Genomic DNA, 57,671 nt, shown 5'->3' with positions numbered 1-57,671 from the left:
GGTGAGCCGATGGCGAGCTTGCGCGTGCGCGCCTCGAAGCTGCGCGGCGTCGAGGTGCCGCCGGAGCGCGCGCCGTCGATGATCGACGAATATCTGGTGCTGGCGGTCGCCGCCGCCTTCGCCGAGGGCACGACAATCATGCGCGGTCTGCAGGAACTGCGCGTCAAGGAATCGGACCGCCTCGAGGCGACCGCCGCCATGCTGCGCGTCAACGGCGTCAAGGTGGAGATTGTCGGCAATGACCTGATCGTCGAGGGCCGCGGGCACGTGCCGGGCGGCGGCCTCGTCGCCACCCACATGGATCACCGCATCGCGATGTCGGCGCTGGTGATGGGGCTCGCCGCCGACAAGCCGGTCAAGGTCGACGACACCACCTTCATCGCCACGAGCTTTCCGGATTTCATTGCGATGATGCGCTCCCTCGGAGCCGAGTTTTCATGATCATCGCCATCGACGGGCCGGCGGCATCCGGCAAGGGCACGCTCGGCAAGCGCCTCGCCCACCATTACGGCTACCGCCATCTCGACACCGGCGTGATCTACCGCGCGGTGGCGAAGGCGCTGCTCGACCAGGGTTTTGAACTGACCGACGAGGCGAGGGCCGTTGCGATTGCGATGGAGCTCGATCCTGAAAAATTCGGCCATCCGGAACTGAAGACGCAGCGGATCGGCGATGCGGCCTCGGTGGTATCGGCTATTCCCAGCGTGCGCGAGGCCCTGGTCAATTTTCAGCGGCAGTTCGCGGCCGATCCACCCGGTGCGGTGCTCGATGGGCGCGACATCGGCACCATCATCTGTCCGGATGCCGACGTGAAGATCTTTGTCGTGGCCGACCCGCAGGTCCGGGCCCGCCGCCGGACGCTGGAAGCCCGCGCCCGTGGCGAGGAGGCGGATGAGGCGGCGGTGCTGGCGGACATCCTCAAGCGCGATGAACGGGACAAGAATCGCGCGGCCGCCCCGCTCAAGGCGGCGGCCGATGCCCATATTCTCGATAATACCAATCTCGACATCGAGGCCGGCGTGCGCGCCGCGATTGCCATCGTCGAGGCAGTCCGCGCCAGGCGGTGAGTTCTATGTCGGTCCGCCGGCAGCCGACGTCGCAGCCAAAATCTTAGGATCAGTTCTTCGAGCGCCCACGCTCGAACGGCAATTGCTGCTCGGCCATCATGACAGGCTTCGACTTGGCTGCGGCAGTCGCCTTGTCGGTCGCAAAGGCGGGCGGCTTGCCGGCGACGGCCACGGTGACGGTAAAAATGGCGATGGCGGTCAGAGCGATCAGGCTCTTCATGGGCAGCCCCTTAAATTGAATAAATTGAACGGCGGCATCATGTGGTGGACGCGGCTTAAGGTCGGGTTCCACCCCGCCCGGGCCGGCGAGACTTTCGCGCCATGGGGTCAACAAGACGTTGAGGGCCGGGGCGATGGTCAGCGTCCGTCAGGCTTAAAGGCCCGTAAATCAGGGGCGTTTCCGCTTGCTGAAATTGGCCTCTGGGGCTATATCCACGCCCATCCGGGCCACCCTCGATAAGATCAGGGCTGTCCGAGCGGGCCGGCTGGCAGGTTTGAACCTCCGCCGTCATTGGAGGAAAGTCCGCTCCAGGCTCCTGAAGTCGACAAGCTCGTTTCAGGCTCCGGATAAATTCAATACGTATCGAACGTGCAGGCATGCTGCCGGCCCGCTTTTGCGCCTCCCGCAAACGTGGTCGTCAGGATTTGCGGACCCTGACACTTCACGCGCGATGCGCCCTTTAACCCGAATGGCCGGCGATATCCCGCATTGGAGAACAAATGGCTTCGAATACTGCTGCTTCCTATAATCCTACCCGTGACGATTTCGCTGCGATGCTGGACGAGTCCTTTGCCGGCGGCAATCTGCAGGAAAGCTCCGTCATCAAGGGCAAGGTGGTTGCAATTGAAAAGGACATGGCCGTCATCGACGTCGGCCTGAAGACCGAGGGCCGCGTCGCGCTGCGCGAATTCGCCGGCCCCGGCCGTGAAAGCGATCTCAAGGTCGGCGATGAAGTCGAGGTGTTCCTCGACAGAATCGAAAATGCGCTCGGCGAAGCCGTGCTGTCGCGCGACAAGGCGCGCCGCGAGGAGAGCTGGGGCAAGCTGGAGAAGGCGTTCCAGAACAACGAGAAGGTTCACGGCGTCATCTTCAACCAGGTCAAGGGCGGCTTCACCGTCGATCTCGACGGCGCTGTGGCCTTCCTGCCGCGCTCGCAGGTCGACATTCGTCCGATCCGCGACGTTGCGCCGCTGATGAACAACTCACAGCCGTTCCAGATCCTCAAGATGGACCGCCGCCGCGGCAACATCGTGGTGTCGCGCCGCACGGTTCTCGAAGAGACCCGCGCCGAGCAGCGCCAGGAGCTGGTGCAGAACCTCGAAGAAGGTCAGGTGATCGACGGCGTGGTCAAGAATATCACCGATTACGGTGCGTTTGTTGATCTCGGCGGCATCGACGGCCTGCTCCACGTCACCGATATCGCCTGGCGCCGGGTCAATCACCCGACCGAGGTGCTCACCATCGGCCAGACGGTGAAGGTCAAGATCATCAAGATCAACCACGAGACCCACCGCATCTCGCTCGGCATGAAACAGCTGCTGGATGATCCGTGGCAGGGCATCGAGGCGAAGTACCCGCTGAACGCGCGCTTCACCGGCCGCGTCACCAACATCACCGACTACGGCGCGTTCGTCGAACTGGAGCCGGGCATCGAAGGCCTGATCCACGTCTCGGAGATGTCGTGGACCAAGAAGAACATGCACCCCGGAAAGATCGTTTCGACCTCGCAGGAAGTCGAAGTGCAGGTTCTCGAGGTGGATTCGGTCAAGCGCCGCATCTCGCTCGGCCTCAAGCAGACCATGCGCAATCCCTGGGAAGTCTTCGTCGAGAAGTTCCCGGTCGGTTCGGTGGTCGAAGGCGAGGTCAAGAACAAGACCGAGTTCGGTCTGTTCCTCGGCCTCGATGGCGATGTCGACGGCATGGTCCATCTGTCCGACCTCGACTGGAAGCTGCCGGGTGAGCAGGTCATCGACAACTTCAAGAAGGGCGACATGGTCAAGGCCGTGGTGCTCGACGTCGATGTCGAGAAGGAGCGCATCTCGCTCGGCGTCAAGCAGCTCGAAGGCGATCCCTTCGCCGAGCCGGGCGACGTCAAGAAGGGCGCGGTCGTGACCTGCGAAGTGCTCGAAGTGAAGGAAGCCGGCATCGAGGTGAAGATCTCGGGCACCGACTTCACCACGTTCATCAAGCGCTCCGAGCTCGCCCGCGACCGCAACGATCAGCGCGCTGAACGCTTTGCCGTCGGCGAGAAGGTCGATGCTCGCGTGATCCAGTTCGACAAGAAGGCCCGCAAGGTGCAGGTCTCGATCAAGGCGCTGGAAGTGGCCGAAGAGAAGGAAGCCATCGCGCAGTACGGCTCCTCCGATTCGGGCGCTACGCTGGGCGATATTCTCGGCACCGCGCTCAAGAACCGCGAGAAGTAAGCTTATCGCCGGTTGTTTTGCGAAACATCAGGCCCCGGTTTCGACCGGGGCCTTTTCTTTTTCCTTCTCCCCTTGTGGGAGAAGGTGGCGAAGCGCCGGATGAGGGGTCTGTATCCGCGGAGAGAACCCCTCACCCGTCTCGAATGAGCTTCCGCTCATTCGATCCACCCTCTCCCACAAGGGGAGAGGGAAGGGAGACAGAGCCTTGTTTTCTTCAAATTGCGCCGCAATTGATGTAATCAGATAACGCGCCGTTGACGCTATGAGCGCAAAACGCGCTGATCTGTTTTCTTGGAGAAATTCGATGTCGCTCGATTCGGACGTGATCGTCGATCGCCGCAGGATTCGCCGCAAGCTGACCTTCTGGCGGCTGGTAGCGGGTCTCGTGACAATCGCGGCGATCGTCACCTTTGGCGCGATTGCGACCAGGAGCGGCCCCGCCGCGCTGACATCGGCCGGGTCGATCGCGCGCGTCAGTATCGAAGGGTTGATCCGCAGCGACCAGCAGCGCGTCGAAGCGCTGGAGCGGCTGGAGAAGTCGAGCCATGTCGCCGTGATCGTGCACATCAATTCGCCTGGCGGCACCACCGCCGGTTCCGAGCAGCTCTATGACTCGCTGGTGCGGCTGAAGGCGAAGAAGCCGCTGGTCGTCGTGGTCGAGGGCCTCGCCGCGTCGGGCGGCTACATCGCGGCGCTCGCTGCCGATCAAATCGTCGCGCGGCAGAGCTCGCTGGTCGGTTCGATCGGCGTGCTGTTTCAGTTTCCGAACTTCAGCGAGCTGCTCAAGACCGTCGGCGTGAAGGTCGAGGAGGTGAAATCCTCGCCGCTGAAGGCTGCGCCCAACGGCTTTGAGCCGACCAGTCCGGAGGCGCGCGCCGCGATCGACGCGCTGGTGAAGGATTCCTACGCCTGGTTCCGCGGCCTGGTGAAGGAACGGCGCGCCATGGATGAGGCGCTTTTGGAGAAGGTCGCGGACGGGCGCGTCTTCACCGGCCGCCAGGCGGTCGAACTGAAGCTGGTCGATCAGCTCGGCGATGAAAAAGCCGCCGTTGCATGGCTGGTTGCCGAGAAAAAGATCAAAAGCGATCTTCCGGTGCGCGACTACAAGCTCAATCCGCAGTTCGGCGACCTGACTTTCCTGCGCACGGCGACCTCCATGGCGCTTGATACGCTCGGCTTGAGTTCCATCGCGCGTCAGATCGGCGCAGTGCAGGCCGTCGATCAGCTCTCCCTCGACGGCATGCTGGCATTGTGGCGCCCGTCTACGCCCAACTGAGCCGCACCGGCTGCTGTCAGCCACATTTTCCGCACTGCGGGTGCCGTCACAAACCCGTTCCGGGGCGCTTGTCACGCCATTTCGCGTTGCCCAAAAGTGATTTAGCGTCTTGACAGTTCAAGGCATTTTCACGGAAATGGATATCCGCACGACGACGGATCCCAACTTCGATGATCAAATCCGAACTTGTTCAGCGCATCGCCGAGCACAACCCGCACCTCTATCAGCGGGATGTGGAGAACATTGTGAACGCGATCCTCGACGAGATCGTGGCAGCGCTGGCGCGCGGCGACCGTGTCGAGCTGCGCGGTTTCGGCGCCTTCTCGGTCAAACATCGTCCGGCGCGTGCCGGCCGCAATCCACGCACCGGCGCGCATGTGCCGGTTGACCAGAAGAGCGTCCCGTTCTTCAAGACGGGCAAGGAAATGCGCGAGCGGCTGAACCGCGACAACGGTTCCCCCGAGGCCGGCGCGTAAGCATTTTTTGGTTAGATTAGTTGTAGCCGTCTTGCGGGCCTCGTGTCCGCCTTTCTCCATCACCTGCGAGAGATGGTCATGCGAAAGTTCTTCACGGCACTGGTCGTTATCCCCCTGGGGCTGATCTTCATCGTCTTCGCGGTCGCCAACCGGCATTTCGTGACGGTGTCGTTCGACCCGTTCAATGCGGCCGATCCGGCGATCGCGGTCTCGATGCCGCTGTTTGCCGTGATCATTTCGGTGGCCATTCTGGGGGTGGCCGCGGGCGGTATGGCGACCTGGTTCCGCCAGCGCCACTGGCGGCGGGCGGCGCGCCACCATGAGGCCGATGCCCGCCGGGCCAGGGCCGAAGCGGCCGATTTGCGGGCCGTGGCGGCGGTTTCCCGGACCGACCAGCAGCGGCTGCCGGCGCCCTCCCAGTACGGCTTCTACGGGGCCGCCGGGCGAGACAAGCAGGGCGCGACGTTGTAGAACCCGCCCCGTCAGCTTGTTCCATTGGGCCGTGACGGCCTGAACTTGGCGGCCTGAAAATCCGCCCCCGAGAGACCATGTCCCTGCTCGTCAAAATTTGCGGCCTGTCCACCCGCGAGACGCTCGAGGTCGCGCTCGCGGCGGGCGCCGACATGGCAGGGTTCGTGTTCTTTCCGCCCTCGCCGCGCCATCTCAGCCTCGAGGCCGCGCGCGAGCTGGGCAAGCAGGCCAAGGGCCGCGCCACCAAGGTGGCGCTGACAGTCGATGCCGACGACGCGACGCTCGAAAACATCGTCGAGACGCTGCGCCCGGATCTCCTGCAGCTGCACGGCAAGGAAACCACCGCGCGGGTGCGCGACATCAAGGCGAAGTTCGCGCTGCCGGTCATGAAGGTGATCGCGGTGGAGACGTCGGCCGATCTCGCGGCGCTGCCCGGCTATGCCGATGTGGCCGACCGTATCCTGTTCGACGCCCGCGCGCCGAAGGGCGCCACCCGTCCCGGTGGGCTGGGGGCGGTTTTCGACTGGCAAGTGCTGGAAAAGCTCGATCTCAGACTGCCCTTCATGGTCTCGGGCGGCCTCACCGCCGACAATGTCGCCGAAGCCATCCGCGTCACCTGCGCCGGCGGCGTCGACGTATCCTCTGGTGTCGAAAGCTCGCCCGGCGTCAAGGATCCCGAGCTGATCCGCAATTTCATTCGCGCCGCCCGCGCCTCCGACCTTACTTCACCTCTCCCCGTTTACGGGGAGAGGTCGGATCGCTCTTGCGATCCGGGTGAGGGGGTATCTCCGCGGTCGCAACTTTCAACGAGTTTGCCGCGCCAGCCCCTCACCCCGACCCTCTCCCCGGGCGAGGGAGTGGAAGCAGCGTCGCAGCGCGCCAAGAAGAATTGATGGTCCGATGAATCCAAAGCTACCCAACTCATTCCGCACCGGCCCCGACGAGCGCGGGCATTTCGGCATTTTCGGCGGGCGCTTCGTCGCCGAGACGCTGATGCCGCTGATCCTCGATCTGGAAAAGGCCTATGCCGAGGCCAAGGCTGATCCGGCATTTCAGGCCGAGATGAACGGCTATCTAAAGAACTATGTCGGCCGTCCCTCGCCGCTCTATCTCGCCGAGCGGCTGACCGAGCATCTCGGCGGCGCGAAAATCTATCTGAAGCGCGAGGAGCTGAATCACACCGGCTCGCACAAGGTCAACAACGTGCTCGGCCAGATCATGGTCGCGCGGCGCATGGGCAAGAAGCGCATCATCGCCGAGACCGGCGCCGGCCAGCATGGCGTCGCCACCGCGACGTTGTGCGCGCGCTTCGGCCTCGAATGCGTGGTCTATATGGGCGCGGTCGACGTCGCGCGGCAGCAGCCCAACGTGATCCGCATGGAGATGCTCGGCGCCAAGGTGATCCCAGTGCAATCGGGCGCACGGACGCTGAAGGACGCCATGAACGATGCGCTGCGCGACTGGGTCACCAACGTCCACAACACGTTCTACTGCATCGGCACGGTGGCGGGCCCGCACCCCTATCCGATGATGGTGCGCGACTTCCAGTCGGTCATCGGCAACGAGACGCGCCAGCAGATGCAAGAGGTCGAGGGCCGCCTGCCGGATTCGCTGATCGCCTGCATCGGCGGCGGCTCGAACGCGATGGGGCTGTTTCATCCCTTCCTCGACGATCCCTCGGTCGAGATATTTGGCGTCGAAGCAGCCGGCCACGGGCTGACGCAGCTGCACGCGGCGTCGATCGCCGGCGGCCGTCCGGGCGTGCTGCACGGCAACCGCACTTATTTGCTGATGGACGAAGACGGCCAGATCGAGGAAGCGCATTCAATCTCGGCCGGCCTCGATTATCCCGGCATCGGGCCGGAGCACGCCTGGCTGCACGAAACCGGCCGCGTGAAATATCTCTCCGCGACCGACGAGGAAGCGTTGGAAGCGTTCCAGTTGCTGTCGCGCCTGGAAGGCATCATCCCGGCGCTGGAATCGGCGCATGCGATCGCCAAACTGGCCGAACTCGCGCCGCAGCGGCCGAAGGATCATCTAATGGTGGTCAACCTCTCCGGCCGCGGCGACAAGGACGTGCCGCAGGTCGGCGACATCTTGAAGGGCAGGAAGAAGTGACCACCCGTATCGACGCGCGTTTCGCCGAGCTTAAGCAACAAGGCCGCTCCGCCTTCGTCACCTTCGTGATGGCCGGCGATCCCGATCCCAAGACATCGCTCGACATCGTCAAGGCGCTGCCCAAGGCCGGCGCCGACATCATCGAGATCGGCATGCCCTTCACCGATCCGATGGCCGACGGGCCCTCGATCCAGGCTGCGGGCCTGCGCGCGCTGAAAGCCGGCATGACGCTGAAGAAGACGCTGGAGATGGTCTGCGGCTTCCGCAGGGACGACGATGTCACGCCGCTGGTGCTGATGGGCTATTACAATCCGATCTACATCTACGGCGTCGACAAATTCCTCACGGATGCCAAGGCCGCCGGCGTCGACGGGCTGATCATCGTCGACCTGCCGCCGGAGGAGGACGATGAACTCTGCCTGCCGGCGATGAAGGCCGGGCTCAACTTCATCCGCCTGGCGACGCCGACCACCGACGACAAGCGCCTGCCGGCCGTGCTCGCGAACACCTCGGGCTTTGTCTACTACGTCTCCATCACCGGCATCACCGGCGCGGCCGCGGCCGATTCGACGGCCGTCGGCGATGCGGTGGCGCGGATCAGGCGGCACACCAAGCTGCCGGTCTGCGTCGGCTTCGGCATCCGCACCCCGGAGGCGGCGCGGGCGATTGCGGAAAACGCTAGTGGCGCCGTGGTCGGCACCGCGCTGGTCGATGCGCTCCGCGGCAGCCTCGATGCCGAGGGCCGCGCCACCGCCAAGACCGTGGGCGCCGTGGCCGATCTGGTGGCCGCGCTGGCGCAGGGCGTGCGGGGAGCGAAACAGGCTGCAGAATAAGCCACAATTGCGTGGAATTAGCGTTTTCCACGGCTTGTTGGCTTTGATTCGGCCCGCCATATATCCCAACTAATGCGTCTAACCGCATTTCGGAGCGAACCATGAATTGGCTCACCAACGTCGTCCGGCCGAAAATCCGCAACATCCTGCGGCGCGAGACGCCGGAGAATTTGTGGATCAAGTGTCCGGATTCCGGGCAGCTCGTATTCTACAAGGACGTCGAGGCCAACCAGTTCGTCATCCCCGGCTCGAACTACCACATGCGCATGGGCGCGACGGCGCGGCTGAAGTCGATCTTCGATGGCGAGACATGGTACGACATCGCGCTGCCCGAGGTGACGGCCGATCCGCTGAAATTTCGCGACGAGCGCAAATATGTCGACCGCATCAAGGATGCCCGCGCCAAGACCGGAATGAACGACGCCATCAAGGTCGGCTACGGCAAGCTGGAAGGCATGGGCGTCGTCGTCGCGGTGCAGGATTTCGATTTCATGGGCGGCTCGCTCGGCATGGCCGCGGGCGAGGCGATCGTGCGCGGGCTCGAACTCGCGCTGGAAAAGAAGTCGCCCTTCATCATGTTCGCCGCGTCGGGCGGCGCGCGGATGCAGGAAGGCATTTTGTCGCTGATGCAGATGCCGCGGACCACCGTCGGCGTGCAGATGCTGCGTGAGGCGAAGCTGCCCTACATCGTCGTGCTGACCAATCCGACCACCGGCGGCGTCACCGCCTCCTATGCGATGCTGGGCGACGTCCATATCGCCGAGCCGGGCGCGCTGATCGGCTTCGCCGGCGCCCGCGTGATCGAGCAAACCATCCGCGAGAAGCTGCCGGAAGGGTTCCAGCGCGCCGAATATCTGCTCGACCACGGCATGGTCGACATGGTGGTGCATCGCCACGAGATGCGTCCGACGCTGGCGCGGCTCTGTCGTCTGCTGACCAAATCGCCGGCGCTCGAATCGGCATCCAAGCCTGCGCCGCAGGTGACGGATCCCGCGCAGATCGTCTCGGCGCCGGAAGCCGTGCCGGCAGCGCCCCACGCGTGAACCTGCCGGCCGCCAGATCCCAGCCGCTTGGTGAATTGATCGCGCGGCTGTCTGCGCTGCATCCGAAGCGCATCGATCTCAGTCTCGATCGCATGCACCGCCTGCTGGCGCGTCTCGACCATCCCGAACGAACGCTGCCGCCAGTGATCCATATCGCCGGCACCAACGGCAAGGGCTCCACGATCGCCTACCTGCGGGCGATCCTGGAGGCCGCCGGCCTTGCCGTGCACGTCTACACCTCGCCCTATCTGGTCCGGATCAACGAGTGCTTTCGCATCGGCGCCAAAGGTGGCGGCCGGCTGGCCGGTGACGCCGAGTTGCGCCGCGCGCTGGAGCATTGCGAAGCGGTCAATCAAAGCGAGCCGATCACGATTTTCGAGATCGAGACCGCGGCGGCTTTCTGCCTGTTCGCGGAGCATGAGGCCGATGTCGTGCTCTTGGAGACCGGTCTCGGCGGGCGGCTGGACGCCACCAATGTCATCGAACGGCCAGCCGCAACCGTCATCTCGCCCATCAGCATGGACCACACCGAGTTTCTCGGCGGCACCTTGAGCGCGATTGCCGGCGAGAAGGCCGCGATCATCAAGCGCGGCGTGCCGGTAATCTCAGCGGAGCAGGCGGCGGAGGCGGTGTCGGTGATCGAGGCGCAGGCCGCCCGCATGCGCGCGCCGCTGCATGCCGCCGGCCAGCAATGGCATGTCGGCGTCGAGCGCGGGCGGCTGGTCTATCAGGATGAGCGCGGGCTGATGGATCTCGCCGCGCCAAAGCTGTTCGGCCGACACCAGTTCGACAATGCCGGGCTTGCGATTGCGACGCTGCGCGCGATCAAGACGTTCAGGATCGGAATGGCCGCGTTCGAGGCCGGCATCATCAATGCGGAATGGCCGGCACGGATGCAGCGGCTGGTCGCGGGAACGCTGATCGATCAGGGGCCGAAGGGGTGTGAGATCTGGCTCGACGGCGGACACAATGCCGAAGGCGGGCGCGTCGCCGCCGCCGCGCTCGGCGACCTCGAGGAACGGGTGTCGCGCCCGCTGGTGGTGATCGCCGGCATGATGGCGAACAAGGATGCCGGCGCGTTCCTCGCCAACTTCGCCGGGCTAACGCGCCACATCATCGCGGTGCCGATTCCCGGCCGCGACAATGCGATGCCGCCCGACCAGCTGGCCGATGCGGCGCGCGCGCTCGGCATGCGCGTGGAAAATGCTGCTGGCATCGAAGCGGCGCTGCACACGCTCTCATGCCTCGCCTATGAAGTCCCGCCACGGATTCTGATTACCGGCTCGCTCTATCTCGCCGGGCATGTGCTCGATATCAACGGCACGCCGCCCGCTTGAACGAACCAGCCGAAAATGAAAATGCCGCTGGAATCGCTTCCAGCGGCGGCCCGGGAAGAAATATCGATTGCTTATGAATTCGCCAGCCCCGGTCTATTGCAAAGTCTAGCCAAGCCGGCCGCGGGCGGCGAGTCAGAACCGAGATTCCCCAATAGAACCAAAGCAGCATGTGGCGGCCCGGCTTCACCCAAATGAGGTAGATGGCATAGGGCGTTTCTTGCTAGGTAAGAGTACCTGACCCAATTGGAGACCCGCATGCGCTTTGCCGCCATCGCCGATGTGCACGGAAATTATCTCGCCCTCGAAGCGGTGCTGGCCGACATCCGCGCGCAGGGCATCAGCGAGGTCGTCAATCTCGGCGACATGGCGAGCGGCCCGCTCGACGCGCGGCGGACGATGGATGCGCTGATGGCGCTCGACGCCATCCACGTGCTCGGCAACCATGATCGCTGGCTGATCGATCGTCCGTTCGAGAAGATGGGCGCATGGGATCGTCCGGCCTATGCGCAACTTGAGTCGGGCCATCTCGACTGGCTGCGCGCGGTGCCATCGACGCGGATATTTCGCGATCAGGTCTTTCTTTGCCACGCCACGCCTGCGGACGATAACGTCTACTGGCTGGAGAAAGTGACGCCGGACGGTTCGGTCATCATGTCGCCGCTGGCGGCGATCGAGAAAGAGGCGGACGGCATTTCGCAGTCGCTGATTCTGTGCGCCCACACCCACATCGCGCGCGCCGTCCGTCTCAGCGATGGGCGCCTGGTGGTCAATCCCGGCAGCGTCGGCAGTCCCGGCTTTTCCTACACCGTGCCATTCCCGCATGTGATCGAGGCCGGCACGCCCGATGCCCGCTATGCGATTCTCGATTTGGCATCGGGAAACTGGCGCGTGACATTCCGCCATGTGCCCTACGACAACCAGGCGATGGCGGACTTGGCACGCCGCAACGGCGATGCCGAATTCGCTTCCGCGCTGGCGACGGGACGGGTCCGCTAACTGCGCGTCACAGGGGTCTCATCGGCCACGCCGACGTGATCGCGATAAACCATCTCCCAGCCCTTCCATCCCGTGACGAGCAGGATCAACACCACGACGAATGACAGCACGATGCCGGTTGGGATGATGGCCGAGGTGCCTTCGGTGTAGCGCGAATACCAGTTGTAGAGCTGGATCAGGACCATGATGACGTTGCCGCCGGCGTGCAGCCAGGCATCGTTGAGGTTGCGGATGCGATTGTCTCCGAACAGGTCGATCACGCCGACGACGGCAGCGAGCGCGGCCATGATCAGGCCGATGCCGAGCAGCCAGAGCGATGCGCTGGCCCAGAACTCGTTCGACGTTCGCCAGAATGCGATGTCCGAAACAAACGCCAGCACGAAACAGGCGACGGGAAATGGAATCAGCATGGGATGGATCGGATGACCGGCGATCTGCGCGGTCGACTTTGGATTGTTCATGAATGCCTCCTCAGGTGGCAATAGGCATTTAACTACCCGCGGCAGGGCGAGTTCCTGCGGCATGCTGCAACGGGCCAGCAGGTGCGGCGCAACAAAACGCCTGCTTCGCGACATAGGCCGGCTTCACTTCAACAGCTTCATCGGATCAACCGCCTTCTGCTTGAGCTGATCGAAGCGGCATTGCCGCGGCGCCTTGTCGGGCCGCCAGCGCAGGATGGAAGTGCCGTGGCGGAAGCGCTCGCCGCTGAAATGGTCGTAGCAGACCTCGATCACGAGCTTCGGTTTGAGCGGACACCACTTCGCCGAGCGGTCGGTCGACCACCGGCTCGGCCCGCCCGGCGCATTGCCGGTGAAGCCGGGCGGCGCAATCAGCGGCTCAAGCCTGTCCGTCAACGCCGGCTTGTCTGCCTGCTTGATCGCGGAGGTGAAGCCGACATGGTGCAGGCAGCCCTCGTCATCATAGAGGCCGAGCAGCAGCGATCCCACGACCTTGCGGCCCGCGACCTTGTTGGTGGCGTAGCGGAAGCCGCCGACCACGCAATCGGCGCTGCGGAATTTCTTGATCTTCTGCATGCCGTCGCGGTTGCCAGCCTGGTAGGGCAGATCGAGGCGCTTGGCGATCACGCCGTCCGAGCCGCCGCCGGCTTGCTTCAGCCATTTTTGTGCGGTCGCATGGTTTGTCGTGGCCGGTGATAGGCGAAACGTCTTCTGCGATTTGAACTGCGTCTTGGCAAAGGCCTCCAGCGCGGGACGGCGCTCGCGCAAGGCAGACGCGGCGAGCTTGTTGTCCGCGGCTGACGCCAAGAGATCGAACGCGAGAAACAGCGCCGGCGTTTCCTGCGACAATTTCTTGACCCGGCTGGCGGCGGGATGAATCCGCTGCAGCAGATCGTCGAACGAAAACGATTTTCCGTGTGGCACGACGATTTCGCCGTCGAGCACGAATTCGCGTGCCTTTAGCGCCAGCGCGGCCTGGACCAGTTCGGGAAAATAGCGAGCGAGATCCTCGCCGCTTTTGGAGCGGAGATCGACCCGATCGCCTTGGCGGGACATCAGGCAGCGGAAGCCATCCCATTTCGGCTCATACTGCCATTCCGCGCCCTTGGGGATGGCATCGACCGAGCGTGCCTCCATCGCGGCGAGCGGGGCAGGGCGCCGGCGCGCCCTTGGCGATGGCGAACTTGGGGATAGGTCGACGCGAGACATGCCGTCTCAACGCAAACGGCCGGCTAATCGCCGGCCGTCCGAAGAAATAATTGTTCAGGCGCCGATCAGACCGCCGCGGTGATCCACTGCTGCAGCTTCGCCTTCGGCGCCGCGCCGACCTGACGGGAGGCCATCTCGCCGCCCTTGAAGATCATCAGGGTCGGGATCGACATCACGCCGTATTTCGAGGCCGTCTTCGGGCTCTCGTCGACGTTCAGCTTGACGATCTTGACCTTGTCGCCCATCGCGCCGGAAATCTCGTCGAGGGCGGGAGCGATCATGCGGCAGGGGCCGCACCATTCGGCCCAGAAGTCGACGACCACCGGCCCGGTCGCCTTGAGCACTTCGGCTTCGAAATCGGCGTCAGAAACCTTGCCAACGGCCATCGGAATTACCTCGTTCGGTTAGAAATGAAGGGCGCGGCCAAAAGAATCGCGCCGTGGGATGATGTGGCAAACCTATGAACGCGACCTTGCCGGGTCAAGCGCGGTCACGCCGAGATGATGGATGCCAGCTCAGCCTGCAGCGCGGGAGCGGAAATCTCCATTAATTCAGAGCTTTCTGTCCACAGCAGCGCGGCGCGGATGGCATGCTGGGGATAAAGCTTTGATAGCACCGCCCGGTACAGCGCGAGCTGGCGGACATAGCCCCGCGGCGCTTCGGCAGGGTCGCGCGGCGGGGCATGGTTGGTCTTGAAATCGACGATCAAAACCTCGCTTTCGGTGACGACGAGGCGGTCGATCTGTCCGGACACGAGGGCCGGACGTCCGCCCGGCCGGTCCAGGCGTCCGACGATGGAGACCTCGGCCCGGCTGCCGGGCGCGAATACCGGCGCAAAGCGCGCATCCACAATCAGGGCCAGCGTGCCGTCGGCCAGCGCCTGCCGCTCTTCCTCGTTCCAGCCGTCGGCGTTGCGGGCCAGATAGGTCAGCGCGGCCTCTCGGCGGCGCTCGGGGGCGACATCGGGCAGCGATTGCAGGAGGCGGTGCACCAGCGTACCGCGCTGCAGGGCGCGGGCGCGCTGCAGCAGCGATTCGGCGGTTCGTACGGGATGGGTGCCGTTATCCGCGGGATCGGAGGGCCGCAGCAGGCTTTCCGCGGAGGTTTCCGGCTGCGCCGGGGTCGATAGCCAAGTGGGCAGCACGATCGGGACCGGCGCGGCCGCCGCAGCCGCCGGCGCGGTTGCGGACGGCGCGGCATCCTCCACCCGCATATAGCGCTTCACCCGGCCCGCAGTGGTCTCGATCTCCTGAAGCTGCAGGCCGGACCCCTCTAGCCCCTTGGTGATCAGGTCGTACCAGGACAGCGGCCGGACGCTCTTCATGTTGCCGGGCAAGCAGCCGCCGACGATCAGGCGGTCCGCCGCGCGCGTCATCGCGACATAGAGCAGGCGGCGATATTCATCCTCGGTATCGCCGATCATCGCCTCGCGGGCCGCGGCTACGGCCGGCGGATCCTCGGCCTTGCGACCGGCCCAGACGACAACGCCGGGCGCGTGCGGATCGCCATTGCCCTGCGACAGGTTGATCAGCTTCAGGCGCTGCGTATCCGACGGCGAGGTCGTGGTGTCCACCAGGAAGACGACCGATGCTTCCAGCCCCTTGGCTCCATGCACCGTCATGACGCGGACCTCGTCGCGCGAGATTTCCATGTCGCGCTTCACTTCGAGATCGGCGGTACGCAGCCAGGCCACAAAGCCCTGCAGCGAGGCCGGCGCCTTGCGCTCATAGCTCAGCGCCAGCTCGAGAAACTCGTCGAGTGCATCGTTCGCCTCATGGCCGAGCCGGCGCAGGATGCGCGCACGGCCGCCGTCGCCGCCGAGCAGCCAGGCATAGAACGCAAACGGCGTCTCGCCGGCGAAACGCCGCTCGCATTGTTCGAGCCGCCACAGCGCATCGCGCAACCGGCCATCGGACGCGGCACGTGTGCTTAAGGCTGCCCGCAGCGATCCCTTGCGCTCCCAGGCAATCTTGAACAGTTCATCATCGCCGAGTCCGAACAGCGGGCTCTTCAACGCCACTGCAAGAGCCAGATCGTCCTGCGGCAGCAGCAGCGCGTCCGCGAGGTTCATCAGGTCGATGATGGCGATGTGCTCGGTCAGCTTGAGGCGGTCGGCGCCGGCCACGGGAATGCCGGCGTGCTTCAGCGCCTGGATCACGGCATCGAACGCATTGCCGCGCCGACGCACCAGAACCAGCATGTCGCCATAGCGCAGCGGCCGACGGTCGCCCTTGGCTCCGGTCATCACGCGGCTTCCGACCAACGACTTGATCTCGGCCTGGATGCGCCGTGCCAGCTTCACCTCGGGGCTGGTGGCGGCGACGCCGTCGAACGGCGCGCGCCAGCCTTCGATGTCCTGCCGGTCGTCGGCTTCCGCCAGCTCCCAGAGATCGATCTGGCTTGGGCCGGCATCGGCGAGCGCGTGATGGATCGGGTTGCCGATATCGACCGCATGAATGCTGCGATAGATGTCCTGCTCGCGAAACACCTGGTCGACGGCGTGGAGGATCGTCGGTCCCGAGCGGAAAGAGTAATTGAACGACACCGGATCGAACTTGAGACCCGCACCCTCGAACTTTCGCTGCAGGGCGCGGCGGCGCAGGTCGAACTCGCGCGGCGCGGCGCCCTGGAACGAGAAGATCGACTGCTTCTCGTCGCCGACCGCGAACACGGTTCGCACGAGGCCGTCTCGCGCACCCGCGCCTGAGGTGAACTCGGAGATGATGTGCGCGACGATGTCCCATTGCCGCGGGCTGGTATCCTGCGCCTCGTCGATCAGCACATGGTCGACGCCGCGGTCGAGCTTGTAATGCACCCAGCCCGAGGAGACGCGGTCGAGCATTTCAAGCGTCTTGTCGATCAGGTCGTCATAGTCGAGCAGGCCGCGCTCCTGCTTTTCGCGCCGGTAGTTCGCTGCCGCTGATGTCGCGATGTAGAGCAGCGCCTCGGTGCGGTCGCGCGCCACCAAGGCGCGGCGGCGTTCGATCAGCGGCAGGATACGGCGGGTCTCGGATTCGAGTAGCCCTCCAATTGCGGGATTCTTTTTGACAAAGCTATTCGTGACGACCGTAGCCCTTGGCGTGCGCTCTTCCGTGAGAAACAGTCCTAGATACGTGTCGACCTGAGCCGCCCCGGTAAATATGAGCGCTTCACGAAGTCGGTCGGCCTGTTTCTGGTCAGCCTTACTGCTTGTATCCAGAATCAGCGCAATCTCCGCCCATCGGTCGCGCGGCAGGTTCGGTCCCTCAACGATGTCGCGCTCGACATCTTCGAGGCGATCCGTGGGGGCGACGCCAAGCGCCGCTGAAATCTGCGTGGCGGCGGCCTGTGCGCTGCCGGCGGCGTCGGTCCAGGCCATGAAATGATCGCGGCTGAGACAGGCCTCGCGCACCACATCCTTGAACGTGACGTCGGCTGCGCTCGCCATCGCCGTCATCAAGGCGCGGCCGGTCGGGCTGTCGGGGTTGCGCGACGCTTCGAGAAAGACGGCGAGATTGGCGCGCTCCATCATCTCGTTCTGGTCGCGCTCGTCGAGCACAGCAAAGCGTGCCGGAACGTTGGCCTCGAACGGGAATTGCTGCAGCAGCCGCGTACAGAGGGCGTGGATCGTCTGCACCTTCAGCCCGCCCGGCGTTTCCAATGCGCAGGCAAACAGTTTGCGCGCCGATTTGCGCAGGCGCGCGCCGACATGGGCAATGCCGGCCTCGCGGATCGCCGCATCCAGTGCGTCGTCGTCGAGCGTCACCCAATGCCCGAGCGTGGTGAACACGCGCTCCGCCATGTTGGCGGCAGCGGCCTTGGTAAAGGTGATGCAGAGGATCTTTTCCGGCGCGACGCCATCGAGCAGCAGGCGGATCACCCGCTGCACCAGCACGTGCGTCTTGCCCGAGCCCGCATTCGCCGAGACGAAGGCGGAAGCCGCAGGGTCGGATGCGCGCGCTTGGGTAGCGCGAACCGCGTCGGGAATGATGCGGGCGGCCTTCACCATTCCTCGATCCCCAAGCCGCCGGCTGCCGACCATTCCTTGATGCGGGCGAGGTCGTCATAGGCGCCGTAGCGGTTCGACCACATGGAAAGGTTCAGCGACGTATAGGCCGTCTCCTCGATCTCGAACTTGCGGATCAATGCCTCAAGCTGCTCAAGGGCGTAATCGGCCGCCTCATCCGGCGGCTGCGGCGTGTCGTTGTTCCTAATTTTCAGCTCCAGCGTTCGCTGCTCCCCAGGCGGATTGTTGCCGCTGAGCCTGACATAGACGAGCTCGCCGACGGAGGAGCCAGCATGGATGTTCTCAAACCCGCCCTCGCGCAGGATAGCGGCCTCCAGCGTCAGTTGCGGCGACAGGCCCATCCGCACCTGCTTGCCGGTCGGCGCCTGGCCGGTCTTATAATCGAGGATCGCAAAGCGGCCGTCCTGACGCTGCTCGATCCGGTCGGCGCGCGCCGACAGCGTGAAGATGCGCTCGTTATCGAGCGGAATCTTGATCTCGCCCCGGATCTCGGCGGCAATTTTCTCAATGGTGTCGCGCCGCGCCTGCTCCCAATCGGCAAACCAGGTGGCGATGCGCTGAAACCGCGGCCACCAAAGCGCGCGCGCCTCGGGGCGCTCCATCAGCGGCGCAAAATATTTTTCGCCGATCCGGCGCAGCGCCAGCGCCGGCTGCGGGGGCAGGGCGGCGGCGAATTCCTGCGTGAATTCCCCGAGCGCGTCGTGGATCGCCGAGCCGCGGTCGGCCGCCGACAGCGGCATGTCGACGGGGTCGAGCGGATCGAGGTGCAGAATATGTTTTGCGTAGATCGTATAGGGATCGCGCAGCCAGTCCTCGATCGCCGTAACAGACAGTTTTGTCGGCCGGGTCGCGACGGGCGGTTTCGGCGCGGGCTGCTCAATCGGTTTGACATCGTCGGGCTGATCCAGCTCTTCCGCGAAGCGGACGTACTTTTCTCCAGCCTTTCTCGCTTCATCCCAGCGCGCTTCGCCGGCCACCGCCTCCAGCCGGTGCAGGAAGCGCGACGCGACGGCCGGCGCGCCGCCGACCTTGGCTGCATGGGTCAGGATCACGTCTTCCGTTCCCAGCAGTTGCGCAAAGTCGTGCGCGGAAAGTCCGATGCGGCGCTCCGGCAGATCGAGGCCGAGTTCGTGTCGCATCGGCCGGCTCAGCCAGGGATCGACCCGCGGTGCCGGCGGCCACACGCCTTCGACCAGCCCGCCGAGAATGACGCGGTCGGATTCGGTCAGTCGCGCTTCGAGCTGACCGTAGATCTGCAGCTGCGCGTTCGCCGACTCCGGCCGCCGCACGATGCGGTCGGCATAGGCGGTCTGGAACACGTCCGGATAGTCGCCTAACTGAACCAAGAGACCGCTCGGCTTTTGCTCGGTCAGCAGGTCGTCGAAGGCGGCTGCCAGCGCCGCGCCTTGCGCGTCTTCGAAGACGGCGACAACGCCGTTCTGGTCCGAAGACAACGCCATCAGCGTTTCGCGATGGCGCTGCGCCAGCTCGGCAAAATCGAACGGCTTTGATCCGGCCATGATTTCGAGCGGCTCCAGCGCCTTCTGCAGTGCTGATATCAGCGCTTGTGCCTGGTCGAGTTCGTGGTCTTTCAATTTCGCCCGCGGCTCGGCGGCGTGCAGCGAGGATGTCTCATGGCTTCGGAGCTTTTTGAGCTCGACGCGGAAGCGATCGAACTCGCGCGCAAGGCCGGCCGTTCCCGCCTGCGGCCGGGTGCCGCGCAACAGCGCCAGTTCGAGCGTCTCGATGGGGCGTTTGAACGCACCATGTGCGCCGCCGAGCCGGAACAGCGGATGCTTCAAGAGCGCCAGCAGCGTCGGCGGCTCCAGCCCTTTGGTGGCAGCTTCCGCGACGAGGCGGGCGAAGACGCCGCTCGGCGTATCCATCAGCGCGTCGCCGCCGGAATCATTGAATGCGAGATTCCAGCGCGTCAGCGCCGCCATCACCCGCCGCGCCAGTGCGCGATCCGGCGTGACCAGCGCCGCCGATTTGCCGAGATGCCGCGCCTCGCGCATCGCCACCGCAATCGCCAGCGCTTCCATTTCCGAACTGGGCGCCTCGACGACGGTAAGCTTCTCCATGCCGCCGGCGATTCGTGCCGAGACGTCGGGCTGCGCCAGCCGGTCATGCCATTGCTCGGTCGCGGCCGACGGCCGCATCGTCTCCGAGATCAGCACCTCTCGCCCATGCGGCGTGCCGAGGATTTCGACGTCGCTGCGCTTGATGCCGAAGCGATCCAAGAGGCCGTGCATCGCAAATTGCGGATGGTTCGAGGAAGGCTGGGTGATGAACTTGCCCTGCGCGTCGCGCTCGCCGCCGATCGTCTGCCACGATTCCTCGTCGAGATCGGTGTCGAGCCCGGGCAGCACCACCGCGCCCTGCTTCAGGCGGGCCACGGCGTTGAGAAATTTTGCGGTTGCCGGCATCGAGCCGGTCGAGCCGGCCGCCACCACCGGCCCCTCATGATGCGCGGTCAGCCGCGCCGCTTCCGCCTCGATCAGGCGGTCGCGCCGCTCCGCGGGTTCGATCCGGCCGATCTCTTTCAAGTGCTCCGGCCATGCCTTGCGCGCGATGCGCAGAAATTCCAGCGAGTGCTGCCAGTATTTGTCGAACTGGTCGGGCACCAGCCTGTCGAGCGCTTCCCAGGCAACGCCGCGCGTCACCATGTCGTCCATCAGCCGCGCCAGGTCGCCGGCCAGCGCCAGCGTCGAGGCCGGGCCGCCGACCACCAGCGGCGCCGACACCGGGGTCTTCGCCCATGCCGCCACCAGATGCGCCAGCGTCAGCCGTCGTTCCAGCTCGCCAAGCCGCGGCGGAATGTCGAGCGGGGCCGCGCCGCTGAATTGCTCGGCGCCTTCGGCAAACGCCAGCTCGTCCTCGTCGATGTCGCCGAGCGCGACGATGCGCGGCAGGATCGCAGCATCGGTCTTCAGTTCGTCGAGAAAGATTTCCCGCGCCAGCCGTCCGGCGCGCCGGGTCGGCAGATAGAGCGTGGCGCGCGCCAGATTGAGCGGGTCCTTTCGCGCCTCGAGTCCCTCGATCAGTCGGCCGTCAACCAACGCCGCGATGACGGTGCGCAAGAGCGGCACGGAGAGGGGAACACTGAAAACGCGCATGGGCATCCTGATTCGAGGTCAGGGGCCAATATAGGGAGCGATGAGGGGGAGGTCATGCGGGTGAGGGCGGCGTCCCCGCTACCCACCGCCAAGCCAATCCGAGCCCATTCCTACTGTGCATGGGGTTGTTTTCGAGATTTTTGTCTGGGCCCTGCGGGCTCACCGGCGTCAGCCGCCTCGCACAACTGTCATTACCCGCCTTGTGCGCAGTTGCGCGCAGGGGCGGGTGATTCAGTATCCCAGAGACGATAGTGATTGAACCGGGAATGCGCGGCGTACTGGATGCCCCGCCGAAGCCTGTCATCGGGCGGCCATTCGGCCGACCCGTTGCCGGGGCATGACAGCGGTGAGTGGGGTGCTACGCCACGCTCTCCAAGAACGCCTCTTCCGCGGCCTGCACCGCGTCGGGGGTGCCAACATGCATCCAGACGCCGTCGAGCCTGAGGCCAAACAGGCGCTCCTGCTCGTTGGCGCGGTCGAACATCCTGGTCAGCGAAAACTCGCCGGCCGGCGCGTCCATAAACAGCGACGGCGACATAATCGCGGCGCCGGCATAGACGAACGGCACCACCTGGTGCTCCCTGCGCTTGCGCAGCGCGCCGTCGGGTAGCATGCCGTAATCGCCGCGGCCGGAATAGCCGATGCTGCTCGTGGTCGGCGCCATCAAAAGCAGGATATCCATCCGTGCCGGATCGAAGGTTTCGGCGAGCCGCATCAGATTGGGTCGCACGCCGTCGATCCACATCGTGTCGGCGTTGAGATGGAAGAACGGTTCCTTGCCGAGCAGCGGCAGCGCCTTCACCACCGCGCCGCCGGTGCCGAGCACCTCGTCGCGCTCGTCGGAGATGATGACGCGGGGCCGGGTGCGGCTTGCGGTATGCTCGATGATCTGGTCGGGCAGATAGTGCACGTTGACCACGGCCTCGCTGATGCCGGCGCCGGCGAGCTTGTCCAGCACATGGTCGAGCAGCGGCTGGCCGGCAACACGCACCAGCGGCTTCGGCATGTGGTCGGTCAGGGGGCGCATGCGCAAGCCGAGACCGGCGGCAAGGACCATCGCTTTGGTAGGCGTAACGGGCATTCCCTGGCGTTCTTTCCAATCGTTCAAATCGCGCCGCGGATCATACCATGGCGAATAGCCTAATGCAGTTACCGGGAGGCCATAGTTGCGGCATGTGACGGCCGTACGACAGCCGTTCGCCCGCGCCCGCCGCCGTCAGGCGTTGGCGTCCTCGGCGCCGCGCTTGGCGGCCTTTTTCTTCTTGTCGCCCTGCCTCAGGAAGTTGACGCCGATCTGGTCGCCATTGACCCAGGCCAGTTCGCAGCGGCGATAGGCCAGGCCCGTGGACGACAGCAGCAGGAAGAACTCTTTCAGGTGCAGGCCCTCGACCGAACCTTCCACCGTCAGCTTGGCGCCGGTCTCGGAGACGTCCTCCATCACGCAGTCGCGCCGCCAGGTGCCGTCGATGCCCATCATGTGCGCCGCAAAGCCGCGCTCGAATACGACTCGATCTCCCCGGCGCCGTTCCGCTCCCGCCATGGCTGTCTTCCCGCTTCAAACTGGCTGCGCCATGCCTGCGCGGCATGGCTGGTTCCAGATTAAAGGCGGGGTGGCTAACAGGAGGTAAATCAAGAGACCGGCGGAGGCACGTTCGCGGCATACCATTTGCGAAACGCCGCCAGCGCCGGGTGGGCCAGCGATCGGCCCAGATAGGTCCAGATCCGCGGCTGGTGGCGCAGATATTGCGGCTTGCCGTCGCGCCGGTTGAGCCGGGCGAACGTGCCGAGCAGGCGCGTATTCCGCTGCGCCGACATGATGGCGTAGAGCTCGGCAAAGCCGGCCGGATCGAACCCGCCATCGGCTGCGCGGCGCGCCTTGATGTAGCGGGTCAGCAGCGCCAGCTCGAGCTGTTCGGGCACGTCGATCCGCGCGTCCTGCAACAGTGACACCAGATCGTAGGCCGCAGGCCCTAGCACGGCGTCCTGGAAGTCGATGATGCCAACGCGCAAAATCCCCGTGCGCTCGGCGAGCCAGATGATGTTGGGCGAGTGAAAGTCTCGCATCACCCAGGTGCGCGGCGCCGCCGCCGGTTTTTGCAACAGCGTTCGCCACATCGTGACGAACTCGTCGCGCCGCTCTGGGCTCAGTTCCGCGCCGCGGTCCGGCAGATACCATTCGAGCATCAAGCCCATCTCGACCAGCCACGCATCGATGCCGTAGACCGGGATATCGTAGGTGAGCTGCGGCGCCAGCGGCACCGTTTCGGGCAGCGGCTTGCGATGCAGCTCCGCCAGCATGTCGGTGGCCGCTTCGTAGCGGTCCACGATCGGCCGCGGCGGGTCGCCCTCGACGACGGCGGCGCTGCCGAAATCCTCGGTTATCAGGAAGCCGGCATCGATATCGGCATGGCGGATCGCGGGCGCCGAGAAACCGTGCGCACGCAGGCCGTTGTCGATGGCGACGAACGGCTTGACGTCCTCGGCGAGATGAACGGCCGCGCTGTAGGATTTCCCGTCATAGATCGCCGGCCCATCCGGCCGGCGCGGCGAATTCATCAGGATCGACGTGCCGTCCTTGCCGACCAGCCGCGCATACGAGCGCGTCGAGGCGTCGCCTTGCATACGCTCGCGCTCGGCGCTGAGAAAGCCGGCTTGAACGAGAAGGTTGCGCAGTGCCTCCAGCCGCGCCACCTGCATGGCCGCCTTGCCATGGCCGGTGATTTCGGCGGCGCGTGCGGTGGAGCCGAGCGCGGGGCGGTGGCTGAGGGCGATGTCGATGCGATTTTCCGGCAGCGCATCCGGCGCGCGCTCCGGCCATTCGATCAGCGCCAGCGTGCCCTCAGGTAGCGGCGACAGCCCGATCTCCTCCAGTTCGCTCGCATCATTGATGCGGTAGAGATCGGCGTGGACGATCGGAAACGGCTGCTCGTAGCTCTGCGCCAGCGTGAAGGTCGGGCTCGGCACTTCCAGCGCGGGATCGCCGGCGAGATAGCGGATCATCGCGCGTGCGGCCGCCGTCTTGCCGGCGCCGAGATCGCCGGAAAGCGTGATCACGTCACCTGGGCTGACCAGCAGCGCGAGGTCGGCCATCAGATGTGCGGTGGCCGTCTCGTTGGCGAGCGCCACCGTAAATGTCGCAGGTTCGGTCATTCGGCGGCGTTGCGATGCGCGTTCTGGTCAACGGGGAAGTCGCATGTGACGGACGTGCCCTTGCCGACCACTGAATCGACGCGCACCTTGCCGCCATGCAGCTCGACGAAGGAGCGCACCAGTGATAGGCCAAGCCCGGCGCCGCGGTGCCGCGAGCCGTGCGAATGGCTCTCGAACCAGTCGAACACCTTGTCTTTCACCTCGGCCGGAATGCCGGGGCCGCAATCGCTGACGGTAAAGATCACGCGATGCTCGGTCCGCCGCGCGCTGATCGTGACGGCGGCATCATGCGGCGAGAAGCCGACGGCGTTGGCGAGCAGGTTATACAGCACCTGCACGACGCGCCGCTCGTCGCCGGTGAAGTTGCCGATATTGGGATCGATATCGATCTTGAGCTCGATGCGGTCGGTCGCCAGCCGGTCCTGAATGCCCTCGGCGGCGGCCTGGATCGCCTTCTCGATATTGACCGGGCCGAGCTCGAGCTTCATGGCGCCGGCATCGATGGTGGCGAGATCCAGGATGTTGTTGGTGAGCGCCAGCAGCGCGTTGGTCGATTTGGTGACGTAATCGAGATACTCGGCCTGCTTCGGCGTCAGCGGGCCGGTCGAGGGGTCGCTGAGGAAATGCGCAAAGCCGATGATGGTGGTGAGCGGCGCGCGCAGTTCGTATGACACATGGTGGACGAAATCCACCTTCATCTGGTCGGCGGCCTCTAGCGCCTCGTTGCGCTCGCGCAGGGCACGCTCGACATTTTCGGTATCGGTGATGTCCTGGAAGGTCAGCAGCGTCGCGCCGTCGGGCAGCGGCATGGTCATGCAGTCGAGTACACTGCCGTCCTTGCGCTCGAGCTTGAGTTCCACCTGCGCCCGGTTTTCGATGCCCGTGATGGCCTCGCGCAGCACGCGCCAGGTCAGCGCGTCGTCGAACAGCGGCTTGCACCAGGCTTCCACGGTCTCGATGTGAGGCTGCTCCTTGAGCTGCTCCGCCGGCAGCTTCCACATCTTGGCGAACGCCGGATTGAACAGTTCGACGCGGCCGTTGCTGCCGAACACCGCGACGGCTTCGGCCAGATTGTCGAGCGTTTCGTGCTGCACCCGGGTCAGGCGGTCGTAGCGGCGAGCGAGATCAAGGCTCTCGGTGACATTGTCGAACAGGTAGGTGACGCCGCCTTCGAGGTTCGGCGTGGTGACGACGCTCAGCGCGCGGCCGTCGGGCAGGAACCAGCTATAGGTCGCCGGCTCGACGGCACGGTAGGCCTCGTGCAGCTTGGCCTTCCAAGCCCGGAAGTCGGGCTGCTCGGGCAGCTTGCGCGCGGCGCGCAGCCGGTCGAGCACGCTTGAATCGTCCGGATTGGAATCGAGGAAGGCCTGATCGAGGCCCCACAGCCGCCGGTAGGACTCGTTGTAGAAAGCGAGCCGGCGCTGGCTGTCGAATACGGCGACGCCCGACGACAACTGGTCGAGGGTGCGGCGATGGGCTTCCACCATCCGCTCCATGGCATCGTGCAACTGCGCGACCTCGCCGGCGTCGATGGCAATGCCGGCGCTGCCGCCGCTGAGCTTGAGCGCCTGGACGTCGTAGATCCGCCGCTCGCCGCCGACCACAATCGGCAGCCGCGCGCTGAAGCTCGCATTGTCGTTCAGCACCCGGTTCATCTCGGCGCGCTGATCGTTCTCGAGCAGTTCGAGGTTGCGGTGGATCGCATCCGCGACGCTCGTGCCTTCGGTGGCGCGGACATAGGCCGTATTGGCGTAACGCAGGTTGCCTTCGGCGCTCTTGGCCCAGATCGGCCACGGCGCGGCGGCGGCGAAGTCGCGCAACAGCTCGGTCTCCTCCAACAGTGTCCTGTAGCGGAGATTGGATTCGGCGAGCTCCCGGCGCAAGCCGCCAAGTTCGCGAATCCTGATAATGGCTTGGCCGCCGATGGCGCGGCCCATCGCCTCGATGGCCCGGCCATTCGAGGTGGAGAGGTGGAGCAGGAAGCCTTCGCCGAATTCACGCAGCGCGTCGACCGCGTGATCCATCTGCAGCGCCGGTTCCGGCGGCAGCCAGGTTCCGAAAGCCAGGATGCGCTGCGGCGGACTGGCCAGCGCGTCCTGCGAGACCAGAAGCGAGGTGTCGCCACTGATCTGGGGCCGGTTGTCGCCGGCCGCCCAGGCGATCAGGATCTGCGGCTCGGCGAACAGCAGCGCGCGCAGCCGGTCGGCCTGCACCTGCAGATCGGCGATGTCCTGGCGCAGGTTGAGTTCCGTTTGGGTCGCCCGAATGCGCGTTCGCATCAACAGGATCGCGGCCAGAACGGTAAAGCCGAGCAGCGATAGCGCCGTGGTCAGCGCCGCGAATTCCTGGTGATTAAGGTCGAACAGGGTCGAAATCGCCTGCCCAATGGACAGCTCGGCAGCCGCAGCGGGTTCCGCCGATGCGGAGAGGGTGACGAGCGCGAGCATGCCGTGGCGCGCCAGTGAGGTGCACGACAGCAGGGTTCGACGCATCGCAGCGACTACGCCCGACATTATTTGCCCCAACTACGCGACTGCAGGCTCGGCACTACCCCCAGCGCACAATCCCGCCAAAAAATGAGCGGTTTGGCGTTGAGATTGTGCGCCGAATGAGGATTGAGCGCGTCCGGACCCAAAACAGGACCCCACTTTACCGGTCGTGCTCAGACGAATCGAAGCGAGAGTATCCCGAGCGAGACTCGAGGGGTAAGAGTCCAGATCGTGAACGTAGGGAGGCTGTGAAAAAATCGGGTCGCTCACGGTTCAGCGAGCAAATGGAAGCCGATCAGCGCCCGGTCGAGCCAAAACCGCCACTGCCGCGCGTCGTCGACGACAGTGACGCGACCGGAATGAGTTCGGCCTGCACCACCGGCGCGATCACCATCTGCGCGATGCGCTCCCCGCGCCGGATCGGGAACGGCGCGTCGCCATGATTGATCAGGAGCACGTTGATCTCGCCGCGGTAATCCGCGTCCACCGTGCCGGGCGAGTTCAGCACCGTGACGCCGTGCTTGGCGGCAAGCCCGGAACGCGGCCGTACCTGCGCCTCAAAACCCCTGGGCAGCGCGATCATAAGCCCGGTCGGCACCATCGCATGTTTTCCGGGCGATAGAATCAAGGGCGTATCGGCGGGAACGGCGGCCAGCAGGTCGAGCCCGGCCGCATCGGCGCTCTGATAGGCCGGCAAGGCGAGGCCTTCGCCATGCGGCAGTTGGCAGACTTCGACCTTCACGGCTCTCACGAAATTTTCTCCACGGCCTTTGCGATCTTCGCCACCAGCTCGGTGGCGACTTGTTCCTTGGTCATGACGGGCCAGGAGTCGACATTGAAGTTTTCGCCGTCGCGCGTCAGCAGATGCACGGTGTTGCGATCACCGCCCATCACGCCCGACGCGGGCGAGACGTCATTGGCGACGATCCAGTCGCAGCCCTTGCGCGCGATCTTGGCCTTGGCGTTATCGATCAGATGCTCGGTCTCGGCGGCAAAGCCGATCACCAGCGGCGGGCGCTTGTCCTTCAGCTTGGAGATCGTCGCCAGAATGTCGCGGTTTTCCACCAAAGCAAGCTGCGGCGTGCCGGAGCCCGTCTTCTTCAATTTCTGCTCGCCTTCATTGGCGACGCGCCAATCCGCCACCGCGGCGGCAAAGATCGCGATATCAGCCGGCAGCGCGGCCTCGACCCGATGCAGCATGTCACGCGCCGATTCAACGCGGATGACGGTCACCCCGGTGGGATCGCGCAGTTCGACGGGACCCGTGACCAGCGTGACATCGGCGCCGGCGGCCTGCGCCGCAGCGGCGATGGCAAAGCCCTGCTTGCCGGAGGAACGGTTGGCGATATAGCGCACGGGGTCGATCGCCTCATGCGTCGGGCCCGCCGTGATCAGCACGCGCTTGCCGAGCAGCGGGCGCGGCCGTGGTGGGCGCAGAATGTCGATGGCAGCGGCGGCGATTTCAACCGCTTCCGACATCCGTCCGACGCCGGCCTCGCCCGACTCAGCCATCTCGCCGGCATTGGGGCCGATCATGTGGACGCCGTCGCGGCGGAGCTGCATCACATTGCGGCGGGTGGCGGCGTTGTTCCACATCAAGGGGTTCATCGCCGGCGCCAGCAGGATAGGCCGGTCGGCCGCCAAGAGAATGGCGCTGGCGAGATCGTCGGCGTGGCCATTCGCCATCTTCGCCATCAGGTCGGCGGTCGCCGGCGCCACCACGATCAGATCGCATTCGCGCGCCAGGCGGATGTGGCCGGCGTCGAATTCGCTGCCGGGGTCGAACAGGTCCGTATAGACGCGCTCATGCGACAGCGCGCTGGCAGAAAGCGGCGTCACGAATTGCTGCGCGGCCTTGGTCAGCACGCAGCGGACATCAACATGCCGCTCCTTCAGCCGGCGGATCAGTTCCAGCGATTTGAAGGCGGCAATACCGCCCCCGATGATCAGGGTGACGCTGGCCTGGCCGGCGGGATTGACGCGCTCGGCGCCTGCCCGGTCCGTTGCAGTGGGCGGTGGCGCCAGCGGGGCGGCCGGCGCCGGGCTGCCCTCGCAATATTCGCGCAGGATCACCCGAACCTCTTCCTCGACCGAACGGCCATTCTTGGCCGAGCGCAGCCGCAGGTAGGACTTGATGCCGTCGTCGAGTTTTCGGATGGTCAGGCTGGCCATGATGGGCCCTCCGGGCAAGATGCCATCAATGATAGCAATCTCGTGCTATCATTGCAATCATAGCTGGCGGATGGCGATCAAAATTCCAATAAAGGTCGCCGCGATGATCCACAGTGCCACCGTTCGCCAGCGGCTCTTGCGGCCCTCGGCGCGCCCCAGGGCTGCAATCGTCTCCGGAGACAGCGTGATGCCCTCGCGGGTCATCTTCTCCATGTGCTCGACCACGGCAACCGCCCGTGAGGCGATCGCAGGCAGGCTCGCCGCCACGCGGCCGAGTTCGCCCGCGCCGGACATCGCCCCCTGAACCCGCCCGAGCGGGCCGAGATTGCGCTCGATCCATTCGCGCACCACGGGATCGGCGACCTTCCAGATATCGAGCTTGGGGTCGAAGCCGCGCGCCACGCCTTCGACCACCACCATGGTCTTTTGCAGCAGGATCAATTCAGGCCGGGTCTGCATGTCGAACAGCCCGGTGACCTCGAGCAGCAGCGTCAGCAGCTTCGCCATCGAGATTTCTTCGGCGGTGCGGTTGTGGATCGGCTCGCCGATGGCGCGGATGGCTTGCGCGAAATTCTCCACCGAATGGTGGCCCGGCACATAGCCGGCTTCGAAATGCACCTCGGCGACGCGGCGATAGTCGCGGGTGATGAAGCCGAGCAGGATTTCCGCCAGGAAGCGCCGCTCCTTCAGCCCGAGCCGGCCCATGATGCCGAAATCGACGGCGACGAGCCGGCCGGCATCGTCGAGGAACAGATTGCCGGGGTGCATGTCGGCATGGAAGAAGCCGTCGCGCAGCGCGTGGCGCAGAAAACTCTGGATCACTTTGCGGCCGAGGTCGGGCAGATCGACCTGTGCGGCTGCGAGGCGGGCGTGGTCGTTCAGCGCGATGCCGTCGATCCACTCCATCGTCAGCACGTTATGGGTGGTACGGTCCCAGTCGACGGTGGGTACGCGGAAGTCCGGATCGCGCTGCGTATTCTCCGCCATCTCCGACAGCGCGGCCGCCTCGAGCCGCAGGTCCATCTCCATCGCGACCGAGCGCGACATGGTGTTGATGACCTCGATCAGCCGCAGCCGGCGCGCCTCGGCCGAATGGGCTTCGGCATTGTGCGCCACGAAGAAGAAATCGGAGAGGTCGCGGCGGAAGCGCGAGGCGACATTGGGCCGGAGCACCTTGACGGCGACCGGCACGCGGACGCCGTCGCGCTCGACCTCGCCGCGATGCACCTGGGCGATGGAGGCGGCGGCAACCGCCGGCCCAAGGCTGACGAAGGCCTTTGCTAGCGGGCGCTCCAGCGAGGCGGCGATCACTGCCTCGGCTTCGCTATGCGCGAACGGCGGCAGGCGGTCCTGCAGGCTTTCCAGATCGCGGGCCATCGCGACGCCGACGACGTCGGGGCGGGTCGCAAGAAATTGCCCGAGCTTGAGATAGGCGGGGCCAAGGCGCGTCAGCGCGCGCGACAGCCGCGGGCCGACCTTGGCGCTGGGCCGTTCGATCAGCCGCGCCAGACGCAGCGCGAGCTGCCCGGGCGGCGGCACCAAGCTCGGGTCGACGACACCGAACACGCCCTCGCGCGCGAACACGTAAGCGGCGCGGACGAGCCGCGCAATGTGGGTCGCCGCAGAGATCACAAACGCCAGCCCGAATGCAACGCCACGATGCCGCCGGACAGGCTCTGCCACTTCACGCGCGAAAAGCCGGCGTCCTGGATCATCCCGGCAAACACGTTGGGTCGGGGGAATTTCCGGATCGATTCGACGAGATATTGATAGGATTCCGCGTCTCCGGTCACGGCACGGCCGAGCGGCGGGATTACCTTAAAGGAGAACTTGTCGTACAGCCAATCCAGTCCAGGCACGTCGACGGCGGAGAATTCCAGGCACAAGAATCGGCTGCCCGGCCGCAGCACGCGATAGGCTTCGCGCAGCGCCGCATCGATCCGCGGCACGTTGCGAATGCCGAACGCGATGGTGTAGGCGTCGAACGAGCGGTCGGGAAAGGCCAGCGCCTCGGCATTGCCCTCGACAAAGGAGACCTGGTGGTCGAGATGCCTCGCCAGCGCGCGGTTGCGGCCGACCTCGAGCATGTCGCTGTTGATGTCGCAGACGGTGGCCTGGAAGCCGAAGCCCGAGGCTTCGGCTGCGCGGAAGGCGATGTCGCCGGTGCCGCCGGCAACGTCGAGCACTGCAAACGGCGCATCGTTTTTCGGCGGGTTGAGCGCCGTGATCATGATGTCCTTCCAGACCCTGTGCAGGCCCGCCGACATCAGATCGTTCATCAGGTCGTAGCGGGATGCCACGCTGTGGAACACGTCGTTCACCAGCGTCTGTTTGTCCCCCAGGGGCACGTCCCTGAAGCCAAAATGGGTGGTTTGCTCCGGCCGAACCATTACATGTACTCCACTACCGGACCATAGCGCGCCCGGCGCAATGGCGCTATCACGTCACCTCCATAAGGTGAATGCCTGTATGCCTGAATTGCCCGAAGTTGAGACCGTCCGCCGCGGCCTGCAGCCGGCCATGGAGGGGGCGAAAATCCTCAAGGCGGAAGCCCGGCGCAAGGATCTGCGGTTTCCCTTTCAAAAAGACTTTACCACGCGGCTGGAGGGCCAGACCGTGACCGGTCTCGGCCGCCGCGCCAAATACCTGATGGCGGATCTTGGCTCCGGCGACGTTCTGGTGATGCATCTGGGCATGTCCGGCTCGTTCCGGGTGCTCGACGACGGCCATGACGATACGCCCGGCCAATTTCATCATCCGCGCAGCGAGGATCGCGCGCACGACCACGTGGTGTTTCACATGTCATCGGGTGCCTCCATCGTCTTCAACGACCCGCGCCGCTTCGGCTATATGAAGATTATCGCCCGCAACGCGCTGGAGGACGAACCGCTGCTGAAGGATCTTGGCCCCGAGCCGCTCGGCAACGAGTTCGATGCCGCGATGCTGGCGCGCTCCTGCCATAACAAGAAGACCAGTCTGAAGGCCGCGTTGCTCGACCAGCGCGTGGTCGCTGGTCTTGGCAATATCTATGTCTGCGAGGCGCTGTACCGCTCGCATCTGTCGCCGCGCCGGCTGGCGGCGACACTGGCGACGAAAAAGGGCGAGCCGACCGACCATGCCGGGCGGCTGGTCGGAGCGATTCATTCGGTATTGAATCAGGCAATCGAGGCCGGCGGCTCCTCGATCAGCGACCATCGCCTGACCTCCGGCGAACTCGGCTATTTCCAGCATTCCTTCGCGGTATATGACCGCGAAGGCGAGAAGTGCCAGACCAAGGCGTGCAGCGGCATCGTGCGGCGCTTCGTGCAGAATGGCCGATCGACCTTTTGGTGTCCGAAATGTCAGAAATAACCGAAACCCCGACGCTCGAGACGGCGCGATTGATCCTGCGGCCGCTGGCGATGTCGGATGCGCCGGCGATCCAGCGCCATTTCAACAACTGGAACATCATCCAGCATCTCGCCCAGAACGTTCCCTGGCCATATCCGGAAGATGGTGCGGTGACGTTCATCGAGCGGGAATTGGAGCGGGTCGCGGCGGGACAAGTGATCTATAACTGGATGCTGGTGCTGCGCGGCAGTGACGGCGAGGCGATCGGGAATATCCGCCTGCGCCCGTGGGTCGATGATCCCAAGGGCAACCGCGGATTTTGGCTAGCCGAGCGCTATTGGAATCAGGGCTTGATGACCGAAGCCGTGACAGCGGTGAACGATTTTGCGTTCCGCGTCCTCGGGGTTGACGTTTTGCACTTCTGTAATGCCGTTACCAATGAAGCGTCACGGCGAGTCAAGCAGAAGACCGGCGCCGAATTCGTCGGCTATGTTCAGATTGCCCATCACAACGGTCAGACGCGCACGGAAAGATGGCGCGAGACGCGCAAAAACTGGCTGCGCCGGGAGCAATAGCCAAGCGAAGCAATCCAGCGGGGCTGGTGGCTGGATTGCCTCCGCCGTTGCTCCTTTGAGCGGGGCGGACAGGTCGCTCGCTACCCCGTCGCGGGAAGGGCTGTCAGTTTCGGGCCTGCGCCCTCAGGAATATCGCGGTGTCGTTTACGATGGAGGTGAGCGCGGCCACCGTCGAAAGTCTCGTGGGCCGTTCCCTTTCCACGAACTTCTCGATGACCGGTTCGACGCTGGCAGGCGCGACATTGCCAAGCCGCGTTTCGATCCACTGCCAGAGATCGCGGATTTCCTCGGCGGATTTGCCGCCCGGCGCGTATTCGCAGACCGCAAGGCCGGCCGTCAGCGCGTCCTGGTGATCGTTCCGCATCATGATGACGGGACGGGCAACGATGTCGTCGATATCTAGCGCGGCCTCGTCGCTCAGCAGGCTTTCCGCGCCGGCGAGGCGCGCAGCGCCCCGGATTGGGGCCTGGTTCAGGACATAGGCGAACGGCTTTTTCCACGCCCTGATACAGCTCAGCGTCGGGGCGGTTGCCTCGATATCGGCAATGCTCGGACGGGTCGGAATCAGGCAGAAATCTGAATAGCGTATCGCTGAAGTGGTCGCGGCGGTGATACCGCCGGCGGTATCCACGATTGTCACCGTCACGCCCTCGCGCGCGAGCGATTGCAGGCGCTGCTCGACCTCCCTGGCTGCGTAAACCGGTTCGACGATCGGCGCGGCATAAGGGCGGCGGCGCTTCCAGTTCGAAAGGGTGCCCTGCGTATCAGTCTCGATCACGCGGACATTGTGTCCGGCCCGGATGGCGGCAAGCGCAAGGCTGATGGCGAGCGTGCTTTTTCCGGAGCCGCCCTTCTGGGTGGCCAATACGATCGTCTGCATTTCAGGTCCTCTGGATGGCTTTCAGGCATTTGGATTACGCCACGAGCTGCGTCGCATTCTGCAACGCCAGGTTACGCGCTCGTTCAGACGTGCCAGCCCGATCCAAAGGTCAGGGGATCGCGGTTGTCCGAATCAGTCTGCTTGCAATGATGCACGATTCTGGAATGGTGGTCATCCGGGCAAATACTGCCGCGCGGTGCAGTTTGTGCCCAGTGAAACCACAACAAGAAACGGGAAAGCAGCATCACGGGTCATTGGCGGGATCGCGCAGCCAGCATCCCAGTTACACGAGGATGGAAGATGTCGGGCGCGGCGTGATGGCGCGCAGACGGAACGCCATCGCCATCGGCGGCGGACTTGCGCGCGCCGGCGCGAGGTTCGGGCTTAGCTGATGGCAGCCCTGCGCGCGCCGGATTATTCCATTTACCCGCCATAGCTCCGTCGTTTTACGGGAGATTTCGCAATCGGCGCGAGCAAACTGCGTACTAGTACGGTTCGCCGATTTGTCCTTTGTTCACGGTAACGCCTGACCCTCGATGCATTGAATTCCGGGCACTTTTGCCATTGATGGAGATCAAATCCGTGACGCTCGTGAACCTGAATATCCGGGGACGGTTGATTCTTGGCTTCAGCGTGCTTTGTGCGCTGCTCGCCGTGGTGGTTGGTACGACCATCGTCAAGGTCAGCGCGGTGAACGAGTCCACCGATCGCACGGTGAACCTTCGTGTACCCACCGCCATGACCGCGAGCGAAGTCGTGGCCGGGGTCTACGCTTCGCTGGCTTCGCTGCGCGGGTGGCTGATCACCGGCAATGATTCGTTCAAGGCCGAGCGCGCGATGCTCTGGAAGGAAATGCAGCGCTACGGCGCCAGGATGGACGATCTCTCCGGCCACTGGACGGCCGAACAGAACAAGGCGGACTGGCGCCAGGCCAAGCCATTGCTCGACGAGCTGCGCAGCGCGCAGGACAAGGCAGAAGCGATCGCCCACACGCTGGACGAACAGCCGGCGGCGAAGCTGCTGGCCACCGAAGCGGCGCCGCTCGCCAAGCTGATGCTGCAAAACGCTACCTCGATCATCGACGAGGAGGGCAGCATCGCCTCGACGGATGCACGCAAGAGCCTGTTGATCGACTTTGCCGATCTGCGCGGCAGCATGGCCTCGGCGATTGGCGCCATCCGCGCTTATCTGCTGACCGCTGATGCCGCCTTCAAGACCGAGTTCGAGCAGCTCTGGGCGCTCAATCAGAAGAAGTTCGAGGCGCTCGCGAAGCGGCGCACCGAGATGACGGGCGGCCAGCAGAAGGCCTTCGACGCGCTCATCGCGGCCCGCGCCAAATTTGCGCCACTGCCGCAGAAGATGTTCGAAATTCGCGCTTCCGACCGCTGGAACATGGCGCAATGGTTCCTGACCAACGAGGCGGCGCCCCGTGCCAACAAGCTGCTCGACATCTTTGCCGGCGCCAAGGACGCCACCGGCGCGCGTGCCGGCGGGATGGTTTCACGGCAGCAGAACAATCTGAAACGGGATGGCGACGCCGTCCTTGCCGAGACCAATTTCCTCGCGACGCTGCTCTGGGTGCTGCTCGGCGTCGGTATCGGCGTCGCAGTGACGGTCGTGCATCTGACTAACCGGTCGATCGTGCCGCCGATCCTCAAGATGGTCGGCGCCATGGGCAAGCTCGCCGGCGGCGATCACTCGGTCGCTATCCCCGCGACCGACAGGAAGGATGAGATCGGCCTGATGGCGAAGGCGGTGCTGATCTTCAAGGAGAACATGATCGAGGCCAAGGAGCTCGCCGACAAGGACGCCGAGGCGGTGAAGGCGCGCATGGCGCGGGCGATGCGGGTCAACGAACTGACCCAGGCATTCGATACCAGCATATCGAATGTGCTGCGGTCGGTGTCGTCAGCCTCGACCGAGCTGCAGGCGACGGCTTCCTCAATGACGGCCACCGCGGAAGAGACCTCGAACCAGGCTACCGCGGTCGCGGCCGCCACCGAGGAAGCCTCCACCAACGTGCAGACCGTCGCGGCGGCCTCGGAGGAGCTGGCGAGCTCGGTCACCGAGATCGGCCGGCAGGTGGCGCAGTCCGCGGCGATCGCGCAGAAGGCCGTCGAGGAGGCCGACCGCACCAACGTCACCGTGCAAGGGCTGTATGACGGCGCGGCCAGCATCGGCGACGTCGTCAAGCTCATCAACGACATCGCCTCGCAGACCAACCTGCTCGCGCTCAACGCCACGATCGAGGCCGCGCGCGCCGGCGAAGCGGGCCGCGGCTTTGCGGTGGTGGCGTCCGAGGTCAAGAGCCTTGCCGAGCAGACCGCCAAGGCGACCGAGCAGATTGGCGCGCAGATCTCGGCGATCCAGAACTCGTCGAGCGATGCCGTGACCGCGATCAAGGGGATCACCTCCACGATCAATGAAATGAACGAGATCGCGTCCGCCATTGCCAGCGCCGTTGAGGAGCAGGGCTCGGCCACGCAGGAGATCGCCCGCAACGTGCAACAGGCCGCGGCCGGCACCAGCGAAATCTCGGCCAATGTGGTCGGCGTTCAGCAGGCCGCCGGCGATACCGGTGCTGCCGCCCATCAGGTGCTGCAGGCATCCAGCGAATTGTCGAAACAGTCCGAGACGATGCGGGGCGAGGTCGAAGCCTTCCTCAACAATATCAAGGCGGCTTGATTTCCAGGCGAAATGATCGTGCCCCGGACGTAGCCTTGCACGCTGCACCGCGTCCGGGACGCGAACAACTGCTTCTGGCGGCTACTTCCTCACGCAGATCACGCGAACCACCGATGCCTTCGCGTCTGTTGATTCCCCGGTCGCGTCCACACCATTCGCCCTGAGAAAACCACGCAACGTATCGGTGGTCACGAGCACCGCCTGCGCCGCGGGGGCGTCGGTCGCCGGTCCGGCGACTTGAACCGGCTTCAGCAATGCGACGCCGGCAAACCTGCCGTCGCCATCGTGCGCCGGCGCGCCGGAAAATCCGATCGCCGGTGCCGGCGTTAGTGCAAGGTCGCCGCTGCCGCCAAGCTGGGCCACCGAAGCCTTGGCACTGGTCACGGCTGAGCCGCCGCCCTGGTTTTGCGGATCGGCAATGCCGGTGAGATCGAGCGCCGTCTTCGTAGCGGGCTTGGTAAGATCGAGTGCTTTCAGCCCGCGCGCGCCATAGATGCGCAAGAGCGCGAGGTCGTGCGCCTTGTCCTCGGCGATGCGATCGGCATTGCCAAAGCCGGCAATCGCGATCGCGATGCAGCCGTCGGCGATCTGGCGGTCGGCAATGATGGCCCCGTCATCGCTGACGACGACGCCGGTGCCGTATTCCACGGTCTTGCGCGGCGGCGGCGCGGCCGTTTGCGCGGCTACCGGAAATGCGTTGAACGCGCTCGACATCGCGATCACGACCGGCTCGACGGTGTTCTCGGTCGCCTGGTCGTACATGATCGTGAGGATGCGGACCTCGTCGCCCCTAAACGTGCCGCGGATATAGAACTTCTTCAGTCCCTGCAGGCCGGACAGCACGAAAAAATCCGGCTTGACCACCGTGTAGTCGATGTTGCGGCCCGGCTCCTTCTTCTCGCGCTCGGCGAGCTTTGCCGTGGTGGGGCCGGCTTCCTTGCGCCGTGCCAGTTGAACCTGGATCGTGCCGGTGGACGAAGTCCACTTGGTTCCGTTGGCGTCGCTGGCCTGCTGCGGTACCAGTTTGGTCGGAATGCCAAGGCGGGCGCCGGTGCCGGGATCGGTCGCGACCTTCCAGCCGACGCTGTCCTGCTTCTTCTTTGCGATCTCGGCGAGGACGCCGCGTTCCTGCGGATTGAGCACGCCGGTCGGCTTGCCGCCGCGCGATTTCTGGAATTCCTTGATCGCGTTGACCATGCGCTCGCTGACGTCGCCGGTGATGGCGCCGTTATATTGCCCGACCCAGGCAAGATCCGATTGCAGCGCCAGCCGCTCGGTCTGGCTCAGGCCCTTGGCGGTGTCCTCCGGCTTCTGCACCGCGGGACGGATCGGCTCTGTCGCTACCGGTTTGGGCTTCGTTTCGGCCGTCAAAGGCGGCGTCATCTGCGCCTGCGCCGAAGGTCCCGAGAATATCAGCCCTAAGGCCGTCATCATCCATGTTGCCGAAAGCACCGATCTCATGACAAATCCCGGCAGAATAGGGGAGCGTGATTATTGACGCGCGGCCAATTAAGCACATCTGCTTAGTCGGCAACAACCGCGCCCCGGTTCAGGGATCGCCGGTCGTTTCTCCTCACCATGAGGATCGGATAGCGAGGATGCAGGGAAGAAGTCCATGCTGACGGATGACGAACTCGAACGCTACGCCCGCCATATCGTGCTGCGCGACGTCGGCGGCCCGGGGCAGGCGGCGTTGAAAAATGCATCCGTATTGGTGATCGGCGCCGGCGGTCTCGGCGCGCCGGTCCTGATGTATCTGGCCGCCGCCGGGGTCGGCCGGCTCGGCGTCGTCGATGACGACGTCGTCTCGCTGTCCAACCTGCAGCGCCAGATCATTCACACCACGCCGGATATCGGACGGTTGAAGGTCGACAGCGCCGCGGAGACGGTGCAAGCGCTCAACCCCCATGTTCAGTTCGAGGCTCACGCCGTTCGCCTCCGCGCGGGCAATGTGATGCCGCTGATCGACGACTACGATCTCGTGCTCGACGGTTCCGACAATTTCGAAACCCGCTATCTCGTGTCCGATGCCTGCTTCTTTGCCGGCAAGCCGTTGATCACGGCGGCGCTCGGCCAGTTCGACGGATCGCTGACCACGATCCGGGCGCATGAGCGCGACGCCGACGGCCACTACAATCCGACCTACCGCTGCCTGTTTCCCGAACCGCCGCCGCCGGGCACGGTGCCGGCCTGCGCCGAGGCCGGCGTGATGGGCGCGCTCGCGGGCATGCTGGGATCGATGATGGCGCTGGAGGCGATCCGCGAAATCGTCGGCTTCGGCGAGAGCCTGGTCGGCCGGCTGGTGATGGTCGATGCGCGCGCGATGCGGTTCGAAACGCTGCGCTACACGCGCGATCCGCAAAACCCGCTCAACGGCGACGTGCCCGTCATCATCGATCTGAGCGGGCACGCGGCGTAGGCCCTCGATCGGCTACGGGCCGACACGCTTCTCACTATCCATATGCGCGAGCTGGGCTTCGGGATAGCGTGCGCCGGCCGCTGCTCCGGGTGGAAACGCCTCGGCCAGCGCAGCCAGATGGGCTGACGTCAGCCTGACGTCGAGCGCACCGAGCGCCTCGGCGAGACGATCGCGACGGCGAGCCCCGACCAGCGGCACGATATCGCGGCCCTGCGCTGCGACCCAGGCGATGGCGACCTGCGCCGGTGAAGCGCCGACCTCGTCTGCTATTTGCCGCAGCGCGTCGACGAGGATCAGGTTCGCATCGAGATTGCTGCCCTGAAAGCGCGGGCTCATGCCGCGAAAATCCTGCGCCGTGGAACGATCCTTGGTCCAGTGGCCGCTGATCAGGCCGCGCGCGAGGACGCCATAGGCGGTGATGCCGATGCCGAGTTCGCGGCAAGTCTTCAGGATGTCGCTCTCGATGCCGCGTGCGAGCAACGAATATTCGATCTGCAAATCGACGATGGGATGCGCCGCATGCGCCCGCCGGATCGTATCGGAGCCGACTTCGGAAAGGCCGATATGCCTGATCCAGCCGGCCTTGATCATGTCGGCCATCGCGCCGATGGTTTCTTCGATCGGCACATCCGGGTCGAGCCGCGCGGGCCGATAGATGTCGATCGTCTCGACGCCGAGTCGCTGCAGCGAATAGGCGACGAAGTTTTTGATCGCCGCCGGACGGCTGTCGTAGCCGGACCAATTCCTGGCGGGATCGCGCAGGGCGCCGAACTTCACGCTGATCTGCAAGTTGTCGCTGTTACGCGAGGTGAGCGCTTCGCGGATCAGCATCTCGTTATGGCCCATGCCGTAGAAGTCGCCGGTGTCGAGCAGCGTGATGCCGGCATCGAGCGCGGCATGGATAGTGGCGATGCTCTCGCCGCGGTCGGCGGGGCCGTAGAAATCCGACATGCCCATGCAGCCGAGACCGATGGCGGAGACGGCCGGGCCCGTCGTGCCGAGATTGCGCTTTTCCATGGTGGTTCTCCTCGTGAGCGGTGGCGGCGATGCCGCCGTGATGACGAGGCTGATATGAACCTGCTCCGTTCACGCGATAAGCTGGACAATTTCAAATAGCCTGTTCAATATATCGAACAATGAAGGATTTCGATCTCCGCGATCTCGACGCGTTCGTCGCCGTGGCGCGCACGCGCAATTTCCGCCGCGCCGCAACCGAGCAGGGCGTCTCCGTCTCGAGCCTCAGCCAGCGCCTGCGCGACATGGAGGAGCGGCTCGGCGTCCGCCTGATGAACCGCACCACGCGCAGCGTCGCGCTTACCGAAGCCGGCGAGCTTTTGTTGGCCCGCGTTGTGCCCGCGATGTCTGACGTCGGTGCGGCGCTGGACCAGGTACGCGGCCTGCGGTCCGTGCCATCGGGGCGTTTGCGCATCAACGCGCCGCCGCCGGCGATCGATCTGGTGCTGGCGCCGATGGTCGCGCCGTTCCTTCAGGCGCATCCAAAAATCGATCTGGAAATCGTCGGCGAGAGCTCGTTCGTCGACATCGTGGCCCAGGGATTCGATGCCGGCGTGCGCTATGGCGAGCACCTGGCGCAGGACATGATCGCGGTCCCGCTCGGGGCGCCGCAACGCTATGCGGTGGTGGCCTCGCGCGAATATGTCGCGCAGCATGGCCGTCCCAAACATCCGAAGGAGCTGCTCGAGCATTCATGCATCCGCACCCGGCTCGGCAGCGGCGCGATGCTGGACTGGGAATTCGAAAAGGCGGGACGCGTCGTCAAGGTCTCGCCGCCACCAAAGCTGATCGCGACCTATCTCGGCCTCGCGCTACGCGCCGTTCATGACGGCGTTGGCTTCTGGCTGACGTTCGAGGGCTACGTTCGCTACGGCATCAAGTCGGGCGCGCTGGTCAGCGTGCTCGACGATTGGTGCCCGCCGTTTCCGGGGCCGTTTCTGTATTACCCCAGCCGCCGCCAGCCGCCGCCGGCGCTGGCGGCATTCGTGGCCTTTGTTGCGCAATGGCGGAAGCAGGAAGGGCGAAAGAGCAAGACACCGTAATCTTTACCCTACCCCGGAGGGTAGGCGCGGGGCCAATCCGGCCGCATCACAACATGCTGGGCAGCACGCGGTCCGGCGGCTTGTGGTTATCGAGGAAGGTTCTGATGTTGATGATTACCTTCTCGCCCATCTCGACGCGGCCTTCGATCGTTGCCGACCCCATATGCGGCAGCAGCGTGACCTTGCCGGCCTTGGCGAGGCGCACCAGCTTCGGGTTGACCGCGGGCTCGTGCTCGTAGACGTCGAGGCCGGCGCCGCCGACGTCGCCGGCTTCGAGCAGCTTGACCAGCGTGTCCTCGTCGATCACCCCGCCGCGCGCGGTGTTGACGATATAGGCCTCCTTGCGGATCAGCTTCAGCCGCCGCGCCGACAGCAAATGATAGGTCGCCGGCGTGTGCGGACAGTTCACCGAGATGATGTCCATCCGCGCCAGCATCTGGTCGAGGCTTTCCCAATAGGTCGCCCCTAACTCCTCGGCGATCACGGGCGCCACGGGGCGGCGGTTGTGATAGTGGATTTGCAGCCCGAACGCACGGGCGCGGCGGGCGACCGCCTGGCCGATCCGACCCATGCCGATGATGCCAAGGCGCTTGCCACCGATGCGATGGCCGAGCATCCAGGTCGGCGACCAGCCCGGCCAGTTCTTGCCTTCGGGGAGGATCGTTGCGCCTTCGATCAGTCGCCGCGGCACGGCGAGGATTAGCGCCATGGTCATGTCGGCGGTGTCCTCGGTCAGAACCTTGGGCGTGTTGGTCACGGTGATGCCGCGCGCATGCGCCGCGGTGACGTCGATATTGTCGACGCCATTGCCGAAATTGGCGATCATGCGCAGCTTGCAGTCGGGGTGCTTGAGCATCTCCTCGCCGATCGTGTCGGTGACGGTCGGCACCAGCACGTCGGCCGAGCGGCTGGCTTCTGCAATCTGCTGCGGCGCCATCGGCGTGTCGTCGAGATTCAGCCTCGCATCGAACAGCTCGCGCATCCGGGTCTCGATGGAGTCCGGCAGCTTGCGAGTGACGACGACGAGAGGTTTTTTCTTAACCGACATGTCCAGCTCTCATGAGGGACGACGTAAAGGGCGCCGTTCAGGCCTCATTAACCCGGTTGTTCGACACTGCGGTGGCCACGCGGTCCCGGCATCCGGCGGTTTCGTGAGGTAAGTCCCTTGGGTTCCCCAATACTTGCCTCGGATTTTCGGCAGAAAATCCGGGCGTTCTGGTTCTTGGCGTTCCGTCCTCTCTATCAGAAGGCCGGGCCAAGACAAGAACCCCCTCGGACAGGTGCGATGGGCGCGGTGCACAAGGGGTCTTGGGGGTTTTCGGGCGTAAGCGGGCGGTTTCAACTCGGGGAGCCGAGTTGCAGGTGCCCGCCAGGAGGCGAGTTGATGGCGTTGGGACGTTTCTGTTCGGTGGCGGGGTTGGCGGCGTGCTGGCTCATCGCATCGGTCAGTGCAGGATTTTCGGCCAAGGATTCGGCCACCACTTCGAGCGGCCTGCCGGTGCCGCGATATGTCAGCCTCAAATCCGATCATGTGAACGTCCGCGCCGGTCCGACCAAGGACAATGATGTCGCCTGGGTCTACACCCGCTCCGGCCTGCCGGTCGAAATAACCGCCGAATTCGAGAACTGGCGCCGCGTGCGCGATTCCGAAGGCTCGGAGGGTTGGGTCTATCATTCGCTGCTGTCAGGCCGCCGCACCGCGGTCGTTACCATGAAGAGCAAGGACGATCTGGCGTCGATCTATGATCGTCCCGATAAGACGAGCGCGGTAGCGGCCCGCTTGCAGGCCGGCGTCGTCGCGCAGGTCAAGAAATGCGCGAATGGCTGGTGCCGCGTGATCGGCAACGGCTTTGACGGCTGGATCGAGCAGCAGCGCCTGTGGGGCGTCTACGCCGACGAGAAGGTGGAGTGACGCCACTCGTCATTGCCGGGCATAGCCGTCTGAAGGACGGCGTCGCTTCCGCTCGCCTATGACCCGGCAATCCATCCACTTTGGAAAAGCGTTTGATGAAGATTGATGGATACGCGGGTCAAGCCCGCGTATGACAAGTTGCGCTTGTCTTTAGCGCTTCTTGCGCAGCCGCACGACCATGTCGACGCGGGAAATCTCGTAGCCTTCCGGCACGTCGGGCATCTTCGACAGCACCAGATGCGGATCGGGGATGTCGACCAGCTCGTGATTGTTCTCGAGATAGAAGTGGTGGTGCGCGGTGACGTTGGTGTCGAAATAGGTCTTGGTGCCGTCGACCGAGACCTGACGCAGTAGCCCGGCATCGGTGAGCTGGTTGAGCGTGTTGTAGACGGTAGCCAGCGACACCGGCACCTTGGCCAGGGTCGCCTCCTCGTAGAGCATTTCCGCGGTCAGGTGGCGGGCGCCCTTGCCGAACAATAGCCAGCCCAGAGCCATGCGCTGGCGGGTGGGCCGAAGACCCGCGGCCTGCAGCATCTCGTTGACGTCGTGCCAGGGACAGCCGGTCAACGCCGGCTGATGTCCGGCGGCACGGGCAGCCGGATCGATACCGTCGTCGTTCAGGGGCGAGGCTTGGTCGTTCATGTCCACTTCGGGCACCACACGCTAACTTGGGCAATATTCTTGCTCAATATAAAAGGAAATCAGGTAGATGCAAGTTTTTCGCAACTAGAACGGGCCCAAGGTTAAGCAAGCACAAGCGGCGGTTAGCCAGGAACAAGCGGCGTTTTTGCCCGTTCCAGTGCTTTGCCGCGCCGTCACGCCTATGTTACAGAGCGCGCGGACCACATATGCGATTTCGGCAGAGGCGAATGCCGATAGCACCCTAAGTAGCGCCAAATTGCGGGGACAAGCGTTCCCGTAGGGAAACGGGTCCGGTTCGCTCACAAAAGCGCTCCATCGGGACATCTAAGTAGAGGCTGGAAGACGATGCTGGATCGGCGCAGCGGTTATGAATACGAGGATTTGCTGGCCTGTGGTCGCGGCGAGATGTTCGGCCCGGGCAACGCCCAGCTGCCGCTGCCGCCGATGCTGATGTTCGACCGCATCACCGAAATCACCGACAATGGCGGCGAGTTCGGCAAGGGTCTGATCCGCGCCGAACTCGACGTGAAGCCCGACCTGTGGTTTTTCGGCTGCCACTTCAAGAATGACCCTGTCATGCCGGGCTGTCTCGGCCTCGATGCCATGTGGCAGATGGTCGGATTCTACCTCGGCTGGATCGGCGGCGAGGGGCGGGGCCGGGCGCTCGGGCTGGGGGATTTGAAGTTCTCCGGCCAGGTGCTGCCGAATGCCCGCAAGGTTGTGTACAACATCGACATGAAACGCGTGATGCGTTCAAAGCTGGTGCTCGGCGTCGGCGACGGCTGGCTTTCCATGGATGACGAGATTATCTATCGCGCCAAGGATTTGAAGGTCGGGCTGTTCAAGCAGGGCACCGAGCCCGCCTGAGCGGCGCGATCGCACAGCAGCACATTTCTCAAGCAACGGAACGGTAGAGGCGAGGCAGTCATGAAGCGGGTTGTCATTACGGGGATGGGGATTGTCTCATCCATCGGAAACAACACCCAGGAAGTGCTTGCGAGCCTCCACGACGCGAAGTCGGGCATCACGCGCGCGACGAAATATGCTGAGATGGGCTTCCGTTCGCAGGTGCAGGGCGCGCCGACGCTCAATCCAAGCGACGTCATCGACCGCCGCGCGATGCGCTTTCTCGGCGAGGGCGCGGCGTGGAATCATGTCGCGATGGAGCAGGCGATCCAGGATTCCGGCCTGACACCGGCTGAAGTATCCGACGTCCGCACCGGCATTATCATGGGCTCCGGCGGGCCGTCCGCGCGCACCATCGTCGAATCCGCCGACATCACCCGCACCAAGGGACCGAAGCGCGTCGGTCCGTTTGCGGTGCCGAAGGCGATGTCGTCGACCGCGTCGGCCACGCTTGCGACCTGGTTCAAGATCAAGGGCGTGAACTACTCGATCTCCTCGGCCTGCGCGACCTCCAACCATTGCATCGGCAATGCCTATGAGACGATCCAGATCGGCAAGCAGGACGTGATCTTCGCCGGCGGCTGCGAAGAGCTCGACTGGTCGCTGTCGGTGCTGTTCGACGCCATGGGCGCGATGTCCTCGAAATACAACGATACGCCCGCCACCGCCTCGCGCCCCTATGACATCAGCCGCGACGGCTTCGTCATTGCCGGCGGCGCCGGCGTGGTGGTGCTGGAAGAGCTCGAGCACGCCAAGGCGCGCGGCGCCCGCATCTATGCCGAAGTGGTCGGCTATGGCGCGACCTCCGACGGTTACGACATGGTCGCGCCGTCGGGCGAGGGCGCCGAGCGCTGCATGCGCATGGCGATGTCGACCGTGAAGACGCCGATCGACTACATCAACCCGCACGCCACCTCGACGCCGGCCGGCGATCCGCCGGAGATCGAGGCGATCCGAAAGGTGTTCGGCACTGGCGAGAAGTGCCCGCCGATCTCGGCGACCAAGGCGCTGACCGGCCATTCGCTCGGCGCCACCGGCGTGCAGGAAGCGATCTACTCGCTTCTGATGATGAACAACGGCTTCGTCTGCGAGAGCGCCCATATCACCGAGCTCGATCCTGTCTTCGCCGACATGCCGATCGTGCGCAAGCGCATCGACAATGCCAAGCTCGGCACCGTGCTGTCGAACTCCTTCGGCTTCGGCGGCACCAACGCCACGCTGGTGTTCAAGCGGATGGACGCTTGATTTCGTTCTTGCCATCGCGCGTTTGCGGCAACGGCCCCGCAGGCGGCCGACGGTGACCTTGCAACAATCCGAAACGGAGTGGGCATGATTATTGAACCGCGCGTGCGAGGCTTCATCTGCACGACGGCGCATCCGGCCGGCTGCGCGACGAACGTCCGTGAGCAGATCGCTTACGTGCTCCGCCAAGGCTCGATTGCGGAGTGTCCCAAGCGCGTCGCTGTGCTGGGATGTTCGACGGGCTACGGCCTCGCCAGCCGCATCGTTGCGACCTTCGCCGGCGGCGCTGACACCATCGGTGTGTCATTGGAGCGTGAGCCCACAGCGACCAGGACAGGCAGCGCCGGATGGTACAACAACCGCGCCTTCGAGATCGAGGCGCAGAAGATCGGCCGCTCTCCGCTCACGCTCGAGGGCGACGCCTTCTCCGATGAATTGAAGAAGACGTTCATCGAGCGCGTGCGTGAAAAGTTCGGACAGCTCGACCTGCTGGTCTACAGCATGGCCGCGCCGGTCCGCACCGATCCGGTTACTGGCAAAACCTGGCGCTCGGCGATCAAGCCGCTCGGCGCACCCGTCGAGATCAAGACCCTCAACACCGAAACCGGCGAGGTCTATGAGACGACCATTGCGCCGGCGAGCGAGGATGAGGCCACCGCCACCGTCGCGGTGATGGGCGGCGAGGACTGGAAACGCTGGATCGACCAGCTCGCGGATGCCGGCGTGCTGGCACCGGGCTTCCGGACGCTGAACTACACCTATATCGGCAGCGAGCTGACCTGGCCGATCTACTGGCACGGCACGCTGGGGCGCGCCAAGGTCGATCTCGACCGCAAGGCGGAACAGATCCGGGGCCGGCTCGGCCAGGACGCGGCGCGCGTGGTGGCGCTGAAGGCTGTCGTCACCCAGGCGAGCTCTGCGATCCCGGTGGTGCCGCTCTACGGCACGGTGCTGTTCAAGGTGATGAAGCAGCTCGGGCGCCACGAAGGCTGCATCGAACAGATCGATCGGCTGTTCCGGACGCGCCTTGGCCCGAATGCCGAAGTGGACGACGCGATGCGCCTTCGCGTCGACGATTGGGAGCTTTCGCCCGAAGTTCAGAAGGAAGTGTCGCGGCGCTGGCCCCTTCTCACGACGGAAACGCTCGGCGATTTGGCGGACCTTCCGGAATACCGGAGAGAATTTCTTCGCCTGTTCGGCTTTGGCATCGACGGCGTCGATTACGCAGCGGATGTGGACCCTCGCGTCGTCACGTAAGCTTGGTGAGATCGCGTAAGGGTCATAGGATGGGTAGAGCGCAGCGAAACCCATCGAATCCTTATGCGGAGAGACGATGGGTATCGCTTCGCTCCACCCATCCTACGCATCATCCCGCGGCGATCTTCTCGGCGCGCTGGAACGCCGGCCGCGCCACGATGCGATCGAGATAGGCGTCGAACGACGGCCGCGACGGCAGCAGCTTGAACATCCGCACTGCGAAGTTCAGCCCGGAGCCGATGGTAATGTCGGCGGCGGAGAATTTATCGCCGAGAATCCAGGGGCCCTTCTGCAGCGCGGCGTCGAGCACGTCGAAAGTCTGGGTCGCGCTGCCCCACGCCGCCGTGCTCGGCGGCACTTCGAGCTTCGTGTAGATCTGGATAATCGCCGGCTCCATGCAGCTCGGCGTGAAGAACAGCCACTGCAGATAGCGCGCCCGCAGCGGATCGGTGATATCTGGCGCGAGCCTGGTTTCAGGATAGCGGTCGGCGATATAGGCGCAGATCGCCGCCGCCTCGCCGAGCGCGGCGTCGCCGTCCTGCAATCCCGGCACCTTGCCCATCGGATTGATCGCAAGATATTCCGGCGCCTTCTGCGCGCCGGTCGAAATGTCCGTCAGCACGCGCTCATAAGGCAGCCCGGACTCCTCGAGCAGCCAGATCGCGGTGAACGAGCGCGAGCGGGGCGACCAATAGAGTTTTATCATGGCGGAACCTTTCATCGGCGCAGGATGAGTAGCGTGCCGTTCATTGCGCGTCTGCTCCAAATTGACAACGCACCATGAGAGGAGCCGCGCGGGGGTTCAAGCGACCCTGGTCAGGTTGCGGGCGACCTTGTTCAATCACTGCTGAGATAAGTTGGCAGAACTTCGTCAAGACGCGCCGCAATAAGTGCGCGCGTCCTCTCGCGAAGCGTCGTGTTTCCTGCGGCCGCCGCCGACGGCTCAGGGAACTCCGAGTTCTCAAGCTTTGTGAGCGGATCCTCGCCAAGTTGCAGTCCTCGGGCCAGCCTCGCGCCAAAATTCCCGAGCGGGCGGTTGATCCTCTCATAGGTGCTGCCGTCGAGCATGCTCAACGAAACATTGGCGAACAGTTCCGTGCGCCTGAGCACCGAGCCAAGTCCGCGGCTATAAACGCCGACACCGTCCAGCGTGAGATTGGTGTTTGCAAGCTGCGTCTTGTATCTGGTCACGACAAGATATCGTTCGCAGTTCGCAGTCGGCGTGATGCCTTTGACGATCGCCGAAAGGCCCTCGCGAGGATCGGGCAGGAATCGCGATGTCGGATTATAGAAGGGTTCGAACGCACCCTTTGGGTATGAGATCCGTCTTACACCCGGATCGGCGCCGGTCACCGCGCGTATCCGCGCAACGGCGAGATCGTCGAATCCCCATCCGTTGACCGCGACCGCGCTCCCTTCGGTCTCAAACACCGTGAGCCCGAATTTCTGCACGGAAAAGCGATCCTCGATCGCCGCAATGATGCCAAGGCGGCAAGGACCGGTTTCCGCAACCGGCTGCTTCGCGGCGGTCTTGGCCTTCGGCGCCGCTTTTTTCGCCACAGGTTTGGAAGATGGCGCTGCCGCCGGGTCCGTTGCAGGGGTTTGAGCCCATCCCACTGCCGTGAAGCATGACACGAGGATGACGGCGGCAGTAATGTTACGCAACATGATCCGAACAAAGACAGTTGATGACGACGAGAACAAAAACTACAGCGTGCGCGTTCCGTCCGCAAGCGCCGCTAGGGCTTTGAGGCGGATTTTTGCCATCGATAATATTTCATCATGAAGCCGTTCTTCGGTTCGAGCTCTTCTTTCTCGAACACAAAGCCTTCGCGCTCGTACCAGCGCCAGGCTTTTTCGTTCTCGCGCACGCAGCGCAACCAGATCTCGTCGGGCATTTGTTGCCGTGTGAAGCCGAGCAGGCGGCGTCCGAGGCCGCTGCCCTGATATTCGGGCCCGACGAATAGCTGGTCGAGATAGTTGTCAGGCAGATGCAGCGCGAGCATCGCCGCCAGCTTTCCGCGGTCGTCGGCGACGTAAAGGCTCCATCCTTTCGCGGCCTCCGTCGTGACGCGTTCGCGCAATCTCGCCAGCATGGTCGCGCTGGCGTCTTCCAAGCCTGTCGAGACCCACGAGTCCATCCAGACGCGGGTGATCTGTTCGTACTCGTCGGATCGGGCAGGGCGGATCACGGGCTGGGACATCGGAAGCCTTCATTCTCTCTTGAGCAGTCGAATTCGCTACTTGTCGCGCGATTCAAGCCCGCGCCGTCCGTGACGTCGATTTCGCCTCGCGCTGTGCGCGCAACGCATCGGCGGCGAGGCAGACCACTTCGGAGATCTGCAAGAGCTGGCCGGCGAGCGGACTTGTCTTGCGCCAGACCATGCCGATGGTCCGCGACGGCTGCGGGTTCTTGAAGCGCGCGACCGAGACCGAGGCCGATCGCGTCTCCACGCCGACAGCCATTTCCGGGATCAAGGTGACGCCGATTCCGGCGCCGACCATTTGAACGAGCGTCGAGAGCGAGCTCGCGTCCAGCACTTCGCGCGGCGGCGACGACTGCATGTTGCAGAACGACAGCGCCTGGTCACGGAAACAATGGCCCTCTTCGAGGAGCAGCAGCCGCATTTCGCGCAGGCTTTCGTGGCTCGGCACCGGCGTGCCTTCGTCCCAGCCGGGCCGCACCAGCAGAAAGGTTTCCGAAAAACAGGCAACCTCGGTCAGCGACGGCTGCGAAACCGGCAGCGCGACGATCGCGGTGTCGAGCCGGCCCTCGGTGACCTCCTTGATCAGCCTGGGCGTCTGGGTCTCGCGAACGTGAATGTCGAGTTCCGGATGCATGCGCGACAGATTCTCGATCACCTTCGGCAGCAGATAGGGCGCGATCGTCGGGATCACGCCGATGCGCAGCCGCCCGGCGAGGCGGTCGCGTGAGGCGCGGGCGAAATCGCCGAGTTCATCGACCGATCGCAGGATGTCGCGCACCCGCTGGATGATTTCCTCGCCGAATTTGGTCAGCGTGACCTGCCGCGCGCTGCGTTCCAGCAGCACGCCGCCGAGTGCCTCCTCCATTTCCTTGATCTGCATCGAGAGCGCCGGCTGCGAGATGGAACAGGCCTCGGCCGCGCGGCCGAAATGGCCGTGACGGGCCAGCGCATCGAAATAGCGGAGCTGCCGGAGGGTAATTTGAATCATCAGACAATCTTATCGGTTCGATCACTAAAATCAACTTCCCCTGATCGACGGGCGTGCTTAGATTGCTTCCAATCCAAACAAGACGCGACCCCAGGAGATCATCATGGACGACCAGACCAAATGCCCGTTCTCGGGCGGCAATCGCGCGCGCACAAACCGTGACTGGTGGCCGGATGCGCTCGACGTTTCCATCCTTCACCGCAATTCCGATCTCTCCGATCCGATGGGCGAGGCGTTCGACTACGCCAAGGAGTTCAGAAGCCTCGACCTCAACGCCGTGATCAAGGATCTGACGGCCTTGATGACGGAATCGCAGGACTGGTGGCCGGCGGATTTCGGTCACTATGGCGGCCTGATGATCCGCATGGCCTGGCACAGCGCCGGCACCTATCGCATCACCGACGGCCGCGGCGGCGCCGGGGCGGGCCAGCAGCGCTTTGCGCCGCTCAACAGCTGGCCTGACAACGCCAACCTCGACAAGGCGCGCCGGCTGCTTTGGCCGATCAAGCAGAAATACGGCCGCAAGATCTCGTGGGCCGACCTGATGATTCTCGCCGGCAACGTCGCGCTGGAATCGATGGGCTTCAAGACGTTCGGTTTTGCGGGCGGCCGTGCCGACGTCTGGGAGCCGGAAGAGCTGTTCTGGGGCCCTGAAGGCACCTGGCTTGGCGACGAACGCTACAGCGGCGAGCGCCAGCTCGCCGAGCCTCTCGGCGCGGTGCAGATGGGCCTGATCTACGTCAACCCGGAAGGGCCGAACGGCAATCCGGACCCGCTCGCGGCGGCCAAGGACATCCGCGAGACCTTCTTCCGCATGGCGATGAACGACGAAGAGACCGTCGCGCTGATCGCCGGCGGCCACTCCTTCGGCAAGACCCACGGTGCCGGCGATCCATCGCTGGTCGGCGCGGACCCGGAAAGCGGCGCCATCGAGGACCAGGGCTTGGGGTGGAAGAGCAAGCACGGCACCGGCATCGGCGCTGATGCCATCACCGGCGGCCCGGAAGTCACCTGGACCCAGACGCCGACCAAGTGGAGCAATCTGTTCTTCAAGAACCTGTTCGAAAACGAATGGGAGCTGACGCAAAGCCCGGCCGGAGCAAAGCAGTGGAAGGCCAAAAATGCCGAAGCTACGATCCCGGACGCCTATGACAAGTCGAAGAAGCATGTGCCGACCATGCTGACCACCGACCTGTCGCTGCGCTTCGATCCGGCCTATGAGAAGATCTCGCGGCGCTTCTATGAGCACCCCGAGCAGTTCGCCGACGCGTTTGCGCGGGCCTGGTTCAAGCTCACGCATCGCGACATGGGTCCGATCGCGCGCTATCTCGGCCCGCTGGTGCCGAAGGAGACGCTGATTTGGCAGGACCCGATTCCGGCGGTGGATCACCCGCTGATCGGCGAGCAGGACATTGCGGCGCTGAAGACGAAGATCCTCGGCTCCGGCCTCACCGTGCCGCAACTCGTCTCGACCGCATGGGCCTCGGCCTCGACGTTCCGCGGCTCGGACAAGCGCGGCGGCGCCAACGGCGCGCGTATCCGCCTCAGCCCGCAGAAGGACTGGGAAGTCAACCAACCGGCCGAACTGAAGACCGTGCTCTCGAAGCTCGAGGCGATCCAGAAGGAGTTCGGAAAGAAGGTTTCGCTGGCCGATCTGATCGTGCTCGGCGGCGTTGCGGCGGTCGAGAAGGCCGCCAAGGATGCCGGCGTCGACGTGAAGGTGCCGTTTACGCCGGGCCGCGCCGATGCGTCGCAGGACCAGACCGACGTCGAGTCCTTCGCACCGCTTGAGCCGCGCGCCGACGGCTTCCGCAACTACGTGAACAGCAAGAAGCACCAATTCATGAAGCCGGAAGAGGCGCTCGTGGACCGGGCGCAATTGCTGCGCTTGACCGGCCCCGAACTGACGGTGCTGGTCGGCGGCCTGCGCGTGCTCGGCGCCAATTTCGGCGGCTCCAAGCACGGCGTGTTCACCGATAGGCCGGGCACGCTGACCAACGACTTCTTCGTCAACCTGCTCGACATGGCGACGCAGTGGCAGTCCGCCGGCTCCGATGGCGTCTATGAAGGCCGCGATCGCAAGACCAAGGCGGTGAAGTGGACTGGCACCCGCGTCGACCTGATCTTCGGCTCGCACGCGCAGCTCCGGGCGTTCGCGGAAGTCTACGGCTCCTCGGATTCGAAGGAGAAGTTCGTGAAAGACTTCGTCGCGGCCTGGAACAAGGTGATGAACCTCGATCGCTTCGACATCGCCTGAGCCGCACGGCTTCACGTGAAAAGGGCGGCCTCTCGGCCGCCCTTTTTGTTTTCTGGAATAGTTTCGCGCTCACACCCCGAGCGTGCCGGCCTTTGCCGCCGCATAGCGCTCGGCGATCTTGGCCCAGTTCACCGTATTCCACCACGCCTTGAGATAATCGGCGCGGCGGTTCTGGTAGTTCAGATAATAGGCGTGCTCCCAGACGTCGTTGCCCATCAGCGCCCGCTTGCCGTCCATCATCGGATTATCCTGGTTCGGCCTGGTCTCGATCGCGAGCTTGCCATCCTTGCTGACGGTCACGAACACCCAGCCGGAGCCGAACTGCCGGCCGCCGGCGGCGTTAAAGTCGTTCTGGAATTTTTCCATGCCGCCGAGATCGCGGTCGATCGCCGCCAGCACGTCGCCTTCCGGCTTGCCGCCGTTCGGGCCCATGATCTCCCAGAACATGGTGTGGTTGGCATGGCCGCCGAGATTGTTGCGGAGGGTGAATTTGATGCTGTCGTCGAGCGCGTTCAGATTGCCGAGCACGTCCTCGATCTTCGCCGTTCCCAGCTGCGGGTTGGTATTGGCGACATTGTTGAGATTGGCGACGTAGGCGGCGTGGTGTTTGCCGTGATGGATTTCCATCGTCTTGGCGTCGATATGGGGCTCGAACGCGTTGGTCGGATAGGTCAGTGCCGGCAGCATGAAGGGTCCGGTCGGAGCGGCGGCTGCCGGGGCAGGAGCGGCCGCCTGCGCAAAGACGAGACGTGGGGCCGCAACCGCGGCCGCAAGCCCGCTTGCAGCAAACATCAGATGGCGCCGGGACATGGATGACATCGACTTTCTCCTTACCTGTAGATGAACTCTGTGAATATGCGTTGGGACAGAACGCCGTAGGCCGCTGCGGATGACAAGTTACGGATGACGGGGGGGATCGGGTCTCGTTTTCTCTCCTCGTAGCCCTGCGACGTAATTGCACAGGTGCGGCCGTCCCGGCAATGTAACCCCGGCGGGCAACAAAAAAGGGCGGCCGTTCGGCCGCCCCCCTGTTCACATTTTAGCGATGCCTTACTCGCCGGCGGCTTCGCGCGGCGCCTGGCCTTCGGCCTTCTGCTTGGCCTCAAGGTCCTCGCCGGTGGCCTGGTCGACCACCTTCATCGACAGCCGGGTCTTGCCGCGGTCGTCGAAGCCGAGCAGCTTGACCTTGACCTTGTCGCCTTCCTTGACGACGTCGGAGGTCTTCTGCACGCGGTTCGACGCGAGCTGGCTGATATGGACGAGGCCGTCCTTGGCGCCGAAGAAGTTCACGAAGGCGCCGAACTCCATCACCTTGACCACGGTGCCTTCGTAGATCTGGCCAACTTCCGGATCGGAGGCGATCGACTTGATCCACTTGATGGCGGCCTTCATCGCCTCGCCGTCGTTGGAGGCGACCTTGACGGTGCCGTCGTCCTCGATGTTGACCTTGGCGCCGGTCTTCTCGACGATCTCGCGGATCACCTTGCCGCCGGTGCCGATCACTTCACGGATCTTGTCGGTCGCGATCTTGAAGGTCTCGATGCGCGGCGCGTATTCGCCGAGCTCGGCGCGGGCATTGGTCAGCGCCTTGGCCATTTCGCCGAGGATGTGGACGCGGCCTTCCTTGGCCTGGCTGAGGGCGACCTTCATGATCTCCTCGGTGATGCCCTCGATCTTGATGTCCATCTGCAGCGAGGTGATGCCTTGGTCGGTGCCGGCCACCTTGAAGTCCATGTCGCCGAGATGATCCTCGTCGCCGAGAATGTCCGAGAGCACCGCAAAGCGGGAGCCTTCCAGAATGAGGCCCATCGCGATGCCGGCGGTCGGCCGCTTAAGCGGCACGCCGGCGTCCATCAGCGCCAGCGAGGCGCCGCACACCGAGGCCATCGATGACGAGCCGTTGGATTCGGTGATCTCGGAGACCACGCGCACCGTGTAGGGGAATTCATGGTGCGGCGGCAGGACGGGATGGATCGCGCGCCAGGCGAGCTTGCCGTGGCCCGTCTCACGCCGCTTGGTGCCACCGAGACGGCCGGTCTCGCCGACCGAGTAGGGCGGGAAGTTGTAGTGCAGCAGGAACGTTTCCTTGTACGTCCCCGACAGCGCGTCGATGTACTGCTCGTCCTCGCCGGTGCCGAGCGTGGTCACGACCATGGCCTGGGTCTCGCCGCGGGTGAACAGCGCCGAGCCGTGGGCGCGCGGCAGCACGCCGACTTCGGCGATGATGTTGCGCACGGTCTTGGAATCGCGGCCGTCGATGCGCTTGCCGGTGTCGAGGATGTTCCAGCGAACGATCTTGGCTTCGAGCTCCTTGAACACGCCGGCGATGCGCAGCTTGTCGTATTTCGGCTCCTGGCCTTCCGGGAAGTAGTGCGCGATCACCTTTTCCTTGACCTTGCCGACCGCGGCGTAGCGATCCTGCTTGACCGGAATGGCGTAGGCGGCGCGCAGGTCCTGCTCGACGATGCCGAGCATTTCCTTTTCCAGCGCCGAATTGTCGATCGTGGTGACCTCGCGCGGCTCCTTCGCGGCCTTCTCGGCCAGCTCGATGATCGCGTTGATCACCGGCTGGAAGTGGCGGTGACCGAACATCACGGCGCCGAGCATGATGTCTTCGTTCAGCTCCTTGGCTTCCGATTCCACCATCAGCACGGCGTCGGCGGTGCCGGCGACGACGAGGTCGAGCTGGGTGTCGGTCATCTCGTCGAGGGTCGGGTTGAGGATGAACTCGTCATTGGCGAAGCCGACGCGCGCTGCGCCGATCGGACCCTTGAAGGGCGCGCCTGACAAAGTGAGGGCAGCCGACGACGCCACCAGCGCGACGATATCGGGATCGTTCTCCATGTCGTGCGACAGCACGGTGGCGATCACCTGGGTCTCGTTGCGCCAGCCGTCGACGAACAGCGGACGGATCGGGCGGTCGATCAGGCGGGAGACCAGCGTCTCCTTTTCGGTCGGGCGTCCTTCGCGCTTGAAGTAGCCGCCGGGAATGCGGCCCGCGGCGTAGGTCTTTTCCTGGTAGTCGACGGTCAGCGGCAGGAAGTCGACGCCTTCGCGCGGCGCCTTCGCGGCGACGACGGTGGCGAGCACCACGGTCTCGCCATAGGTGGCGATCACGGCACCGTCGGCCTGACGGGCGATCTTGCCGGTTTCCAGTTTGAGGGGACGTCCACCCCAGTCGATCTCGACGGAATGTTTATTGAACATATCGGTTTCTTTCATAGGTTCACGAGAGAGCAGCGCCCAAAAACACAAAGACCATGCGCAAGATGGCAAGATGCTGATCGCAATGGGAGATCAGCATCCGGCGATCCTGCCATGGTCTTTATCTTTCGGATGGCGTCCATCCTCTCGGCAGTCACGGGCACCTTGCCCTGTCCAGCGGCCGGATTGCTGCTGGACGTTGTCGAGCATGATCCTGATCGGATGATGCTCCCTTGCGCATGATCGTCTCCGACAATCGGAGTCCGTTTTCTTCGGATGACCATGCGAAAACGCGCGCAAACTGCGCGCGCGTAGTCTCAAATCAACGGCGAATGTTATGCTTTTCGAGCAACGCCTTGTAGCGCGCCTCGTCCTTCTTCTTGATGTAATCGAGAAGCGAGCGGCGCGTCGACACGAGCTTCAGAAGGCCGCGGCGTGAATGATTGTCCTTCACGTGGGTCTTGAAGTGGCCCGTCAGATTGTTGATGCGTTCCGACAGGATCGCAACCTGGACCTCGGGCGAGCCGGTGTCGCCGGCTTTGGTGGCATTCGTCTTGATGACTTCCGCTTTGCGTTCGGCGGTAATCGACATCGTCAAACTCTCTCATTGCTGCGACCGGAACTGGCAGTCAGCCCGGTCAGGTTGAACACGCGCTTGGGGATGAGTTCGCCATTGCCAATCTCGGCGAGGGCCAGAAGCCGGCCTGCCACCGTGACATAGACTGTGCCGCTACTATTGGGCGCATCCCGTCCGCGCAACAAAACGGCCTGGCCCCGATGGAGCCTTGCCGCATCAGCCCGTGTGACGGCCAGTGCCGGGATGTCGTCCAGCGCGGTCTCAACGGGCAAAAGCGCGTCGGCGAGGCTTCCCTCGCCAGACGCGGCTCTATTGCACAAAGCCTCCAACTCTTCCAGCGGAATCATGTCCGTTTCGCGGAACGGGCCGACCAGGGTCCGCCGCAACGCGCAGATATGGCCAAAACAGCCCAGAATCCGGCCGATATCGCGCGCCAGCGCCCTTACATAGGTACCTTTACCGCACTCGGCCTCGAACACGGACTGGCCGTTATGCCCATGCTCTACAAGGGTTAATTCGTGAATCTCAACGGGCCGCGGCTTCAGCTCCACGGTCTCGCCGTCGCGCGCCAGGTCATAGGCGCGCTCGCCCTGGACCTTGATGGCGGAATATTGCGGCGGGATCTGCTCGATCAGGCCGGTGAACTGGGGCAGCAGGGCCCGGATCGCCTCCGCCGAGGGCCTGAGGTCGGATGTCTTGACCACGCGTCCCTCGGTATCATCGGTGTCGCGCTCCTCGCCCCAGGCAACCGTGAAGCGGTAGCGCTTCTTGCCGTCCATCACGAACGGCACCGTCTTGGTGGCCTCGCCGAGCGCGATCGGCAGGCCGCCGGAGGCCAGCGGATCGAGCGTGCCGGCATGGCCGGCGCGCTTGGCCTGGAACAGGCGCTTGAGCACGGCGACCGCGTGGGTGGAGGTCATGCCGATCGGCTTGTCGAGAACGACCCAGCCGTGAACGTCGCGCTTGTCGCGCCGCGGCTGGTTGGTCTGGCGCTGCTGCTTGTTGCGCGGATCGTTGTTGTCGCGGCGACTGTTGTCGTCCGCGCGGCGATTATTATCGTCCGCGCGGCGCTCACCTTGATCGCGACGCTGCTGGTCGCCGCGCGATTCGCCCGAAAAAATATTCTTCGTGGCGTCGTGCGAATCGGCAGTTGGCTGCGCGATCACGCGGTTGGCGGTGGGCATTGTCATCACTTGTCGTCCGAATCGGGTGCGAGGTCGCGCTGCACCGCAGGTGTTCTCAGTAATTTCTCGATCCGTTCCGCTTCATCGAATCGTTCGTCGACGCGAAAACGAAGCTCAGGAGCAAATTTCAAGTTAACGCGGTGCGCGATCTCGCCGCGCAGGAACTTCTTGTTGCGATCGAGCGCCGCGAGCACGATGTCGGTATCGCGGCCGCCGAGCGGCATCACGTAAATCGTTGCAAGCTTCAGGTCGGGCGACATCCGCACTTCAGGAACGGTGATGATGTGGCCTTCAAGGTCGGGGTCGTGAACGTTACCCTGCGACAAGATATCGGCGAGGGCATGGCGCACGGTCTCGCCGACGCGCAACTGACGTTGCGAACCGCCGGGAGCGGAACCCTTGTTGTGGTGACGGGGCATTTTCGAAATCCCAATTGCCGTCATCACCCGCCTTATGCGCAATTGCGCATTGGAGCGGGTGATCCAGTATTCCGTGCTCAACGTTAGTTACGGTGACTACTGGATGCCCCGCCTTCGCGGGGCATGACGGTTAGCTCAAAAATTCCAGGCTCTTCGCAAGGTTTGGACTTACAGAGAGCGCTGGATCGTCTCGATGCGGTAGCACTCGATCACGTCGCCGACACGCATGTCGCCGTAATTCTCGAATGCCATGCCGCATTCCTGGCCGGATTGCACTTCCTTCACTTCG

49 protein-coding genes and 2 pseudogenes (2 of these 51 cut by a window edge) are annotated in these 57,671 nt (G+C 64.4%); 22 read left to right on the top strand and 29 right to left on the bottom strand.

What is annotated here, in order from left to right; all coding sequences use genetic code 11:
- Both aroA and cmk read left to right on the top strand, forming a co-directional pair.
- Window positions 1-441, top strand: partial view of a 3-phosphoshikimate 1-carboxyvinyltransferase gene (aroA, locus tag RX331_RS00485; protein WP_317254732.1) — the end only. 897 nt of this gene lie to the left of the window's left edge; 441 of the gene's 1,338 nt are visible here — the last part of the coding sequence; the start codon falls outside the window, past its left edge; it ends in the stop codon at window positions 439-441.
- A complete protein-coding gene (gene cmk, locus RX331_RS00480) occupies window positions 438-1,067 on the top strand; it encodes a (d)CMP kinase (protein WP_317254731.1) in 630 nt (209 codons plus the stop codon). The genes aroA and cmk overlap by 4 nt, the downstream gene beginning before the upstream one ends.
- Window positions 1,068-1,116: 49 nt before the next feature.
- On the opposite strand, the gene RX331_RS00475 is transcribed toward cmk, so the two are convergent.
- Window positions 1,117-1,287 (bottom strand): hypothetical protein, encoded by a 171-nt coding sequence (locus RX331_RS00475; RefSeq protein WP_317254730.1) that lies wholly within the window; start codon window positions 1,285-1,287, stop codon window positions 1,117-1,119.
- A 500-nt stretch (window positions 1,288-1,787) separates the two neighbouring features.
- Between RX331_RS00475 and rpsA the strand changes: the two genes are divergently transcribed.
- The 10 genes and pseudogenes from rpsA (at window position 1,788) to RX331_RS00425 (ending at window position 12,041) form a co-directional block, all read left to right on the top strand.
- Entirely contained in the window at window positions 1,788-3,491 is a 1,704-nt protein-coding gene (gene rpsA / locus RX331_RS00470; RefSeq protein WP_317254729.1) for a 30S ribosomal protein S1, read from the top strand.
- Window positions 3,492-3,795: 304 nt separating this feature from the next.
- The gene (gene sppA, locus RX331_RS00465; RefSeq protein WP_317254728.1) at window positions 3,796-4,767 is read left to right on the top strand and encodes a signal peptide peptidase SppA; all 972 of its coding nucleotides are present in this window, start codon (window positions 3,796-3,798) and stop codon (window positions 4,765-4,767) included.
- A 170-nt stretch (window positions 4,768-4,937) separates the two neighbouring features.
- Window positions 4,938-5,243 (top strand): integration host factor subunit beta, encoded by a 306-nt coding sequence (locus RX331_RS00460; protein WP_057844774.1) that lies wholly within the window; start codon window positions 4,938-4,940, stop codon window positions 5,241-5,243.
- Window positions 5,244-5,321: 78 nt separating this feature from the next.
- Complete coding sequence (locus RX331_RS00455; RefSeq protein WP_317254727.1) at window positions 5,322-5,714, top strand: DUF1049 domain-containing protein; 393 nt, start codon at window positions 5,322-5,324, stop codon at window positions 5,712-5,714.
- A gap of 77 nt (window positions 5,715-5,791) precedes the next feature.
- Window positions 5,792-6,430: pseudogene (locus RX331_RS00450) on the top strand (phosphoribosylanthranilate isomerase); the annotation flags it as partial.
- A gap of 184 nt (window positions 6,431-6,614) precedes the next feature.
- Window positions 6,615-7,832, top strand: a complete 1,218-nt coding sequence (gene trpB, locus RX331_RS00445; protein ID WP_317254726.1) for a tryptophan synthase subunit beta — start codon at window positions 6,615-6,617, stop codon at window positions 7,830-7,832.
- Window positions 7,829-8,665, top strand: a complete 837-nt coding sequence (trpA, locus tag RX331_RS00440) for a tryptophan synthase subunit alpha (protein WP_317254725.1) — start codon at window positions 7,829-7,831, stop codon at window positions 8,663-8,665. Before trpB ends, trpA begins: the two co-directional genes overlap by 4 nt.
- Before the next feature lie 101 nt (window positions 8,666-8,766).
- Window positions 8,767-9,708 (top strand): acetyl-CoA carboxylase, carboxyltransferase subunit beta, encoded by a 942-nt coding sequence (gene accD, locus RX331_RS00435; protein ID WP_317254724.1) that lies wholly within the window; start codon window positions 8,767-8,769, stop codon window positions 9,706-9,708.
- Window positions 9,705-11,045: a folylpolyglutamate synthase/dihydrofolate synthase family protein gene (locus tag RX331_RS00430; protein WP_317254723.1), complete on the top strand. Its 1,341-nt coding sequence runs from the start codon at window positions 9,705-9,707 to the stop codon at window positions 11,043-11,045. The genes accD and RX331_RS00430 overlap by 4 nt, the downstream gene beginning before the upstream one ends.
- 255 nt (window positions 11,046-11,300) lie before the next feature.
- Window positions 11,301-12,041, top strand: a complete 741-nt coding sequence (locus tag RX331_RS00425; RefSeq protein ID WP_317254722.1) for a metallophosphoesterase family protein — start codon at window positions 11,301-11,303, stop codon at window positions 12,039-12,041.
- On the opposite strand, the gene RX331_RS00420 is transcribed toward RX331_RS00425, so the two are convergent.
- From RX331_RS00420 to ubiE, 13 genes and pseudogenes are all read right to left on the bottom strand, one after another.
- Window positions 12,038-12,502: a DUF2231 domain-containing protein gene (locus tag RX331_RS00420; RefSeq protein WP_317254721.1), complete on the bottom strand. Its 465-nt coding sequence runs from the start codon at window positions 12,500-12,502 to the stop codon at window positions 12,038-12,040. The two genes, RX331_RS00425 and RX331_RS00420, sit on opposite strands and share 4 nt — an antisense overlap.
- Before the next feature lie 123 nt (window positions 12,503-12,625).
- The gene (locus RX331_RS00415; protein WP_317254720.1) at window positions 12,626-13,708 is read right to left on the bottom strand and encodes an ATP-dependent DNA ligase; all 1,083 of its coding nucleotides are present in this window, start codon (window positions 13,706-13,708) and stop codon (window positions 12,626-12,628) included.
- Window positions 13,709-13,773: 65 nt separating this feature from the next.
- Window positions 13,774-14,094: a thioredoxin gene (trxA, locus tag RX331_RS00410; protein ID WP_016847387.1), complete on the bottom strand. Its 321-nt coding sequence runs from the start codon at window positions 14,092-14,094 to the stop codon at window positions 13,774-13,776.
- 72 nt (window positions 14,095-14,166) lie between these two features.
- Window positions 14,167-17,696: pseudogene (gene addA, locus RX331_RS00405) on the bottom strand (double-strand break repair helicase AddA).
- Window positions 17,690-20,830 carry a double-strand break repair protein AddB gene (gene addB / locus RX331_RS00400; protein ID WP_317254719.1) on the bottom strand — a complete coding sequence of 1,047 codons (3,141 nt, stop codon included), beginning with the start codon at window positions 20,828-20,830 and terminating at the stop codon, window positions 17,690-17,692. The pseudogene addA and the gene addB overlap by 7 nt, the downstream one beginning before the upstream one ends.
- A gap of 358 nt (window positions 20,831-21,188) precedes the next feature.
- On the bottom strand, window positions 21,189-21,911 hold the full coding sequence (locus RX331_RS00395; protein ID WP_317254718.1) for a nucleotidyltransferase family protein: 723 nt from the start codon (window positions 21,909-21,911) through the stop codon (window positions 21,189-21,191).
- A gap of 135 nt (window positions 21,912-22,046) precedes the next feature.
- On the bottom strand, window positions 22,047-22,370 hold the full coding sequence (locus RX331_RS00390) for a PilZ domain-containing protein (protein WP_283031256.1): 324 nt from the start codon (window positions 22,368-22,370) through the stop codon (window positions 22,047-22,049).
- A gap of 89 nt (window positions 22,371-22,459) precedes the next feature.
- Window positions 22,460-23,980: a tRNA (adenosine(37)-N6)-threonylcarbamoyltransferase complex ATPase subunit type 1 TsaE gene (gene tsaE / locus RX331_RS00385; RefSeq protein ID WP_317254717.1), complete on the bottom strand. Its 1,521-nt coding sequence runs from the start codon at window positions 23,978-23,980 to the stop codon at window positions 22,460-22,462.
- A complete protein-coding gene (locus RX331_RS00380) occupies window positions 23,977-26,493 on the bottom strand; it encodes an ATP-binding protein (RefSeq protein ID WP_317254716.1) in 2,517 nt (838 codons plus the stop codon). Before RX331_RS00380 ends, tsaE begins: the two co-directional genes overlap by 4 nt.
- A gap of 271 nt (window positions 26,494-26,764) precedes the next feature.
- Window positions 26,765-27,220: a dUTP diphosphatase gene (gene dut, locus RX331_RS00375; protein ID WP_317254715.1), complete on the bottom strand. Its 456-nt coding sequence runs from the start codon at window positions 27,218-27,220 to the stop codon at window positions 26,765-26,767.
- A complete protein-coding gene (gene coaBC, locus RX331_RS00370) occupies window positions 27,217-28,641 on the bottom strand; it encodes a bifunctional phosphopantothenoylcysteine decarboxylase/phosphopantothenate--cysteine ligase CoaBC (RefSeq protein WP_317254714.1) in 1,425 nt (474 codons plus the stop codon). Before coaBC ends, dut begins: the two co-directional genes overlap by 4 nt.
- Before the next feature lie 57 nt (window positions 28,642-28,698).
- A complete protein-coding gene (gene ubiB / locus RX331_RS00365; protein WP_317258347.1) occupies window positions 28,699-30,273 on the bottom strand; it encodes a 2-polyprenylphenol 6-hydroxylase in 1,575 nt (524 codons plus the stop codon).
- Complete coding sequence (gene ubiE, locus RX331_RS00360; protein WP_317254713.1) at window positions 30,270-31,031, bottom strand: bifunctional demethylmenaquinone methyltransferase/2-methoxy-6-polyprenyl-1,4-benzoquinol methylase UbiE; 762 nt, start codon at window positions 31,029-31,031, stop codon at window positions 30,270-30,272. The genes ubiB and ubiE overlap by 4 nt, the downstream gene beginning before the upstream one ends.
- 79 nt (window positions 31,032-31,110) lie before the next feature.
- Between ubiE and mutM the strand changes: the two genes are divergently transcribed.
- Together mutM and RX331_RS00350 are read left to right on the top strand one after the other, a co-directional pair.
- Window positions 31,111-31,992 (top strand): bifunctional DNA-formamidopyrimidine glycosylase/DNA-(apurinic or apyrimidinic site) lyase, encoded by an 882-nt coding sequence (gene mutM, locus RX331_RS00355; protein ID WP_317254712.1) that lies wholly within the window; start codon window positions 31,111-31,113, stop codon window positions 31,990-31,992.
- Between the two features lie 29 nt (window positions 31,993-32,021).
- Entirely contained in the window at window positions 32,022-32,546 is a 525-nt protein-coding gene (locus RX331_RS00350; protein ID WP_317254711.1) for a GNAT family N-acetyltransferase, read from the top strand.
- A gap of 103 nt (window positions 32,547-32,649) precedes the next feature.
- Here the strand turns inward: RX331_RS00350 and RX331_RS00345 are convergent, their stop codons facing one another.
- On the bottom strand, window positions 32,650-33,426 hold the full coding sequence (locus RX331_RS00345) for a ParA family protein (protein WP_317254710.1): 777 nt from the start codon (window positions 33,424-33,426) through the stop codon (window positions 32,650-32,652).
- 582 nt (window positions 33,427-34,008) lie between these two features.
- Between RX331_RS00345 and RX331_RS00340 the strand changes: the two genes are divergently transcribed.
- The gene (locus RX331_RS00340; RefSeq protein ID WP_317254709.1) at window positions 34,009-36,111 is read left to right on the top strand and encodes a methyl-accepting chemotaxis protein; all 2,103 of its coding nucleotides are present in this window, start codon (window positions 34,009-34,011) and stop codon (window positions 36,109-36,111) included.
- 81 nt (window positions 36,112-36,192) lie between these two features.
- Here RX331_RS00340 and RX331_RS00335 read toward each other — a convergent pair whose 3' ends face one another.
- A complete protein-coding gene (locus tag RX331_RS00335) occupies window positions 36,193-37,572 on the bottom strand; it encodes a serine protease (RefSeq protein ID WP_410708058.1) in 1,380 nt (459 codons plus the stop codon).
- Between the two features lie 154 nt (window positions 37,573-37,726).
- On the opposite strand from RX331_RS00335, the gene RX331_RS00330 reads away from it, so the two are divergent.
- Window positions 37,727-38,530: a molybdopterin-synthase adenylyltransferase MoeB gene (locus RX331_RS00330; RefSeq protein ID WP_317254708.1), complete on the top strand. Its 804-nt coding sequence runs from the start codon at window positions 37,727-37,729 to the stop codon at window positions 38,528-38,530.
- A gap of 12 nt (window positions 38,531-38,542) precedes the next feature.
- On the opposite strand, the gene RX331_RS00325 is transcribed toward RX331_RS00330, so the two are convergent.
- Window positions 38,543-39,547, bottom strand: coding sequence for an aldo/keto reductase (locus tag RX331_RS00325; RefSeq protein ID WP_317254707.1), 1,005 nt, complete (start codon window positions 39,545-39,547; stop codon window positions 38,543-38,545).
- A 119-nt stretch (window positions 39,548-39,666) separates the two neighbouring features.
- Here RX331_RS00325 and RX331_RS00320 point away from each other — a divergent pair, with 119 nt between their 5' ends.
- A complete protein-coding gene (locus tag RX331_RS00320; protein WP_317254706.1) occupies window positions 39,667-40,587 on the top strand; it encodes a LysR family transcriptional regulator in 921 nt (306 codons plus the stop codon).
- Between the two features lie 46 nt (window positions 40,588-40,633).
- Here RX331_RS00320 and RX331_RS00315 read toward each other — a convergent pair whose 3' ends face one another.
- Complete coding sequence (locus RX331_RS00315; RefSeq protein ID WP_317254705.1) at window positions 40,634-41,635, bottom strand: D-glycerate dehydrogenase; 1,002 nt, start codon at window positions 41,633-41,635, stop codon at window positions 40,634-40,636.
- 336 nt (window positions 41,636-41,971) lie between these two features.
- Here RX331_RS00315 and RX331_RS00310 point away from each other — a divergent pair, with 336 nt between their 5' ends.
- Window positions 41,972-42,499 carry an SH3 domain-containing protein gene (locus RX331_RS00310; RefSeq protein ID WP_317254704.1) on the top strand — a complete coding sequence of 176 codons (528 nt, stop codon included), beginning with the start codon at window positions 41,972-41,974 and terminating at the stop codon, window positions 42,497-42,499.
- Window positions 42,500-42,649: 150 nt separating this feature from the next.
- Here the strand turns inward: RX331_RS00310 and irrA are convergent, their stop codons facing one another.
- The gene (gene irrA / locus RX331_RS00305) at window positions 42,650-43,141 is read right to left on the bottom strand and encodes an iron response transcriptional regulator IrrA (protein WP_065752496.1); all 492 of its coding nucleotides are present in this window, start codon (window positions 43,139-43,141) and stop codon (window positions 42,650-42,652) included.
- 345 nt (window positions 43,142-43,486) lie between these two features.
- Here irrA and fabA point away from each other — a divergent pair, with 345 nt between their 5' ends.
- The 3 genes from fabA to fabV all read left to right on the top strand — a co-directional run bounded on the left by fabA (window position 43,487) and on the right by fabV (window position 46,546).
- Entirely contained in the window at window positions 43,487-44,008 is a 522-nt protein-coding gene (gene fabA / locus RX331_RS00300) for a bifunctional 3-hydroxydecanoyl-ACP dehydratase/trans-2-decenoyl-ACP isomerase (protein ID WP_317254703.1), read from the top strand.
- Window positions 44,009-44,068: 60 nt separating this feature from the next.
- Window positions 44,069-45,292 (top strand): beta-ketoacyl-ACP synthase I, encoded by a 1,224-nt coding sequence (gene fabB, locus RX331_RS00295; protein WP_317254702.1) that lies wholly within the window; start codon window positions 44,069-44,071, stop codon window positions 45,290-45,292.
- An 84-nt stretch (window positions 45,293-45,376) separates the two neighbouring features.
- Window positions 45,377-46,546, top strand: coding sequence for an enoyl-ACP reductase FabV (gene fabV / locus RX331_RS00290; RefSeq protein ID WP_317254701.1), 1,170 nt, complete (start codon window positions 45,377-45,379; stop codon window positions 46,544-46,546).
- Window positions 46,547-46,655: 109 nt separating this feature from the next.
- Here the strand turns inward: fabV and RX331_RS00285 are convergent, their stop codons facing one another.
- The 4 genes from RX331_RS00285 to RX331_RS00270 form a co-directional block, all read right to left on the bottom strand.
- On the bottom strand, window positions 46,656-47,252 hold the full coding sequence (locus RX331_RS00285) for a glutathione S-transferase family protein (protein ID WP_317254700.1): 597 nt from the start codon (window positions 47,250-47,252) through the stop codon (window positions 46,656-46,658).
- Between the two features lie 131 nt (window positions 47,253-47,383).
- The gene (locus RX331_RS00280) at window positions 47,384-47,899 is read right to left on the bottom strand and encodes a hypothetical protein (protein ID WP_317254699.1); all 516 of its coding nucleotides are present in this window, start codon (window positions 47,897-47,899) and stop codon (window positions 47,384-47,386) included.
- 386 nt (window positions 47,900-48,285) lie between these two features.
- The gene (locus tag RX331_RS00275) at window positions 48,286-48,750 is read right to left on the bottom strand and encodes a GNAT family N-acetyltransferase (protein ID WP_317254698.1); all 465 of its coding nucleotides are present in this window, start codon (window positions 48,748-48,750) and stop codon (window positions 48,286-48,288) included.
- A gap of 52 nt (window positions 48,751-48,802) precedes the next feature.
- The gene (locus tag RX331_RS00270; protein ID WP_317254697.1) at window positions 48,803-49,741 is read right to left on the bottom strand and encodes a LysR substrate-binding domain-containing protein; all 939 of its coding nucleotides are present in this window, start codon (window positions 49,739-49,741) and stop codon (window positions 48,803-48,805) included.
- Between the two features lie 103 nt (window positions 49,742-49,844).
- On the opposite strand from RX331_RS00270, the gene katG reads away from it, so the two are divergent.
- Window positions 49,845-51,998: a catalase/peroxidase HPI gene (gene katG, locus RX331_RS00265; RefSeq protein ID WP_317254696.1), complete on the top strand. Its 2,154-nt coding sequence runs from the start codon at window positions 49,845-49,847 to the stop codon at window positions 51,996-51,998.
- A 69-nt stretch (window positions 51,999-52,067) separates the two neighbouring features.
- Here katG and RX331_RS00260 read toward each other — a convergent pair whose 3' ends face one another.
- From RX331_RS00260 to infB, 6 genes are all read right to left on the bottom strand, one after another.
- A complete protein-coding gene (locus tag RX331_RS00260; protein ID WP_317254695.1) occupies window positions 52,068-52,817 on the bottom strand; it encodes a superoxide dismutase in 750 nt (249 codons plus the stop codon).
- A gap of 231 nt (window positions 52,818-53,048) precedes the next feature.
- A complete protein-coding gene (gene pnp / locus RX331_RS00255; RefSeq protein ID WP_317254694.1) occupies window positions 53,049-55,205 on the bottom strand; it encodes a polyribonucleotide nucleotidyltransferase in 2,157 nt (718 codons plus the stop codon).
- A gap of 319 nt (window positions 55,206-55,524) precedes the next feature.
- Window positions 55,525-55,794: a 30S ribosomal protein S15 gene (rpsO, locus tag RX331_RS00250; RefSeq protein WP_028347859.1), complete on the bottom strand. Its 270-nt coding sequence runs from the start codon at window positions 55,792-55,794 to the stop codon at window positions 55,525-55,527.
- A 2-nt stretch (window positions 55,795-55,796) separates the two neighbouring features.
- The gene (gene truB / locus RX331_RS00245) at window positions 55,797-56,969 is read right to left on the bottom strand and encodes a tRNA pseudouridine(55) synthase TruB (RefSeq protein ID WP_317254693.1); all 1,173 of its coding nucleotides are present in this window, start codon (window positions 56,967-56,969) and stop codon (window positions 55,797-55,799) included.
- Window positions 56,969-57,382 (bottom strand): 30S ribosome-binding factor RbfA, encoded by a 414-nt coding sequence (rbfA, locus tag RX331_RS00240; RefSeq protein ID WP_317258345.1) that lies wholly within the window; start codon window positions 57,380-57,382, stop codon window positions 56,969-56,971. The genes truB and rbfA overlap by 1 nt, the downstream gene beginning before the upstream one ends.
- Window positions 57,383-57,550: 168 nt before the next feature.
- A protein-coding gene (gene infB / locus RX331_RS00235) for a translation initiation factor IF-2 (RefSeq protein WP_317254692.1) crosses the window boundary here: on the bottom strand, window positions 57,551-57,671 show its final stretch. Its footprint extends 2,537 nt past the window's final position; the window shows 121 of its 2,658 coding nt (coding positions 2,538-2,658); its start codon lies beyond the right edge, outside the window — the gene reads right to left on this strand; its stop codon occupies window positions 57,551-57,553.

Origin of the sequence: Bradyrhizobium sp. BWA-3-5 (genome assembly GCF_032917985.1) — a bacterium.
Taxonomy (GTDB): Bacteria; Pseudomonadota; Alphaproteobacteria; order Rhizobiales; family Xanthobacteraceae; genus Bradyrhizobium.
Note: the sequence above shows the minus strand (reverse complement) of the source record. Positions and strands in the feature narration are given on the sequence as shown.

Coding starts and splice junctions, on each gene's coding strand:
- cmk (WP_317254731.1), top strand. CDS start 438: ATGATCATCGCCATCGACGGGCCGGCGGCATCCGGCAAGGGCACGCTC.
- RX331_RS00475 (WP_317254730.1), bottom strand. CDS start 1,287: ATGAAGAGCCTGATCGCTCTGACCGCCATCGCCATTTTTACCGTCACC.
- rpsA (WP_317254729.1), top strand. CDS start 1,788: ATGGCTTCGAATACTGCTGCTTCCTATAATCCTACCCGTGACGATTTC.
- sppA (WP_317254728.1), top strand. CDS start 3,796: ATGTCGCTCGATTCGGACGTGATCGTCGATCGCCGCAGGATTCGCCGC.
- RX331_RS00460 (WP_057844774.1), top strand. CDS start 4,938: ATGATCAAATCCGAACTTGTTCAGCGCATCGCCGAGCACAACCCGCAC.
- RX331_RS00455 (WP_317254727.1), top strand. CDS start 5,322: ATGCGAAAGTTCTTCACGGCACTGGTCGTTATCCCCCTGGGGCTGATC.
- trpB (WP_317254726.1), top strand. CDS start 6,615: ATGAATCCAAAGCTACCCAACTCATTCCGCACCGGCCCCGACGAGCGC.
- accD (WP_317254724.1), top strand. CDS start 8,767: ATGAATTGGCTCACCAACGTCGTCCGGCCGAAAATCCGCAACATCCTG.
- RX331_RS00425 (WP_317254722.1), top strand. CDS start 11,301: ATGCGCTTTGCCGCCATCGCCGATGTGCACGGAAATTATCTCGCCCTC.
- RX331_RS00420 (WP_317254721.1), bottom strand. CDS start 12,502: ATGAACAATCCAAAGTCGACCGCGCAGATCGCCGGTCATCCGATCCAT.
- RX331_RS00415 (WP_317254720.1), bottom strand. CDS start 13,708: ATGTCTCGCGTCGACCTATCCCCAAGTTCGCCATCGCCAAGGGCGCGC.
- trxA (WP_016847387.1), bottom strand. CDS start 14,094: ATGGCCGTTGGCAAGGTTTCTGACGCCGATTTCGAAGCCGAAGTGCTC.
- addB (WP_317254719.1), bottom strand. CDS start 20,830: ATGCGCGTTTTCAGTGTTCCCCTCTCCGTGCCGCTCTTGCGCACCGTC.
- RX331_RS00395 (WP_317254718.1), bottom strand. CDS start 21,911: ATGCCCGTTACGCCTACCAAAGCGATGGTCCTTGCCGCCGGTCTCGGC.
- RX331_RS00390 (WP_283031256.1), bottom strand. CDS start 22,370: ATGGCGGGAGCGGAACGGCGCCGGGGAGATCGAGTCGTATTCGAGCGC.
- tsaE (WP_317254717.1), bottom strand. CDS start 23,980: ATGACCGAACCTGCGACATTTACGGTGGCGCTCGCCAACGAGACGGCC.
- RX331_RS00380 (WP_317254716.1), bottom strand. CDS start 26,493: ATGTCGGGCGTAGTCGCTGCGATGCGTCGAACCCTGCTGTCGTGCACC.
- coaBC (WP_317254714.1), bottom strand. CDS start 28,641: ATGGCCAGCCTGACCATCCGAAAACTCGACGACGGCATCAAGTCCTAC.
- ubiE (WP_317254713.1), bottom strand. CDS start 31,031: ATGGTTCGGCCGGAGCAAACCACCCATTTTGGCTTCAGGGACGTGCCC.
- mutM (WP_317254712.1), top strand. CDS start 31,111: ATGCCTGAATTGCCCGAAGTTGAGACCGTCCGCCGCGGCCTGCAGCCG.
- RX331_RS00345 (WP_317254710.1), bottom strand. CDS start 33,426: ATGCAGACGATCGTATTGGCCACCCAGAAGGGCGGCTCCGGAAAAAGC.
- RX331_RS00335 (WP_410708058.1), bottom strand. CDS start 37,572: ATGAGATCGGTGCTTTCGGCAACATGGATGATGACGGCCTTAGGGCTG.
- RX331_RS00330 (WP_317254708.1), top strand. CDS start 37,727: ATGCTGACGGATGACGAACTCGAACGCTACGCCCGCCATATCGTGCTG.
- RX331_RS00325 (WP_317254707.1), bottom strand. CDS start 39,547: ATGGAAAAGCGCAATCTCGGCACGACGGGCCCGGCCGTCTCCGCCATC.
- RX331_RS00320 (WP_317254706.1), top strand. CDS start 39,667: ATGAAGGATTTCGATCTCCGCGATCTCGACGCGTTCGTCGCCGTGGCG.
- RX331_RS00315 (WP_317254705.1), bottom strand. CDS start 41,635: ATGTCGGTTAAGAAAAAACCTCTCGTCGTCGTCACTCGCAAGCTGCCG.
- RX331_RS00310 (WP_317254704.1), top strand. CDS start 41,972: ATGGCGTTGGGACGTTTCTGTTCGGTGGCGGGGTTGGCGGCGTGCTGG.
- irrA (WP_065752496.1), bottom strand. CDS start 43,141: ATGAACGACCAAGCCTCGCCCCTGAACGACGACGGTATCGATCCGGCT.
- fabA (WP_317254703.1), top strand. CDS start 43,487: ATGCTGGATCGGCGCAGCGGTTATGAATACGAGGATTTGCTGGCCTGT.
- fabB (WP_317254702.1), top strand. CDS start 44,069: ATGAAGCGGGTTGTCATTACGGGGATGGGGATTGTCTCATCCATCGGA.
- fabV (WP_317254701.1), top strand. CDS start 45,377: ATGATTATTGAACCGCGCGTGCGAGGCTTCATCTGCACGACGGCGCAT.
- RX331_RS00285 (WP_317254700.1), bottom strand. CDS start 47,252: ATGATAAAACTCTATTGGTCGCCCCGCTCGCGCTCGTTCACCGCGATC.
- RX331_RS00275 (WP_317254698.1), bottom strand. CDS start 48,750: ATGTCCCAGCCCGTGATCCGCCCTGCCCGATCCGACGAGTACGAACAG.
- RX331_RS00270 (WP_317254697.1), bottom strand. CDS start 49,741: ATGATTCAAATTACCCTCCGGCAGCTCCGCTATTTCGATGCGCTGGCC.
- katG (WP_317254696.1), top strand. CDS start 49,845: ATGGACGACCAGACCAAATGCCCGTTCTCGGGCGGCAATCGCGCGCGC.
- RX331_RS00260 (WP_317254695.1), bottom strand. CDS start 52,817: ATGTCATCCATGTCCCGGCGCCATCTGATGTTTGCTGCAAGCGGGCTT.
- pnp (WP_317254694.1), bottom strand. CDS start 55,205: ATGTTCAATAAACATTCCGTCGAGATCGACTGGGGTGGACGTCCCCTC.
- rpsO (WP_028347859.1), bottom strand. CDS start 55,794: ATGTCGATTACCGCCGAACGCAAAGCGGAAGTCATCAAGACGAATGCC.
- truB (WP_317254693.1), bottom strand. CDS start 56,969: ATGACAATGCCCACCGCCAACCGCGTGATCGCGCAGCCAACTGCCGAT.
- rbfA (WP_317258345.1), bottom strand. CDS start 57,382: ATGCCCCGTCACCACAACAAGGGTTCCGCTCCCGGCGGTTCGCAACGT.